59 protein-coding genes, 2 pseudogenes and 2 riboswitches (1 of these 63 running past the window's edge) are annotated in these 57,671 nt (G+C 33.4%); of the genes and pseudogenes, 12 read left to right on the top strand and 49 right to left on the bottom strand.

The window, feature by feature from the left end; translation table 11 throughout:
* From ACYQ3D_RS04815 to asrA, 12 genes are all read right to left on the bottom strand, one after another.
* Positions 1-389, bottom strand: partial view of a molybdopterin molybdotransferase MoeA gene (locus ACYQ3D_RS04815; RefSeq protein WP_459836790.1) — the 5' portion only. It extends 850 nt beyond the left edge of the window; only the first 389 of its 1,239 coding nucleotides appear in the window; its start codon is at positions 387-389; its stop codon lies beyond the left edge, outside the window.
* A 10-nt stretch (positions 390-399) separates the two neighbouring features.
* Positions 400-1,443, bottom strand: coding sequence for a tungstate ABC transporter ATP-binding protein WtpC (gene wtpC / locus ACYQ3D_RS04810; protein ID WP_459836788.1), 1,044 nt, complete (start codon positions 1,441-1,443; stop codon positions 400-402).
* A 2-nt stretch (positions 1,444-1,445) separates the two neighbouring features.
* A complete protein-coding gene (locus ACYQ3D_RS04805; RefSeq protein ID WP_459836787.1) occupies positions 1,446-2,222 on the bottom strand; it encodes an ABC transporter permease in 777 nt (258 codons plus the stop codon).
* A gap of 113 nt (positions 2,223-2,335) precedes the next feature.
* On the bottom strand, positions 2,336-3,346 hold the full coding sequence (gene wtpA / locus ACYQ3D_RS04800; protein ID WP_459836785.1) for a tungstate ABC transporter substrate-binding protein WtpA: 1,011 nt from the start codon (positions 3,344-3,346) through the stop codon (positions 2,336-2,338).
* Between the two features lie 107 nt (positions 3,347-3,453).
* Positions 3,454-3,569: riboswitch (molybdenum cofactor riboswitch) on the bottom strand.
* Between the two features lie 14 nt (positions 3,570-3,583).
* Positions 3,584-4,252, bottom strand: coding sequence for a HesA/MoeB/ThiF family protein (locus ACYQ3D_RS04795; protein WP_459836784.1), 669 nt, complete (start codon positions 4,250-4,252; stop codon positions 3,584-3,586).
* A gap of 2 nt (positions 4,253-4,254) precedes the next feature.
* Positions 4,255-4,524 carry a MoaD/ThiS family protein gene (locus ACYQ3D_RS04790; RefSeq protein WP_459836782.1) on the bottom strand — a complete coding sequence of 90 codons (270 nt, stop codon included), beginning with the start codon at positions 4,522-4,524 and terminating at the stop codon, positions 4,255-4,257.
* A 24-nt stretch (positions 4,525-4,548) separates the two neighbouring features.
* Positions 4,549-6,282 carry an aldehyde ferredoxin oxidoreductase family protein gene (locus ACYQ3D_RS04785; RefSeq protein ID WP_459836781.1) on the bottom strand — a complete coding sequence of 578 codons (1,734 nt, stop codon included), beginning with the start codon at positions 6,280-6,282 and terminating at the stop codon, positions 4,549-4,551.
* A 13-nt stretch (positions 6,283-6,295) separates the two neighbouring features.
* A riboswitch (molybdenum cofactor riboswitch) is annotated at positions 6,296-6,414 on the bottom strand.
* A 93-nt stretch (positions 6,415-6,507) separates the two neighbouring features.
* Positions 6,508-7,686: an iron-containing alcohol dehydrogenase gene (locus ACYQ3D_RS04780; protein WP_459836780.1), complete on the bottom strand. Its 1,179-nt coding sequence runs from the start codon at positions 7,684-7,686 to the stop codon at positions 6,508-6,510.
* A 469-nt stretch (positions 7,687-8,155) separates the two neighbouring features.
* Positions 8,156-8,755 (bottom strand): YeiH family protein, encoded by a 600-nt coding sequence (locus ACYQ3D_RS04775; protein WP_459836779.1) that lies wholly within the window; start codon positions 8,753-8,755, stop codon positions 8,156-8,158.
* A 287-nt stretch (positions 8,756-9,042) separates the two neighbouring features.
* Positions 9,043-10,059, bottom strand: a complete 1,017-nt coding sequence (gene asrC / locus ACYQ3D_RS04770; protein ID WP_459836777.1) for a sulfite reductase subunit C — start codon at positions 10,057-10,059, stop codon at positions 9,043-9,045.
* 12 nt (positions 10,060-10,071) lie between these two features.
* Positions 10,072-10,887 carry an anaerobic sulfite reductase subunit AsrB gene (asrB, locus tag ACYQ3D_RS04765; protein ID WP_459836775.1) on the bottom strand — a complete coding sequence of 272 codons (816 nt, stop codon included), beginning with the start codon at positions 10,885-10,887 and terminating at the stop codon, positions 10,072-10,074.
* A 14-nt stretch (positions 10,888-10,901) separates the two neighbouring features.
* Positions 10,902-11,927: an anaerobic sulfite reductase subunit AsrA gene (gene asrA / locus ACYQ3D_RS04760; protein WP_459836774.1), complete on the bottom strand. Its 1,026-nt coding sequence runs from the start codon at positions 11,925-11,927 to the stop codon at positions 10,902-10,904.
* Positions 11,928-12,191: 264 nt separating this feature from the next.
* On the opposite strand from asrA, the gene ylbJ reads away from it, so the two are divergent.
* A complete protein-coding gene (gene ylbJ, locus ACYQ3D_RS04755) occupies positions 12,192-13,412 on the top strand; it encodes a sporulation integral membrane protein YlbJ (RefSeq protein WP_459836772.1) in 1,221 nt (406 codons plus the stop codon).
* Between the two features lie 58 nt (positions 13,413-13,470).
* Here the strand turns inward: ylbJ and ACYQ3D_RS04750 are convergent, their stop codons facing one another.
* The 6 genes from ACYQ3D_RS04750 to ACYQ3D_RS04725 form a co-directional block, all read right to left on the bottom strand.
* Positions 13,471-13,995 carry a ferritin-like domain-containing protein gene (locus ACYQ3D_RS04750; RefSeq protein ID WP_459836770.1) on the bottom strand — a complete coding sequence of 175 codons (525 nt, stop codon included), beginning with the start codon at positions 13,993-13,995 and terminating at the stop codon, positions 13,471-13,473.
* A gap of 295 nt (positions 13,996-14,290) precedes the next feature.
* Positions 14,291-14,563, bottom strand: a complete 273-nt coding sequence (locus ACYQ3D_RS04745; RefSeq protein ID WP_459836769.1) for a hypothetical protein — start codon at positions 14,561-14,563, stop codon at positions 14,291-14,293.
* Between the two features lie 129 nt (positions 14,564-14,692).
* Positions 14,693-15,250 carry a hypothetical protein gene (locus ACYQ3D_RS04740; RefSeq protein ID WP_459836768.1) on the bottom strand — a complete coding sequence of 186 codons (558 nt, stop codon included), beginning with the start codon at positions 15,248-15,250 and terminating at the stop codon, positions 14,693-14,695.
* Positions 15,251-15,354: 104 nt separating this feature from the next.
* Complete coding sequence (locus tag ACYQ3D_RS04735; protein WP_459836767.1) at positions 15,355-15,525, bottom strand: small, acid-soluble spore protein, alpha/beta type; 171 nt, start codon at positions 15,523-15,525, stop codon at positions 15,355-15,357.
* Positions 15,526-16,162: 637 nt separating this feature from the next.
* Entirely contained in the window at positions 16,163-16,504 is a 342-nt protein-coding gene (locus tag ACYQ3D_RS04730; RefSeq protein ID WP_459836765.1) for a class II SORL domain-containing protein, read from the bottom strand.
* Between the two features lie 17 nt (positions 16,505-16,521).
* Entirely contained in the window at positions 16,522-17,076 is a 555-nt protein-coding gene (locus tag ACYQ3D_RS04725; protein WP_459836763.1) for a rubrerythrin family protein, read from the bottom strand.
* Between the two features lie 177 nt (positions 17,077-17,253).
* Here ACYQ3D_RS04725 and ACYQ3D_RS04720 point away from each other — a divergent pair, with 177 nt between their 5' ends.
* On the top strand, positions 17,254-17,766 hold the full coding sequence (locus ACYQ3D_RS04720; RefSeq protein WP_459836762.1) for a ferritin family protein: 513 nt from the start codon (positions 17,254-17,256) through the stop codon (positions 17,764-17,766).
* A gap of 56 nt (positions 17,767-17,822) precedes the next feature.
* On the opposite strand, the gene ACYQ3D_RS04715 is transcribed toward ACYQ3D_RS04720, so the two are convergent.
* From ACYQ3D_RS04715 to ACYQ3D_RS04705, 3 genes are read right to left on the bottom strand one after another with little or no spacing between them, the layout of a single operon-like run.
* Positions 17,823-18,194 carry a hypothetical protein gene (locus tag ACYQ3D_RS04715; RefSeq protein ID WP_459836761.1) on the bottom strand — a complete coding sequence of 124 codons (372 nt, stop codon included), beginning with the start codon at positions 18,192-18,194 and terminating at the stop codon, positions 17,823-17,825.
* A 12-nt stretch (positions 18,195-18,206) separates the two neighbouring features.
* Complete coding sequence (floA, locus tag ACYQ3D_RS04710; protein ID WP_459836760.1) at positions 18,207-19,214, bottom strand: flotillin-like protein FloA; 1,008 nt, start codon at positions 19,212-19,214, stop codon at positions 18,207-18,209.
* A gap of 1 nt (position 19,215) precedes the next feature.
* Positions 19,216-20,526 (bottom strand): NfeD family protein, encoded by a 1,311-nt coding sequence (locus ACYQ3D_RS04705; RefSeq protein WP_459836759.1) that lies wholly within the window; start codon positions 20,524-20,526, stop codon positions 19,216-19,218.
* Positions 20,527-20,744: 218 nt separating this feature from the next.
* Between ACYQ3D_RS04705 and ACYQ3D_RS04700 the strand changes: the two genes are divergently transcribed.
* Positions 20,745-20,936, top strand: coding sequence for a hypothetical protein (locus ACYQ3D_RS04700; RefSeq protein WP_459836757.1), 192 nt, complete (start codon positions 20,745-20,747; stop codon positions 20,934-20,936).
* Positions 20,937-20,938: 2 nt separating this feature from the next.
* On the opposite strand, the gene malQ is transcribed toward ACYQ3D_RS04700, so the two are convergent.
* Positions 20,939-22,444 carry a 4-alpha-glucanotransferase gene (gene malQ / locus ACYQ3D_RS04695; protein WP_459836756.1) on the bottom strand — a complete coding sequence of 502 codons (1,506 nt, stop codon included), beginning with the start codon at positions 22,442-22,444 and terminating at the stop codon, positions 20,939-20,941.
* A 200-nt stretch (positions 22,445-22,644) separates the two neighbouring features.
* Here malQ and ACYQ3D_RS04690 point away from each other — a divergent pair, with 200 nt between their 5' ends.
* Positions 22,645-23,367: a Dps family protein gene (locus ACYQ3D_RS04690; protein ID WP_459836754.1), complete on the top strand. Its 723-nt coding sequence runs from the start codon at positions 22,645-22,647 to the stop codon at positions 23,365-23,367.
* A gap of 142 nt (positions 23,368-23,509) precedes the next feature.
* Here ACYQ3D_RS04690 and ACYQ3D_RS04685 read toward each other — a convergent pair whose 3' ends face one another.
* The 10 genes from ACYQ3D_RS04685 to ACYQ3D_RS04640 form a co-directional block, all read right to left on the bottom strand.
* Positions 23,510-24,769: an ABC transporter permease gene (locus ACYQ3D_RS04685; protein WP_459836752.1), complete on the bottom strand. Its 1,260-nt coding sequence runs from the start codon at positions 24,767-24,769 to the stop codon at positions 23,510-23,512.
* Between the two features lie 12 nt (positions 24,770-24,781).
* Complete coding sequence (locus tag ACYQ3D_RS04680; protein WP_459836750.1) at positions 24,782-26,029, bottom strand: ABC transporter permease; 1,248 nt, start codon at positions 26,027-26,029, stop codon at positions 24,782-24,784.
* Between the two features lie 5 nt (positions 26,030-26,034).
* On the bottom strand, positions 26,035-26,727 hold the full coding sequence (locus ACYQ3D_RS04675) for an ABC transporter ATP-binding protein (RefSeq protein WP_459836748.1): 693 nt from the start codon (positions 26,725-26,727) through the stop codon (positions 26,035-26,037).
* Between the two features lie 153 nt (positions 26,728-26,880).
* Entirely contained in the window at positions 26,881-27,240 is a 360-nt protein-coding gene (locus ACYQ3D_RS04670) for a hypothetical protein (protein WP_459836747.1), read from the bottom strand.
* On the bottom strand, positions 27,200-27,505 hold the full coding sequence (locus ACYQ3D_RS04665) for an ArsR/SmtB family transcription factor (RefSeq protein ID WP_459836746.1): 306 nt from the start codon (positions 27,503-27,505) through the stop codon (positions 27,200-27,202). The genes ACYQ3D_RS04670 and ACYQ3D_RS04665 overlap by 41 nt, the downstream gene beginning before the upstream one ends.
* Before the next feature lie 23 nt (positions 27,506-27,528).
* Positions 27,529-28,275: a Rossmann-like domain-containing protein gene (locus ACYQ3D_RS04660; RefSeq protein ID WP_459836745.1), complete on the bottom strand. Its 747-nt coding sequence runs from the start codon at positions 28,273-28,275 to the stop codon at positions 27,529-27,531.
* A 12-nt stretch (positions 28,276-28,287) separates the two neighbouring features.
* Entirely contained in the window at positions 28,288-28,803 is a 516-nt protein-coding gene (locus tag ACYQ3D_RS04655) for a chromate transporter (protein ID WP_459836743.1), read from the bottom strand.
* 16 nt (positions 28,804-28,819) lie between these two features.
* The gene (locus ACYQ3D_RS04650) at positions 28,820-29,575 is read right to left on the bottom strand and encodes an ABC transporter permease (protein WP_459836742.1); all 756 of its coding nucleotides are present in this window, start codon (positions 29,573-29,575) and stop codon (positions 28,820-28,822) included.
* Positions 29,568-30,497 carry an ABC transporter ATP-binding protein gene (locus ACYQ3D_RS04645; protein ID WP_459836741.1) on the bottom strand — a complete coding sequence of 310 codons (930 nt, stop codon included), beginning with the start codon at positions 30,495-30,497 and terminating at the stop codon, positions 29,568-29,570. The genes ACYQ3D_RS04650 and ACYQ3D_RS04645 overlap by 8 nt, the downstream gene beginning before the upstream one ends.
* Positions 30,498-30,564: 67 nt before the next feature.
* Positions 30,565-30,687, bottom strand: a complete 123-nt coding sequence (locus ACYQ3D_RS04640; protein WP_459836740.1) for a hypothetical protein — start codon at positions 30,685-30,687, stop codon at positions 30,565-30,567.
* A 293-nt stretch (positions 30,688-30,980) separates the two neighbouring features.
* Here ACYQ3D_RS04640 and ACYQ3D_RS04635 point away from each other — a divergent pair, with 293 nt between their 5' ends.
* Positions 30,981-31,421, top strand: a complete 441-nt coding sequence (locus tag ACYQ3D_RS04635) for a hypothetical protein (protein WP_459836739.1) — start codon at positions 30,981-30,983, stop codon at positions 31,419-31,421.
* 426 nt (positions 31,422-31,847) lie between these two features.
* Here ACYQ3D_RS04635 and ACYQ3D_RS04630 read toward each other — a convergent pair whose 3' ends face one another.
* From ACYQ3D_RS04630 to trpS, 3 genes are all read right to left on the bottom strand, one after another.
* Complete coding sequence (locus tag ACYQ3D_RS04630) at positions 31,848-32,171, bottom strand: ArsR/SmtB family transcription factor (protein ID WP_459836738.1); 324 nt, start codon at positions 32,169-32,171, stop codon at positions 31,848-31,850.
* Positions 32,172-32,190: 19 nt separating this feature from the next.
* Positions 32,191-32,988: an arsenite methyltransferase gene (arsM, locus tag ACYQ3D_RS04625; protein WP_459836737.1), complete on the bottom strand. Its 798-nt coding sequence runs from the start codon at positions 32,986-32,988 to the stop codon at positions 32,191-32,193.
* Positions 32,989-33,141: 153 nt separating this feature from the next.
* A complete protein-coding gene (trpS, locus tag ACYQ3D_RS04620; RefSeq protein WP_459836736.1) occupies positions 33,142-34,143 on the bottom strand; it encodes a tryptophan--tRNA ligase in 1,002 nt (333 codons plus the stop codon).
* A gap of 275 nt (positions 34,144-34,418) precedes the next feature.
* On the opposite strand from trpS, the gene ACYQ3D_RS04615 reads away from it, so the two are divergent.
* A complete protein-coding gene (locus ACYQ3D_RS04615) occupies positions 34,419-34,796 on the top strand; it encodes a thioesterase family protein (protein ID WP_459836734.1) in 378 nt (125 codons plus the stop codon).
* A gap of 42 nt (positions 34,797-34,838) precedes the next feature.
* Here the strand turns inward: ACYQ3D_RS04615 and ACYQ3D_RS04610 are convergent, their stop codons facing one another.
* Positions 34,839-35,801 carry a GGDEF domain-containing protein gene (locus ACYQ3D_RS04610; protein ID WP_459836733.1) on the bottom strand — a complete coding sequence of 321 codons (963 nt, stop codon included), beginning with the start codon at positions 35,799-35,801 and terminating at the stop codon, positions 34,839-34,841.
* A 121-nt stretch (positions 35,802-35,922) separates the two neighbouring features.
* Here ACYQ3D_RS04610 and ACYQ3D_RS04605 point away from each other — a divergent pair.
* The 3 genes and pseudogenes from ACYQ3D_RS04605 (at position 35,923) to ACYQ3D_RS04595 (ending at position 37,872) form a co-directional block, all read left to right on the top strand.
* Positions 35,923-36,548: pseudogene (locus ACYQ3D_RS04605) on the top strand (IS1/IS1595 family N-terminal zinc-binding domain-containing protein).
* A 498-nt stretch (positions 36,549-37,046) separates the two neighbouring features.
* Positions 37,047-37,274, top strand: a complete 228-nt coding sequence (locus ACYQ3D_RS04600; protein WP_459836732.1) for a hypothetical protein — start codon at positions 37,047-37,049, stop codon at positions 37,272-37,274.
* Between the two features lie 193 nt (positions 37,275-37,467).
* The gene (locus ACYQ3D_RS04595; protein WP_459836998.1) at positions 37,468-37,872 is read left to right on the top strand and encodes a transposase; all 405 of its coding nucleotides are present in this window, start codon (positions 37,468-37,470) and stop codon (positions 37,870-37,872) included.
* 28 nt (positions 37,873-37,900) lie between these two features.
* Here ACYQ3D_RS04595 and ACYQ3D_RS04590 read toward each other — a convergent pair whose 3' ends face one another.
* The 5 genes from ACYQ3D_RS04590 to ACYQ3D_RS04570 form a co-directional block, all read right to left on the bottom strand.
* On the bottom strand, positions 37,901-38,617 hold the full coding sequence (locus ACYQ3D_RS04590; protein WP_459836730.1) for a permease: 717 nt from the start codon (positions 38,615-38,617) through the stop codon (positions 37,901-37,903).
* Complete coding sequence (locus ACYQ3D_RS04585) at positions 38,614-39,090, bottom strand: permease (protein WP_459836729.1); 477 nt, start codon at positions 39,088-39,090, stop codon at positions 38,614-38,616. The genes ACYQ3D_RS04590 and ACYQ3D_RS04585 overlap by 4 nt, the downstream gene beginning before the upstream one ends.
* Before the next feature lie 98 nt (positions 39,091-39,188).
* Complete coding sequence (locus ACYQ3D_RS04580; protein ID WP_459836728.1) at positions 39,189-42,272, bottom strand: efflux RND transporter permease subunit; 3,084 nt, start codon at positions 42,270-42,272, stop codon at positions 39,189-39,191.
* A complete protein-coding gene (locus tag ACYQ3D_RS04575; protein WP_459836727.1) occupies positions 42,272-43,534 on the bottom strand; it encodes an efflux RND transporter periplasmic adaptor subunit in 1,263 nt (420 codons plus the stop codon). The genes ACYQ3D_RS04580 and ACYQ3D_RS04575 overlap by 1 nt, the downstream gene beginning before the upstream one ends.
* On the bottom strand, positions 43,521-44,804 hold the full coding sequence (locus ACYQ3D_RS04570) for a TolC family protein (RefSeq protein ID WP_459836725.1): 1,284 nt from the start codon (positions 44,802-44,804) through the stop codon (positions 43,521-43,523). Before ACYQ3D_RS04570 ends, ACYQ3D_RS04575 begins: the two co-directional genes overlap by 14 nt.
* A 167-nt stretch (positions 44,805-44,971) precedes the next feature.
* Here ACYQ3D_RS04570 and ACYQ3D_RS04565 point away from each other — a divergent pair, with 167 nt between their 5' ends.
* Positions 44,972-45,490, top strand: a complete 519-nt coding sequence (locus ACYQ3D_RS04565) for a cyclodeaminase/cyclohydrolase family protein (RefSeq protein WP_459836724.1) — start codon at positions 44,972-44,974, stop codon at positions 45,488-45,490.
* A 140-nt stretch (positions 45,491-45,630) separates the two neighbouring features.
* Here the strand turns inward: ACYQ3D_RS04565 and ACYQ3D_RS04560 are convergent, their stop codons facing one another.
* Positions 45,631-45,948, bottom strand: coding sequence for a cupin domain-containing protein (locus ACYQ3D_RS04560; RefSeq protein ID WP_459836723.1), 318 nt, complete (start codon positions 45,946-45,948; stop codon positions 45,631-45,633).
* A gap of 51 nt (positions 45,949-45,999) precedes the next feature.
* Positions 46,000-46,563 (bottom strand): TetR/AcrR family transcriptional regulator, encoded by a 564-nt coding sequence (locus ACYQ3D_RS04555; RefSeq protein ID WP_459836721.1) that lies wholly within the window; start codon positions 46,561-46,563, stop codon positions 46,000-46,002.
* 256 nt (positions 46,564-46,819) lie between these two features.
* On the opposite strand from ACYQ3D_RS04555, the pseudogene ACYQ3D_RS04550 reads away from it, so the two are divergent.
* Positions 46,820-47,008 (top strand): annotated as a pseudogene (locus ACYQ3D_RS04550) (cupin domain-containing protein); the annotation flags it as partial.
* A 72-nt stretch (positions 47,009-47,080) separates the two neighbouring features.
* On the opposite strand, the gene hcp reads toward ACYQ3D_RS04550, so the two are convergent.
* The 3 genes from hcp to ACYQ3D_RS04535 form a co-directional block, all read right to left on the bottom strand.
* Positions 47,081-48,805, bottom strand: a complete 1,725-nt coding sequence (gene hcp, locus ACYQ3D_RS04545) for a hydroxylamine reductase (RefSeq protein WP_459836720.1) — start codon at positions 48,803-48,805, stop codon at positions 47,081-47,083.
* 107 nt (positions 48,806-48,912) lie between these two features.
* On the bottom strand, positions 48,913-49,290 hold the full coding sequence (locus ACYQ3D_RS04540) for a VOC family protein (RefSeq protein ID WP_459836718.1): 378 nt from the start codon (positions 49,288-49,290) through the stop codon (positions 48,913-48,915).
* Positions 49,266-50,399, bottom strand: coding sequence for a cobalamin B12-binding domain-containing protein (locus ACYQ3D_RS04535; RefSeq protein WP_459836715.1), 1,134 nt, complete (start codon positions 50,397-50,399; stop codon positions 49,266-49,268). Before ACYQ3D_RS04535 ends, ACYQ3D_RS04540 begins: the two co-directional genes overlap by 25 nt.
* A gap of 835 nt (positions 50,400-51,234) precedes the next feature.
* On the opposite strand from ACYQ3D_RS04535, the gene ACYQ3D_RS04530 reads away from it, so the two are divergent.
* On the top strand, positions 51,235-52,230 hold the full coding sequence (locus ACYQ3D_RS04530; protein WP_459836712.1) for a DUF3231 family protein: 996 nt from the start codon (positions 51,235-51,237) through the stop codon (positions 52,228-52,230).
* 1,667 nt (positions 52,231-53,897) lie between these two features.
* On the opposite strand, the gene ACYQ3D_RS04525 is transcribed toward ACYQ3D_RS04530, so the two are convergent.
* The 3 genes from ACYQ3D_RS04525 to ACYQ3D_RS04515 all read right to left on the bottom strand — a co-directional run bounded on the left by ACYQ3D_RS04525 (position 53,898) and on the right by ACYQ3D_RS04515 (position 57,476).
* On the bottom strand, positions 53,898-54,431 hold the full coding sequence (locus ACYQ3D_RS04525; RefSeq protein WP_459836709.1) for a hypothetical protein: 534 nt from the start codon (positions 54,429-54,431) through the stop codon (positions 53,898-53,900).
* Positions 54,432-54,476: 45 nt separating this feature from the next.
* Positions 54,477-55,091, bottom strand: a complete 615-nt coding sequence (locus ACYQ3D_RS04520) for a hypothetical protein (protein ID WP_459836706.1) — start codon at positions 55,089-55,091, stop codon at positions 54,477-54,479.
* A 180-nt stretch (positions 55,092-55,271) separates the two neighbouring features.
* Complete coding sequence (locus ACYQ3D_RS04515) at positions 55,272-57,476, bottom strand: ATP-binding protein (protein WP_459836704.1); 2,205 nt, start codon at positions 57,474-57,476, stop codon at positions 55,272-55,274.
* Positions 57,477-57,671 lie beyond the last annotated feature (195 nt).

The following is a 57,671-nucleotide window of genomic DNA, read 5'->3' as shown; positions in this document are numbered from 1 at the left end:
ATCTCATTTTCATCTACAACTTCAGTATATTCAACCATTACCACTGCATCTGCTCCAGGAGGTAACATCCCACCAGTAGCAACTTCTACAGCTTGCCCGGAGTCAATTTTTTGGGTTGCTTCTTCTCCCATCCCTACTCTATCTATTACCTCTAAATAAACCGGTAAAGTTTCCGTTGCCCCAAAAGTATCTTCAGCCTTAACCGCATAACCATCCATAGTCGAACGAGAAAATGGAGGTACATTAACCTTACTAACTATCTCCTGAGCCAATACCCGATCATCAGCCTCAGTAATTTTAACTGTCTCAGTCGGTAAACTAGTTTCTAATTTATCTTCTGCTACCTGCAATGCTTCATCAATTGTCATTAAATCAAATAATTCAGCCATTTAATCCCTCCTAATACACATATACTGCTGATGCTTTAAAGGTAACATATACTTCACTACCTACTTCTAATTCCATTTCTTCTAAGGAATGATAAGTCAGATAAATAGTTAATTCTATACCGATATTAACTTTAACCTCTACTAATGATAATCGTTGTTGAATATTAGTTACCTGCGCCTGATAATTATTTCGAGCACTAGAAGGAAATTGCTTCTGAGATAAGATAATATCTTCAGGACGAATTATCAAGTTAACCTGGCCACTTCTTTTATCCGTAGTTACTACTAAGTGAAGATCATCGGTTAGCTTAACTAACTTATCAGTACCTTCTTTTAAAAGTTGGCCCTGAAAAATATTTTTACTAGCTACAAACTCAGCTACAAAATTAGATTTAGGCTGCCGAAATATTTTTTTGGGTTCGCCCTCCTGTACAATTTCCCCTTGCTTCATAATCCCAATTCTATCTGCTAAAACCAAAGCTTCATCAAAATTATGGGTAACATGTAGAGTAGTAGTTCCTAATTTAGCATGAATTTTAGCTAAATCCTGTTGCAGTTTTTCAGTTGTCCTTGGATCAAGAGCACTTAATGGTTCATCTAACAGTAAAATCTGGGGAGAAATAATTAAGGCTCGAGCTAAAGCTACTCGCTGTTTTTCCCCACCACTTAAAGTAGCAGGATCCCGATATAACAACTGATCAATTCCTAACAAAGATACAATCTCGGTTAATCTTTGTTTCTGATCAATTTTATTTCTAACTTCTAAACCAAACAAAATATTTTCTCTAACATTTAAATGAGGAAATAACATATAATTTTGATAAACCATACCAATTTTTCTTTCTTCTGGTGGTAAATTCGTTACTTTTTCTCCTCCAAACCAAATATCTCCTTTATCAGGTATCTGCAAACCGGCAATTAATTCTAAAAGTATAGATTTACCTGTCCCTGTTGGCCCTAAAATAACAAAATAGTCTTCTTCATTAATCTCTAAATTAGTATCCTTTAATTTAAAATCCCCTAAATCACAACTTATATTTTCTAATCTAATCATCTTTACTTCGCTCCTCTACTTTGTAACAATCTCAAGCAGATAAACACAACTAAGGTAGTCAGTACCATTACTATAGCAACTGGCCTAGAATACTTAAGTCCATAAGAGGTAAACCGCTCATAAATTAAAACTGGTGCAGTTCTCGGATGATAAGCTAAAATCATTACTGCACCAAACTCGGATAATCCCCGAGCCCACATCATCATTGAACCAGAAACAATATGATTTAAATTCAATGGTAAAGCTACCTTAAAAAAAACTTGAGCCGGAGTAGCTCCTAACGTTCTAGCTACTTTTTCTAGTCTAACATCAATTGCTCTAAATCCTTCTTTAACTTCATTAACTAAAAAAGGCAAACTAACAAACATCATCGCAACTACAATCCCAGCAAACTTTCCTACAAATTCTATTCCTAAAAAACCAAATAACTTACCACCAATAAATCGATTCCCAAAAACTGTAAGCAAAGCAATTCCAGCAGCAGTATGTGGAATAATAACTGGTAAATTAATTATCCCCTCAATTAATGATCGACCAGGAAAATTAACCCGAGCCAATAAATAAGCTAACGGTACTCCCAATAATAAAGTGATTACAGTAGCAGTTAAAGAAGCACGAAAAGTTAACAAAATAGATTGGTAGACTTCCTTCTCCTGTAAAGTAGATAATACCAATTCAACACTAGAACCAGTAGTTAATTTTATCAAGGGAGCTAAAATAAATAATAATAATAATAAAGATAAACTACTTAATACTAAATTAAATAGTGAACGACGCATATTCCAATCTCCTTTAAATTTAATTATTTCTGCTATATAAAAAAGAAAATAATTATAAATAGAAAATAAATATGACCTTTTAGCCATCTCTTATGGTTTTAATTTTGGTATTTCTATTTTTCTACTGTTAGATCTTTTAATTGTTCCGGCACTTTATCAATATCATTAACTTTAGCTGGAGCTATAGAAGGTTGACCATTTTCCTTCATAATCTTTTGTCCTTTTTCTCCTAATAAGAATTCCATAAAAGCATTTGCTGCTTCACGATTAGGAGCATTATTAGGAATTGTTACCCCATAAACCATAGGTAGTCCAACTTTCGTAATTGTTTCACCTGGTTTTTTACCACTAACTTCATAACTAACTGTTTTATAAAAATCTGCATATTGGTTTGTCTTTAAATTAATTTTTTCTGGTAAAGTTGTAAAAGGAAGCCCATGTTGTTCAGCTACCGAACGATAAATAAATAGATAATCTAATTCTCCTGCTTCTAAAAGTGAAATTAAGTCTGTTTCTTTTGCTCTAACATTTTCCTGTGGACAACCACTATCTAATCTTTCATATAAATTAGCTTCATCATAATGTTTTTCAGCTAACTTCCACACTAATTGGCTCCGATAACCACAAGGGTCAACATCAGGATTAGAATGACCATACTCTACATCATCTTTTAAAAGAATCTTATACCAGTTATCCTCATTAATCTTATCACCATATTTGGAATGCTTAGTATACATAATAGCCATTTCGTTAGTAACAAAATTAGCTCTCCACTTAGTAAATTCAGGCACCATTAACTCTTCAATTACTGTATAATCTGCAGAAGCAACTATATCAGCTCTTCTTCCTAAATCAGTAACCTTACGAACAGTGTCTCTACTACCGGCTGCTTCTCTTTTTACATCAACAGCTGGATATTCCTTTTCAAAAGCTTTCTCTGCTTGTTTAAAAGGAATAGATAATGAACCAGCATGGAAAATAACTACTTCTCCTGATACTTCACTAGCTTTTCCAGTTTCTTCGTCATCCCCAAAAATCCACCAAGCATTTCCAACTTGGGGCTGAACTACAAAAGCCAATGCCAACACAATTACAAGTGTAATTATTACTTTTCTTTTTCTCATAAATTTCACCATCCTTATTATTTTATAAATGTTACTATATTAAATAATGGTGTATATGTAAAAAGCCAACAAATTAGACAGAAACCAGGCATTCTGTCTAATTTGTTGGCCCTTAATTTCTGTCTTCTTTCCAAGCACGGGAGGGTTAAATACTTTTCCATTTAACCCCTAACGGCTAACTCACCTAGATATAGGCAAGGTCAGCTCGAAGACAAATAATAAATATTAAATTGTATCTTATAGCTCAATTTCATTAAAAGAATAATCCCTTAGATCAATCATTAATAACTTATTTTTTAGTGTATCTTTCTTATTTAAAACAACTTTAACTCCCTCAATAACCTGTAAAGAGGCAATAACAGAAACTGCTGGAGAAAAAACTGGAATTTCCTCATCTGATTTTTGCTCTTGTTCAAAAATTTCTTTTAATGTAAGAGTTTTACCAGGTATAATTGTTGTTATTTGACCATACCAGGAACTAACCCCACCATGAACTAAAGGAATTTTATATTCATTTGCTAATTTCTCTAATTTATACCTGCTTTTAAAATTATCTAAAGCATCAAGAATCAAATCAACATCTGAAGGAATTTCAGTTTCTTCATCAATTCTTTCTGTAATAGCTACAGTTTTTGTCTCTAACTTAAAATTATCTAGAACTTCTTTAGCTTTAACTGCTTTAAGCTCTTCTATATCTTCCTTTCCATAGAGAACTTGACGGTTCAAATTTGAAGGTTCAATTTTATCAGAATCTACTAAATAAATCTTCCCAACTCCAATTCGCTGTAGTTCTAAGGCTTGGTGAGTACCTAACCCTCCAACTCCAGCTATTAAGACAGTTATGTTAGTAATATCAGTAAGTTCCTCTTCTGTAAACATTAATCTCTGTCTTTGCAAGAAGTCCAATTTTAACCTCCTCCAACCGGAGGGAAGATTCCAATTCGGTCTCTTTCTTCCAATAATATATTTTCCTCATCTTTTCTTGTTTTTTTACCGTTAATCATGATAATTAAAGGAATATCCTTTAATCCTAAACGGTCAATTAAATTATCAAGAGTACTACCTTCTTCTATATCAATTACCGCCTCTTTTAATTCGCCCTCTATATCAATCCCTGGTATTTCTTCCACTTTGCATTTATCTTGCAAACCAGAAAATAGTTTCACTTCTACCTTCATATAATCCACCTACTTACTAATTATTTAATAATTATGAACTTCATCAAGATCTTCATCAGGAATATCAAAAGTTTCATTGTGAGGTGGCAATTCTTCTTTCTGCATAAATTTAGGTAATCGGTCATCAGCCTCAGTAAGTCCAGCTTCCTTATTGAACTCTCTTTCAACTTTAAGAATATTTTTTCCTAATTCCATATAATCATCTGAATCAAGCTCTTCACCATACTGAGCACTAATCATTTCCATTATCTTATCTAATGCTTCAGGCTCATCTAAATATGCAAATGATACGAAAGTACATAATCCAGTACTATCTACTGCAGTAGTAGCTATTTGAAGTTCACGAGATGTATCAATTTGGCCCTCATGACCAAGTGGATCGATATCTCCCCCAATACCAAGAGCATTATTTGTTACAGAATAACCAGCTGTATGGTCTGCTCCCATAGTAGTTGTTGCATAAGTAACACCTATCCCCTTGATAGCACGTGGATCATAAGCAGGCATAGACTGTTTCTTAACTGTTGGCACACGAGTAACACCAAAAGCTTCACCAGTAAATGCTGCACCATTACCAATAATTCTACCAAGACCAGTACCTTCTCTTATTTGTTCTACAAGATCAATCGCACCTTCAGTATCACCAAACTCAATGACACCTGCTTCCATAGCAACACCAATAGCACAACCTATATCGATAGTATCAATCCCAATATCATCACACAACCGATCCATTTCAGCTATAGCATCATAATCATTAATTTCACAATTAGCCCCAAAAGCCCAAATTGTTTCGTACTCAAAGCCACCAGTCTTATAATTACCTTCCTCATCATGATATACATTAGAACATCTTATAATACAACTAGAATGACAGTTGTGAGTTGTTTTACCACCACGTTCTTCAATTATTTCGGCTAATGTTTCACCACTAATCTTGTCTACATCTTCAAAACGACCCTCTGTAAAGTTTCTAGTTGGAAAAGCACCCGCTTCATTTATAACGTTAACTAAAGAAGCTGTTCCAAGTGCAGGTAATCCTTCACCACAAGTTGGATGATCTAAAATGATTTCAGCAAACCTCTTAGATGCTTCTTTAAATCTTTCTTCATCTTCTATAGAAACTCCCGTAGCACCTTCATCATCAATAATAATTGTTTTAATTCCTTTAGATCCCATTACTGCTCCAGTGCCGCCACGTCCACAATGACGAGTAGGATGACCATCAGGATCTGTTATTGCAATAGAAGCAACCTTTAATTTGTTTTCTCCACCAGGTCCAATAGAAACTACACAAGCATCATCTCCAAATTTATCTTGCATTAACTCATCTATTTCATAATTCCCTTTACCTGCTAAATCAGATGCATCTTCAATTTTAATCCCACTTTTATTTATCTTTAATTGATATAGCTTATCATCTTGAGGTTGACCTTCAAGAATAAGTGCCTTAATCCCTAATTTAGCCAGCTTTTGAGAAGCTGTTCCACCAGAATTGGATTCCTTAATACCACCAGTAAGAGGACTTTTAGTACCAACTGAAATCCGACCAGAACATGGAGCCAATGTACCAGTTAATATTCCAGGAGCCATTACTAATTTATTGTTAGGTCCTAATGCATGACAATTTGGATCAACCTCATCAGCAATGATCTGTGAAGTAATTGCTCGACCTCCTGAAACCACATATTCTTCTTTTACATCTTCAGTAGTAACTGTGCCTTTAGTCATATTAACTCTATAAATCTTTCTATCCATCACTAATACCCCCTTGATTTTATTTAATGCTCCTTTCCAATCACGGGAGGCTTTTAAATTTCTTTAAAAACCCATTGGTATTTCCCCATAGAAATTTTCCTTAGAAAGAAATACTCGGAAGTAAAAACAAACATAAATGTATAATAGAATATAGCTCTCAGTTTAAACTGAGAGCTATATTCTATTTAAATCTTAAAAATAATATTTGCTACATATCATCCTATTTTAATAAGCATCTTCAAAGAGACCAGCTACAGCCTCTGCATCTCCTTTTCTTGGGTTAGTTCCTGCATTACCATCTTCTAAAGCGTATTTGGCCATTGCTTTAAAATCTTCTTCCTTGACATCAAATTCTGAATCGCTTAGGCTAGTTGGAATACCAATGTCTTCAGAAAGTTGCTTAATAGCCTCTAGAGCTGCTTCTGCAGCTTCTCTAGTAGACAGATCCTCAGTTTGTACTCCAAAGATCTCAGCTATATCTGCAAAACGTTCTAACTTAGCACCAAGATTAAACTTCTCAACATATGGAAGTAAGATAGCATTTGCTATTCCGTGAGGCATATCATAAAAACCACCTAATTGATGAGCCATAGCATGAACATAACCTAATCCTCCATTATTAAAAGCATATCCTGCTAATACTGATGCATTAGCCATATTCTCACGTGCTTCAATATCTTCCCCATTATATACAGCGTTACGTAAGTTATCAGCTACAAGTTTCATTGATTCTAAAGCAGCAGCATCAGTTAGAGGATTAGCTCCTGTAGAAACATATGTTTCTAAAGCATGAGTTAATGCATCCATACCAGTAGCTGCAGTTAATGCAGGTGGTTTAGCTACCATTAACTCTGGATCGTTAATAGAAACATCTGGCGTATTTCTCCAGCTTACCATAACAAACTTAACATGCGGATCTTGAGAAGTATCAGTAATCACTGCATGACGAGTAACCTCACTAGCAGTTCCAGCAGTAGTATTAACACATACCATTGGAGGAGTTTCATTTTCTAATAATTCGATCCCAGCATAATCTTCATAAAGATCTCCATCATGAGTAGCAGCTACTCCAATTCCCTTACCACAATCATGAGAACTACCTCCACCTACTGTAACGATCATGTCACAGTCTCTTTCTTCATAAATTTCTAATCCTTCATAAACATTTCTATCTTTAGGATTAGCCTCTACACCGTCATAAATAGCATATCCTACTCCTGCTTCTTCAAGATAACCAAGCACTTGGTCTACTGGTCCATCTTCCATACTTTTCAAGAAACTATCAGTGACTATTAAAACTTTTTCTGCTCCTAAAATATCACATCTTTCTCCAACTACTTCTACACAGCCTGGCCCCATAAAATTCACAGTTGGCAACATATAATCATAATATTGTTGTTCCATCAGACCCCTCCTTGAGTTTTTTAATATTTTTAGGTGTTTAGGGATGAAAAGCACTTATAAAAATATATAGCCTTATATGTAATCCTAAAAAGTTAATGAATTTTTAAAAAATTTAAAATTTTATAATTTTTAAATTATATTATAATATTTATTGTAATTTAGATTATTACTGATTAGTAATATTGTACCAATTCATATTTTCTTTGTCAAGTCATTTGGCTGATTTATCCAAACATATTAATTAAAAAATAATTTATAATAGCAAATTTTTATGATTACAATTAAATTAGGCACAGATTATCAGCCCTGATAACCTGTGCCTATATCTCTAAACAGGGGGAGAAGTTTATTTAATAAATAGCATACAAAGTCACTATTGTAGCAATACTGACTAAAACTTCTCCTCCAAATCCAACAAAGAATGATTTCAATCCTATTTTTCTCATCTTAACAAAGTCAGTTCTAAACCCTACTCCAGCAAAAGATAACATAAAAATCTATTTATAGATATTTTTAATAGTTCCAATAAAAAGCCTATTAAAAGTTTAGGGAACTTTTTCCAAACAAACTTTGCTTTATTATCAACTTCACTAGCCATTCCCTTTCTAGCATAATAAATTAAGTATAGTAACACAATAACTCCCATTAAAGCATTTCTAGATAACTTAATTACAGTAGCATATTGACCAGCTTGATCAGAATAAGCAAAACCAGTTGCTAAAGTTTCAGCAGTATTATCAACAGCTAAACCTGACCAAAATCCAAAAATCTGATCAGACATCTGGACTATTTCTCCAATAATAGGATACAAAAAGACTGTCACTGCACTAAAAATCAAAATTGTTGCAATTGCTAAGCCAGATTCTTCTTCATCTGCATCAACAGCCCCTGTAGCACCAATAATAACTGAAACACCACAAATACCTGTCCCCATAGCCAGTAAACTTCCTAATTTATCACTAACTCCAAACTGGTTAGCTAAAAATTCAATTAAAACTAAAGAAAACGCTATCTCTAAAACAACTAGTACTATTTCTATACCACCTATTTTTAATACATTCTGTAACACAAGTCTAGCCCCTAATACAACAATTCCTAACTTTAACCATAATCATAGGTATCAATCCCTGGAATCTTTTCAAAAATCGTCCCTAAAATTGACTTATTTTCCACTTCAATTATTGACTCGTCTGTTTCTTTTTCAGTTGACATATTAGCCCTCCTTTTACCAAGATATATTTGCTATCAAACCTAACTTAACTAATAAACCTAAAGACAAGGCTAAAATTACTGCTATCCAATCTGTACTAACACCTATTTCCTCAAACTTCACAGTTCCCAGCCCTCTCTAAATATTTACTCACTCTCACCTTCAGCTGTAACATGAATATTAGCTCTATACTCAGTTTCGTCCCAATAAATATGGTCAGCTACTTCAGCTTCTGGATTTAACTCAACTCCATCTAAAATCTTTTCTTTAAACTGATAAAAGCCAGCCATATCAATTAAATGTCCGCCATGCAGATAAATTGGTTTATAATTAAGTACTTCAGCTGAGAAATCTTCCCAATTATCAATAATACCAAGTACCACATCTTCTGTCACCCAGTCTAAGAACATTTTACCCATTCGAGGATACTGCTTACCAGCTCGACCACCAATTGTTACTCGATAAAAATCTTTTGGGTTTCTCTCCCAAGCACCAGTTGGGCAAGCAACAACACATTCACCACAACCAACACAACAACATTCATCTTTAACAATTTTTCCTTGTTCCTTCTCTAAAACTGCTGTTGCATGATCTTCACAAGCTTCAACACACTTTCCACAGCCGATACAACGATCGTAATTATATTCTGCTTTAACAAGACCAATAATCCCAAAATCATTAAAGTGACCCTTAGCACAATCGTTAGGACAACCAGCTACACCAATTTTAATATGGTAGGGACTCGGATAAATCTTGCGTTCCAATTTTCTAGCTAGCTCAGTCGTATCTACATTCGCTTTAACACAGTGGCGATTTCCTATACAAGCCATAATATTACGAGCACCTAGATTCGGGAAACCACTGTCATCAACTTCCATATCTACACCACAGGTCTCTACTTCTACCCCCTCAATATAATTTTTTAAGTATTCATTAACTTCATCTATATTTTCATACTTAATTCCAGGAATAGAAAAAGTCTGTCGGGTTCCAATATGAAAATCTCCATTACCCCAAGTTTGAGCTATATGCTGTACATCAGATAAATATTGAGCATCAACCACAGCCCCAGGAACTCGTAGTTGTAACATACATTCTCCATCTACTTTAGATTGGCGAAAACAATTAGATGTTAACTCTCCTACATTAATATCTTGCTTCATAACTTCCCCCTCCTAATCTATTAAATCTTTTGCTGTAGTATAGTTAAATACTGGACCATCCACACAAACATAAGTATCCCCTATCTTACAATGACCACATTTACCTACACCACAGGACATATTTCTTTCCAGGGATAACCAAATTTTCTCCTCAGAAACTCCCTGTTCTAAACATTCTGCAGCAGCAGCATCCATCATCACTTGCGGGCCAACAATAACTACCTGATAATCATCTAAACTAGCAAATGGCACCTGCTCAATATACTCAGTTACAAAACCAGTTTCAAATCCTGCAGCCTCTTCTTCATCTAAAGAATAAATTGTATTATCAAATTTTTCCTCATATTTCTCTAAATCAGCACTATATAAAATACATTCTGTATTTTTAAATCCAGTTAAGAAGTGGACCGAATTCAATTGTTCATAATTATCATAAGCATGCTGTAGTAAACTCTTAACAGCACACACACCAGTTCCGCCAGCTATTATAACTAAATCTTGATCTGCAAACTCATCTACCGGAAATGAATTTCCATATGGTCCCCGAATAAATAAATTATCATCAGTCTGCAAGCCAAAAACTTCCCCAGTAACTTTACCAACCTTTCTAATAGTAAACTCTAGCCAATCATCTCCAATTCCACTGACAGAAATAGGAGCTTCTCCAACTTTAGGTAACGAAATTTGAAAAAACTGACCAGGCTGAGCTGTCATATCTGTTGCAACTCTAAATTTATACTCCATATTAGTTTCCTGCTCAATATCTAATATTGGACAAGGTTTAGGTTTTAACTCATTTTCAGCTATACATTTACACTCATCACACATTTCATTTAACCCCCTTAAGCCTCATTATTAAGTTTATCTACTTTAGCACTTAGCCAGTTAATCATTGTTGAGAAAGAAATAAGTTCATTACATCTGTCAGTACAACGGCCACAACCAACACACATATGTCCGTCACCAAATCTAGCTTGATAATCATAAATCTTATGCAAGACCCTAAATCTCATTCTTTGGCCCGGAGTATCTCTCAAACTATGACCACCAGCCATCTCTGTAAAGTCTTCATGTAAACAACTAGCCCAGACTCTTCTTCTTTCTCCAGCTTTTCCATTTTCAGTATAACTAACATCTGAAGTAGTAAAACAACTACAAGTTATGCAAGCTGAAGTACAAGCACCACAACTTTCACATCGTTCATCATATTCAGCCCACATATCTAAATTATGAACTTCTGGTAAGATTTCTTGATTAATATCTGGAATATCTACTGTAGTTTGATTAGAGGTAGGAAATTGAGGAGTAAATTCAATTTCTTCTTGGGGAGAAAATAATTCTTCAAACTCATCATCTTTAACTTCAACTGCCAACTGATCTTTATTAGATCTAATAGCTAAACTATAATTATCTGTTTGATTAGCATCCATCGAAACACAAAAACAGCTATCCCAATCTTCTCTACATTCCATCATTACAAACTTTACTTTCTCTCTCAGGCGCTTATAATACTTATCTTCAACCTCCCCATTCTCCAAGAAAATAGTATCTAATCTTTCAATCCCATTAATATCACATGGGCGAGCAAAAACTAAAATATCCTTATCATACACCTCAGTTTCTTTATACTCATACTCTGTAAAGTGCAATAATCTTTGGGTAATTGGATGAATTATTTCTTTAGGTGAAACATCAGACTTTTCAGTAAAAACTACATCTTCAATTGAATCAATCTCCGCATAGCGGACCACATCAGTATCAGAATACCGACCTTGCCCTGCAAAGAGTACTGGAGCATATACTTTGTACTCTCTTTGTAGTTCTGTTAAGATATCATCCATCTTTTCCTTTGCTACGGAGTAACTCATATTCTCCCTCCTTAAAAACTAAAATTATTTTGGTTTGTAATTTGTTCTCTTTCTAGTTCGATTTTACTATTTAATTACTGCTATGTAAAATAATAATTATTTATAAGTCATATAAGCTATAGGTTATGCATGATATATTATCTATTAGAATAAAATTATAAATTGTCTTCTATAATTTTAGCTACCTAATAATTAATAAAGTAATATTTTCCTATAAAATTAAATATTATTTATTAAGCATTACTTAACAGAGGAGGGACATTAATGAATAAAAAGTTAATAAATCTCAAAGCCTTGCTTGCAATCTTATTTACTATAGCATTAATTGTTTTTTCTGAACCAGCTTTTAAATCAGCCTTAGATGGTTTACAAACCTGGTGGGAGATAGTTTTTCCTGCTTTATTACCTTTTTTTATTATAGCAGAAATTTTAATGGGCTTAGGAGTAGTTCACTTTATGGGGGCTTTGCTAGAACCATTAATGCGGCCGTTATTTAGGATTCCTGGCGTAGGAGCTTTTGCTGTAGCTATTGGCCTTGCCTCTGGTTATCCTATTGGAGCTAAAATCACCGGACAACTGCGGCGGGAAGGTTTATGTACCCAAGCAGAAGGGGAAAGATTAGTTTCCTTTGCTAATACTGCTGATCCACTCTTTATGATCGGAGCAGTAGCAGTAGGAATGTTCTCCGAACCAGAGTTAGGAGTCACACTTGCTTTAGCTCATTATGCCTCCTGTTTAATAGTAGGATTTGTACTCCGGTTTTATAAACCTAATGCTAGTGCAACAAATAATACTTCTCGTAATCAAAATATTATAGTTTATGCTTTTAATGAATTATATAATGCTCGAGAAGAAGATGGCAGACCTGTAGGTCAACTAATTGGTGATTCAATTAAAGAATCAGTTAACACTCTACTTTTAATTGGTGGATTTATTATCTTCTTTTCTGTAGTTACTAAAGTTCTTTATCTAATTGGCTTTAACAAATTGATTGCTGGACTATTTAATTTAATCTTAAAACCGCTTGGTTTTGAGCAAGCTCTTATTTCACCAATTGTTAGTGGTATCTTTGAAATTACTAATGGATCTCATCTAGCTAGTCAAGCAGCTGCTCCGCTAGCCCAACAACTAATTATTACTAGTGCTATTATTGCCTGGAGTGGACTATCAGTTCACGCTCAAGTAGTTGCTATGGTCAAAGGAACCGATATTAAACTTAAACCATACTTCTTTGCTCGAATCCTCCATGCTCTATTAGCTGGTTTAATAACTTACTTATTATTTGATCCTTTAACTAATATTTCTTCTCAATTAACTAAACCAGTAGTTAATAGTCAACTTAGTGGCTTTACTATTGGATACTGGAATTATCTCTCTCAGATATCACTAGGATTAATCTTATTTTTAGGTTTCTTTACTTGTCTATCCTTGCTAATCTACTTAATCAAACAACTTAAAGTTATTTCTTTTCACCATTTTAAATAAAGCAAAACCAGCCTCACGGCTGGTTTCTTATTAAACTATCTGAATCAGGGTGTGAGTTTTAGAGTTCCATCATACTCAAGCCCATATCCATCATTTGTAATAGATATAATTCACGAACTGCATGATACATTTTATCATGCAAAGCATTAAAGAAGATATCACGCAAATAATGATTATTCGTCATCAAGTAATAGCTTTTATAATCTTTATATTGAGCAGTATCTTCCCAAATACTTTTAGCTATTGCACTTTCGTATTCATCCTCAGGAATATCAATATCATAGTTTTGTTCAGCAGTATAAGTTTCCCCAGTTAATCGTTCATAAGCCTGCCGAAATTGATAGGCATGCCCTCGCTCATCCTTAGCAAATTCTTCAAATAGATTCTCAGCCAATCTATCTGGGGCTATAGCTGCTAAAGCTCTATAATAGGCTGCATCCCTCAGAGCTGATTCGATAGCTAAATACAATTGTTTTAATAAATGATTAATATCATCTCCAGCTAGTTGTTGGTTCCATTCTTTTCCCATTCTAGCTAACTCTCTATTGATTTCTACAGTAGCCCGTCGGGTAAAATTATTCATTTAATCCCTCCTTTCTTGTTAAGCATTATATTCCAAAAAAAGAAAATAGTGCAGAAAGATCAAAAAAAATAAAAGGAGGATCAGCAATTAAACTGCCGATCCTCCTTTCTATTACAAATTAATACTTAATACCACCCATATCACCACTCATAAGTAATAAAAACAATACCAACAAGATCAATAATGTGCTATCACCTTGGTAATCTCCCATCTGTATCCCTCCTTTTTAAATATCACTATATAATATAACTGAGGGATAAAAATGTGTCAGGAAATTTATGTAATTAACAACTAATTACTTAGTTTCCTCCTTGAAATCTGCATAAGCAGTTATTGCTTCCTCTATAACCTGCTTTCTTTCTGGTCGTTTAAGAAATTCAGTGTGAATTTTAGCAAAAGCTTCTCTAAACTCTTGACTCTCCTGTAAAAAATGAGTAGCAATCTCAGTCATCAATAATAACATTTTAATAGTTTCTTCGTATTCTTCTGGATCAGATTCCTTGACTTCTTCTAATTCTTTATTAACCATCCCAATAGATAATTCAGTCAATTTATCAGGTAAAAACATTATCCCCCTCCCTGAATTATAATTATATTTATTATTTTTTTCTAGTCTATTACTATTTATACAACTGCTTGTCCTAATAAGTTGTAAATTTAAAATTAAAAAAATAACCCGGGCCAACCCCGGGCAATACTACAGATCAAAATCCCAGACTAATGGCTCAGAATCTTGCTCTTTCTCCTGCTCCTGCTGTCCTTCTTCTTGCTGTTCAACCCCATTATCTAACTCTTCCTCTGAAATTTCAATCTCCTTACTATTCTCTTCTTCTCTATTTTCTTCTTCCGTTGAAGGCTCTTGTGTATTATTCTGCGATGGATCCTCTTGTTCTCCTTGGTTATTCACTTCAGCTTCTGAAGTAGCAGCTTCCTCTTCTTCTTTAGCTGCTGTCTCTTCTTCTTGCTCTGGTTCTGAATCAGTAGGTTCTTGTTGTAACTCTAAAAACCGTTGCCCAGAATCAGTTAAATAAAATACTTTTCTGCGGTCTTGAATAGTATGATCCAGTAACAGATTATCCTCTAACTCAGCAATAATATCTTTCACAGCTGCTCGATTCATTTCTGTCGCCTGTTCAAAGCCCATTCCAGTCAGTCCTTTATCCTCTAAAATTATAGCTAACTGACCTAATACCTGTTGAGCTTGCTGAGATAAGTTATTCCCTAATTTAGTAATACACTCATCACATAACTTCATCTTAACCCCTCCTTCTTTCTCTATATCATATATATTTTAACTGACGCTAAAATATGTTAGAGGGCTCGGATAATAATAAACTAAAAGAGCAGGAGCCAAAGCCCCTACTCTTCTTGCTGAGCCATATTCTCTTCTGCCTTCTTGATTGCTTGTCTTACCAATGACCCAGCTTCTCTAGTGGTTATATCCCCCCAATCACCATTTTTCACCTTATGGTCAAAACCTAGTTCCTCGGCTAGTTCATACTTGGTTTCATCGGACATGATACGTCCCATTGGGGAACCACCTCCATTACATAGAATGAACAATAAGAGATTTTTTATACTGAATTTATTATTTTTTAGCTGGCAAATCATTACTAATTAAATTAATAGAATATAATGCTTCACTTTTTAATAAAAAGTTAGCAATAAAAATTCAACAGCTATTTCAGAAAAGCTACAAAGTAGCTTTTTTTCCGAGTAACTTCTGTTAAACTACAAAAGTTACCAAAAGATTTCAAGAATAGAACAATCAATGCTCTCTACGGTTAAAAAGTTACTAGAGATATTAAAAAGTATTAGTTTATACATTACTCGCTTATTTTAATCGTAGGCCGCACCCCAGGAGTATTTCCTCATTTTATTCGGGGCACTGATTGTTCTAAATAAATCGAATTTAAAACAATTTTTCTCAATTACTAGGTAAAAGTTTCACAACGATATTTGAATTTTTTAGTAACGAATCTTAGCGAGCTAGAGTAAAAATAAGGCTTGGATTACCTAATTTGCAAAACATTAAATTAGATTAGCCTTATTTTTAAGCAGTGAGCTTTAGATGAGTTTGAAAAAATTCAGGAAGTGAGAAAACTCTTGCCTAGTAAACTATAAAATAAAAAAGCAGAGGATTTATCCCTCTGCTTAATTATAACAATTATTCTACTGTAATCTCTTTAGCTGCTTCCCATTGTCCATGCTGATTACAAAATTCATAAGCTCTTAAAGTACAAGATTCTTCTAACGTAATCGTTACTGTCACCTCTGGTCTGACTTCCGGAGTAAAGTTAGTTCTAGCTAACTGATAATAATTAGCAAATAATTCTACATACTGAATATAATGACCATCTTCAGCAGGATGATCAACCTCACCCATCTTAAGCGTTACTTCAAAAGGTTCACCTTGCTTAACTGTATCAGGAGCATCAATCACTGGTACATGTTTCTTTTCTAAAGTCGTTTCTGGATTCTCAGCACTCTGTAAATCATAATAAGACATATTTAGTCCTCCTTAAATTATTTGAATTCTTTAAAATCTTCTTTACCAGCACCACAAATAGGACATTGATCTGGAGCATTATCTTTTACTGTGTGACCACACTCTTCACAAACACTTACATATTCTAAATCATAATCTTCGCCTGCTTCTACAGCTTCTTTAGCTGCACTATATAATTTAGAGTGAATTTTCTCTGCTTCTAAAGCATAATAAAAAGATCTTACAGCATCACTCTCATCCTGGTCACTAGCTACAAGGTGATATGTAGGATACATCTGTTCAATCTCAAAATTCTCTCCAGCAATAGCTCCTTTTAAATTTTCAGCAGTTGGTCCTAGACCAAAACCTGCTCCTGAAGCTACTAAAAAATCACCTTCTAGATTACCATGAGCTTTAAAATGATTACCAGCATGAACTTCCTCAGCATAGGCAATTGCTCTAAATAATAAAGCTACATTAGGATAGCCATCTTGTTCAGCTTTATCCCCCCATACTTTATATCTTTGATATGCTTGACTTTCGCCACCAAAAGCTGATCTCAAATTTTCAGCTGTAATTTCATTCTCTACCATTCCTATCCCCTCCTTATCAATACCAATAACTATTACTATTAATAGTATACAATTATCTAGCTACTTTGTCAACATTTTCAGAAAAATAAACCTTATGATTTAAAAATATAATTTTATATAGTATAACTATGTGTAAAACTATTAATAATTATTAATAGAAAGGTGGGAGATAAGATAATGAGTATTGATTCTGAAGCACTTAATTTAGCTATTGAACTAGAAGAAAAAGGACATAATTACTATACAAAACACTATAAGGAGACCCAGAATCCTCTATCACGCCAAGTACTTAAAAGCTTAGCTGACCAAGAATTAGATCACATTAAGACTTTCAAACAAATCGCCGAGGGAAAAAATATTTCTACTGCTCAGCAGAATCCGGCAGATGATATTGAACAAGACGTTAAAGATGTATTTGCTGACTTTTCCGATCAGGAAAAAGAAGATTGGGCAGAAGTGGATACTGAAGTCTATGAACACGCTATGGAGTTAGAAAACAAAATCTATAAACACTACGAAAAATTAGCTCAACAAACAGATGATCCGCAAGAAAAAGAATTCTTAGAAGCAGTCATGGAAGAAGAAATGAAACATTATGAATCACTACAGAATGTTCTCTACTATTTAACTGATAATGTTAATTGGTTAGCCGAAGAAGAAGGTAAAGTTTGGAATTGGATGACTTTATAAGCTAAAATCATAACCTAAACAAGTAGAAGGGGTTTCTAAACCCCTTCTACTTTCTATTAATCATCTCTATACTGTTTAGGCGGCCGTTTGGCCCGTGGTTTATCTACTATTTCTTTCATAATAATTCCTTGGACTAACTCCTCTTTACCTAAATTGGCTAACGGATGAGTCCTCTTTGTCTTCTGGCTTTGTTTTTGCGACTTACTTCGCTGTTTTCGTTTAGTTTCCTGTTTTGACTTAGTTTGCTTGGCAGTTTCTTTTCTGATCTGATCTAATTCTTTTGTAGATTGTTGCCTACTAACTTCTGATTCTTGGTTTACTTGGTAGTCATCTTCTAATTCTAACGACTCAGCTGCTTTTTTTAAAAACTTAACCAATCCTATTATAAAAATAAACAAAAAGGGAACTAAATCAAATAAACTATCCATAGTTACCAACTCCTATTCCGGCTCTTCTTGCTCAGCTAAATTATCTCTTTCCTGAGCATCATCAGCTCCAAATTGAGAGATCTTATCCCGCATATCAGTATCAGCTTTGATATTCTTCATATTGATATAATCCATAACTCCCATATTACCAGATTTTAAAGCTTCTGCCATTGCTCTAGGAACTTCTGCTTCAGCTTCTACTACTTTAGCTTGATTTTCTTGTACTTTAGCCTTCATCTCTTGCTCTTCAGCTACAGCCATAGCTCTTCTTTCTTCAGCTTCAGCCTGAGCAATTTCTTTATCAGCTTCAGCTTGGTCAGCCTGTAATTCAGCCCCAATATTATCTCCTACATTTACATCAGCAATATCGATTGATAAAATCTCAAAAGCAGTTCCTGAATCAAGTCCTTTCTCCAATACAGTCTCGGAAATTGAATCAGGATTCTCTAATACTTTAGTATGCTGTTCAGCAGAACCAACAGTGGTTACAATTCCTTCTCCTACTCTAGCTAAGATAGTTTCTTCCCCAGCTCCTCCTACTAACTGCTCGATATTAGCTCGGACTGTTACCCTAGCGGTAGCCTTAACCTGAATTCCATCCATAGCTACAGCAGCTACTTCTGGAGTCTGGATCACCTTAGGATTAACACTCATCTGGACTGCTTCTAAAACATCTCTACCAGCTAAATCAATAGCAGCAGCCCGCTCAAAAGTTAAATCAATCTCAGCTCTTTCAGCAGCCACTAAGGCATCAACTACATTATCAACATTACCACCAGCTAAATAATGTGCTTCTAATTTATCACTAGCTAACTTCAAACCTGCCTTATGGGTCTTAATCATAGGGCCAATAATTGCTGAAGGCACTACCCTCCTTAATCTCATTCCAATTAAATTAAAGAAACTAATCCTAACTCCAGCTGCTAAAGCAGAAATCCAGAGTCCTAATGGAATAAAATGAAAAAACAATAAGAAAAATAAAAAGACTCCACCAATAATCAATAATGATATAGGTGTCATATTAATCCTCCTTTGATTTTTGTCTAACTACTATTCGATTCCCAGTTACTTCAATGATCTCCACTACTGCACCAGAGGAAATAAAATCTCCTTCACTAACTACATGTAGTCTCTCCTCTGCTACCTTGATAGTTCCCGCTGGACGTAAAGTATTGATCACTCGTCCTGTCTGCCCTACTAACTCTTCGGCCTGGTCTTTATGAGATACATAACCAGCTTCAGTAGTCTGATCTTCTCTTAATGATATCTTCTGCCAGAAAACACTAGTTCCTAGCTTCTGAACCACCAACCAGATTCCTACCACCGATAAAACTGCAGTAGCTGCTAAAACAGTTAAAGCAGTCTCAGCTGAGGGAAAGACAAAATATAAACTACTCACAATAGCCACTGTTCCCCCCAAGCCAGTAATTCCTAAACCAGGAACTACTAAAACCTCTAATAAAACTAGAATAACTCCTACTATAAATAAAATCAATAATCCCCAACTTGCTGCTCCATTAATTAAATAACTACTAAAAAAGAGACCTAAGCTCAATAAGCCCACTGTACCGCCCACTCCCCAACCAGGCACCAAAGCCTCAACAGCTAAAGCAATAAATCCTACAGTTAATAACAGAGTACTTACAGCAGGATTAGTAACCTTTCTAGCTAATTTCTGGGTCCTAGTCAACTCTTCTTCTCTTACTTGCGCCTGGTCTAGGTTCTGCTGGGCTAATAACTGATTAAAATCGGCTACCTCATAATCAGCTAGTTCCTTTTCTACAGCTTCGTGAGCAGTCAAGGTTAATAATTTACCGGCTGGGCTGACATCTGGAATCTCCAATTGCTTATCAACCATTGCTGCTGCTAATTCAGGATTTCTATCTCTTCTCTCAGCAGTAGCCTGAAATTCCTTGCGCAGAGCTGAAATATATTTTTCCTCCTGGGGTCTTGTCTCAGCAGCACCAATACTACTACCAGGAGTCATCACTAATTCTTCTCCTGCTAAAGCAATTAAAGCACCTGCTGACCAGGCTCTACCAGAGACATAAGTAGTTGTTGGAAGGTTAGCGGCTAATATCTGATCTCTAATCTTAATTGCAGAATCAACTAAACCACCATAAGTATCAATTTCAAATATTATTGCTTCTGCTTGAGCCTTTTGAGCTGCTGTAATTCCCTGCTGGACTAAATTAACTAACCCGGGATCAATAGTTCCTTTAATCGGTATTTTATATACAACCTGATCTGCTTTAACTGGGAGACTAAAACTACCAATCAAAACAGTCAACACTATCAAAACAACTACCAAACCTTTAAACTTATAATCCACTCTTATTAACACCTCCTTTCTATGTCTAAACTTAACCGCTTTCTTATTTAGTAAAATAGTCAATTAATAATTCCTTACTATAGTTAGTATTGCCTTTCATTATAACATACTCTATAATGAAGGAACAAATTAAAAAATAACACTAGTAATTACAATGCATTAAAAACTGGATTTCACAAATAATAATCATAATCCTTAACTTAGAAAGGAGCCTAAATATGCTACAAGAAAAATTGCTACAGCAAGTAGCCCAGCACTGTTCCGAATACGAACCAATTGCTATTGCCCAAGGATTTGGCATTTCTTGGCTTAACAATCCAGAATCATTGGACCAAGAGGCCTGTGATTTATGTATCAACTGGCAAGATGGCACTTGCGATATCTTCCACAAACATAAAGTGAAATACTAAATTCATCTATTATAACGACAAGTTAAATCCTGTAAAGCAGTTGCTAAATTACTAGTTAACTGGTCTGCTTGATATCTCCACTGCCAGTTACCGGTAGCTGCTCCGGGAGTATTTAATCGAGCATAACTACCTAAGGATAATATATCCTGGAGAGGAGCTATAGCTACTTGAGCTGGAGAAGCCCAAGCTAACTGAAGTAGCTGCCAAGTTGGTTGCTCATAATCAGAATCTGTTACAAAATCCGTAGTATATTTATGAAGCATCTTTTTTTCTTCTTTACTAGCCTCTTCGTGGTACCAACCAGCAGTAGTGTTATTATCATGAGTCCCGGTATAAACAACAGCTTTTTTAGAATAATTATGGGGTAAATAGTCATGATCTTCTCCTCCATGAAAAGCAAACTGTAATATCTTCATTCCAGGCAATCCTAAGGAATCTCTTAACTGTTTTGTTTCCAGGCCAATTTTTCCTAAATCTTCACTGATAAAGGGCAGCTCTCCTAACTCTTCTTCTACTGTCTGAAAAAAATCCTCCCTTGGTCCTGATTCCCAGTGGCCTTGTCGGGCAGTATCTGCCTCGCTGGGTACAGCCCAATAATTAACAAAACCTTTAAAGTGGTCAAGACGCATAATATCCATTAACTCCAGTTTAGTCTTTAATCTAGCCACCCACCAACTATAGTTATCCTCCTGTAACTTATCCCAATCATAAAGAGGATTGCCCCATAATTGTCCTTCCTCACTAAAATAATCAGGCGGAACTCCTGCTACTTTGGTAGGCTCTTTTTTCTCTGTCAGACAGAAAAATTCTGGATTGGCCCAGACATCAGCACTATCAAGAGCTACAAAGAGAGGTAAGTCACCAATGATCTGAATTCCTTTCTGATTAGCATACTCCTTGAGGGCAGTCCATTGTTCAAAGAAGATATACTGCAGAAATTTCCTAAATTCAATCTCCTCTTGTAACTCAGCCCGATACTTAGCTAAAGCTTCTGGTTGTCTAAACTTAATCTCAGGATCCCAATCACTCCAAGGTTGACCATTGAAGTAAGACTTTACAGCCTTAAATAAAGCATAATCCTCCAACCAACCTTTATGTTGGTGGCAAAATGTAGCCCACTTCTGTTTTTGTTGCCCAGTAGCTGATTTTTTAAATTCATAAAAGGCCTGCTTTAATAAAGGTATCTTAAATTCTATTATTTTCCCATATTCTATTCTATCCTTGGCAAACTCCCCTTCTTGTTCTAAATCAACAGTAGCTAGTAAACCTCTTTGTTGTAACTTATCTAAACTAATTAAATAAGGATTACCAGCAAAAGCAGATAATAACTGATAAGGTGAATCCCCATAGCCAGTTGGCCCTAAAGGACAAATCTGCCATAAATTCTGTTCTGCTGCTGCTAAAAAATCTACAAATCGATAAGCTTCACTACCTAAATCACCTATTCCGTGATCACTTGGTAGAGAAATAGGATGTAAAAGTAGACCACTAGATCTAGCAAACTTCACTACAATCCCCCCTCTAACCATTTATTACATTACTTTACCCCACTACTCTATTAATTAAACATACTAAATAAAAGCCCTTTATTGAAACAAAAATTACCACTAATATAAATAAATATAAAAAATAAAAGAAATTTTCTTGCATATTTCCAAACCTTTTTAGAAAACTATTTAAATGTAACTACTTTGAAGGAGGAATTTAAATGCAAAAAATAGAACCAATCAAAGAGGATATGCAACAGATTAATGAAAATATGAATAACTTTTCGGGGACTTTTAACTTAGATAAATCCGGATTTGATTCCTCAATGCCGGGACACACAACTGATCATAACATGATACTACGCCAAGAACCTAGAACTACCAAAAAAGAAGGAGCAGGAATTGAACTGACTAATGAAGCTAGATTAGAAATGGGCCAAATGTTAGATGATCACCAATCTGCTTTAACTGTTGCTCTTCATCAGTATAATAAACATCATTGGTTAACTGAAGGAGCAGAATCCTTTTTAAGCCTGCATCATCTACTTGAAGAACATCGCGATAAAACCCAAGAACACATAGATATGATTGGAGAACGAGTAGCTAGATTAGGTTGTGTTCCTACTGCTCATCCTACTACTCAACACAAACTCTCTTATCTCAAACATGAAGTAGAAGGACGTTATACAATGAGAGATTTTATTCGTAATGATCTAGAACATGAATTAAAATTACAAAATATGTTACGGAAAACAATTAAAAGAGCCCATGAATTAGATGACTATGGTACTACTGAAGTATTAAAAGAGGTTCTTGTAGCTAGAGAAGATTTTGGGTATCATCTATATAGCGTTTTAGAAGATGATACACTAGTTAGAGGGATGAATCATTTACTAGATCAGCAATCTGATATAGTAGATAACCCTGAACAAAGGTTACAATAAACTATAAAGCCCCAGCAAATTTGCTGGGGCTTTTTTAGCTAACAAACCAAACCATTTAAAGGAGTAATATCTAAAGTTGACCCGGAAACTAAAACCAAAACTACTACCACAATTCCTAACTGCCACTTTAACTTCTTAATTATTAATTACTACGCAATGCTCCAGTTGGATTTAACTTAGCAGCCCGGCGAGCCGGAATGATAGAAGTAACTGCTACTATTAGTGTCCCTAACAGAAAGGCAAATACTAAATTAGTCAGATTAAACTCAGGATAAATAACTGGTCTCATGATTATCTCAGCTTCCACATCCGCCATAGCCGCTGAATAATCAATTCCTACTCTAGATAATATCTTTGTAATGATCCCTCCTGATACTACTCCTAAAAAACTACCAACTATTCCTAATAACGTTCCCTCTATAATAAAAAGATAGAGTATCTCCCGACTTTTGAAACCTAAAGCACTCATCATCCCAATCTCTTTTATTCTTTCCTGCACAATCATTACCATGGTACTAACCACAATTACACAAGCCAATAAAATCACAACTACATAGACTAAATTATAAATATTTTCAGCTATTTGGAGATACTGAATAATACTATTACCACTATTCCAAGGAATTAGCTTATAGATCTCTTGTTGATCATTCGCAGTCATAACTTGCTTTATGCGAGGCAGAATTCGATCTAACTCTCGGTAGTTGCGTGTCTCTAATAAAATTTCAGTAGCCTGATCAGGCAGGGCCAACATCCTCTGGGCTTGCTCTAGTGATAAGTAGAAACTTTGTTCATCAAGTAATTTAAAACCACTTTCTATAACACCTACAACCTGTAGAGTGCTTCCTTTAAAAGAACCCCAGGAAGTAGTATACACTATAGTGATTTTATCCCCCACGTTAGCATTTAGTTTATCTAGTAACTGAGTTCCTACTAATATTTCTTTAGCTCCTGATTTTATCATCCGCCCTTCTGTTATATAATCAGCAACTTCTGTAAACTCAACCTCTTTTTGCGGATTAACTCCCCAACCCATCATTGTTACTAGCTCATCCTCAATACTCACAGCTGCCCCAAACTTAAGCCGAGGGATTGTTTCAGTAACTCCTTTAACTTGCTGTAATTTAGCCTGCATATCATCTATCCCTGATTCATTAAAACCATTAACTGGATGATTTAAAGAAAGTAACCTTTCTTTTTGTTCATAGTCTTGATTAATTACTTTCACATGACCAGTATTATATTGAATATGCAATTGAAACATAGAATCAACCATTCCTCCAATTAAACCTCTCAGAACAACTACTATCATTACTGCAAAAGCAATAGCAATAATAGAAATAGTAGTCCGTAATCGATTGCGAAATAAATTTTTGCTTGCTAACCCCCATAGATAACTCATTTTAGCACCTCCTTAACGACTATAAATGGCCTCTATAGGATCTTTGCTAGCTGCCCAATAAGCTGGTGGTATGCTGGCTAAAGTAGATAGGAAAACACCGGCAAGAAAGATGAAAATAAAATGTGTTGGAGCCCAGACACCATATAGTTGGCCCCAGATAGGCATTCCAAAGTTATGATTGGCGATTAAAGCTGATAAATCTAGACCATACTCAACTAAATAATAAACACCACCACTACTCAATAATAAACCAATTAGACCTCCAATAATACCTATTCCTGCTGCCTCGATCATAAAAGTCAGTATAATTTCTTTCTTTTTAAATCCTAGTGCTTTCAACATCCCAATCTCTTTTGTTCTTTCTAAAGCAGATAAAATAACTGTATTAACAATTCCAATTGCAGCAATCATTAAAATTAGCCCCATCATAATAGCTGTTTCTATATTCTGAGCTTGACTCATAGCAATCACTGACTGGGCCAACTTCCGCCAGGAATAGACTCTTAAGTTATCATTTTTCGTACTCAGCTCTGCTTGTAATTCTTGTTGGACAGCTGGAAGTTGATTAATATCCTTTAATCTGATTACCACTTGACTAACTTTACCCTTAGCTCCTAAAGCCTGTTGGGCAATATTTAAAGGCAGATAAACAAAATTACCATTAACATCTGGATTTTGGGTACTAACTAACCCTTTAATCTTGGCTTCAATAGTATTAAAGCTTCCTTCTCTAGTCTTGACTAGTAAAGTTAAATAATCGCCTACTTCCAACTCCATTAACTCAGCTAACTCTTTACCTAAAACAGCCTGATAGCCAGTACCTGTTAAGTAACTCCCCTCAACTATATAATCTGGAGTAGCAAAGACTCTCCTAGCTTGATCAGGAAGTATGCCATAACCAGTAACTGATAGTTCATCAACTCCATTATTCAACTTAGCGGAAAACTTTAGTTGACTAGCTAAAGAATCAACTCCAGAAGTAGCAGCAATCGTCCTTCCTAATTCCTTATCATAGTTAATTAAATTATCTACAGGCAACTCTTCTTTCTCCGACCAATAATCTTGATTTACTAGCTGCAGATGACCAGTCTCTAGATCAATCAAACTATTAAAGGACATCTCAGTTAATCCTAACATCAAGGAATCAACAGTCAAGTAGATAATAATTCCTAAAGCCAAAATCAAGGCAATAGCTATCACTCGGCGAGAATGACGAGTTAAATTCCTAAGTGCCATCTTAACTAATAACAAACCTTCCACCTCCTTTAATTACCAGTCTCTTGATCCTCTATAATCTGCCCATCCTGTAAGGTTATCAATCGCTTAGCATACTCCATTACCAACGGATCATGGGTCGAAAATATAAAAGTAGTAGCCAATCTATCATTCATCTCCATCATTACTCGCAATACTTCCTTACTAGTCTCAGAATCAAGATTAGCTGTTGGTTCATCGGCTAGGACTAACTTAGGTTCTTTAACTAACGCTCTAGCAATAGAAACTCGCTGTTTTTGGCCTCCCGATAACTCATTAGGCTTCCGATTAGCATAATCTTCTAAGCCAACTGCCCCAAGAATGCTCAGCACCTTCTCTTCAATCTCCTCTTTAGTTAAATCAGCAAGTAATTTAAGAGCAAGTTCTACATTCTCAAAGGCAGTTAAGACCGGAATCAAATTATAATCCTGAAAAATAAAGCCTAAATTATTCCTTCTTAATAAAGCTAATTCTTCTTTAGATAAATCCTCAATTTCTTCGCCAGCAAAAAATATCCTTCCAGCAGTAGGAGTATCTAAACACCCAATCATATTTAACAAAGTTGTCTTTCCTGAACCAGATGGTCCGGCAACTGAAGTGAACTCTCCTTGGTCAACACTTAAATCAACCCCCTGTAAAGCAGGAACTTCAATCTGACCTTGCTGATAAATCTTCTCTACTGCTTCTAACTCTAATAAAGCCATCTTTATCCTCCTTTATATGCTAGTAGTTTAATAAAAAACTCCAATTTTATGATTAATATCTTTAATCTCCTGCTTATAACATAATAGTTGAAAATAAAACTCCTGAGCCACAGTTGGCCCAGGAAGAAGTTTAAACTTTATAAAGCACATTTTTTAAAATTGAACTTGCAATCCTGAAAAAGCAGAAATAGTTTCTCCAGAAATATCCATCTGCCCCGCAGTTGTATCTTCAAAATCACTTACTATATTTTCATATCTTGACATCGCAGTGAACACGATATTTTCTGTTAACTGCATTCCTACTTCAGCTGAAATTACTCCTGCCGGACGAATACTAACTTCCTCTAAATCAAGAGCAGGAATACTAACATCAGTTACATTCCAGGCTAGACCAGATTGGATTTGGATTGGCCCTAAATTTACCGGAATAAAAAATATATTCCATAGATAACGCCTAAAATGACCTTCCCGATTATCCTTTACAACAACCAGTTTGATCTTTAGAACAATCAACGAGAGAAGATAGATCTTCTAATTTACTAGCTAACTGATTTATCTTTTCCTCCTTAGCAGAATAATGAACCCAGTAGCCTTTTTTAATTCCTACTACTAAACCTGCTTCCCGGAGTTTTTTTAGATGTTGCGAAACTGCTGACTCAGAAATATCTAATTCTTTAGCTAGTGCTGTAACACAATAATCTTGCTTTAATAATAAAGCTAATAACTTTAAGCGAGTTGTATCAGCTATTGCCTTTAGATTAACAACTAATTCTTCCACTTTCATTCCTCCCATTATTAGTATTAACAACTATAAGGACATAATCTATCTAATCCTAATCCAGCAGCAGTTCCAGCAATAGTAGTTCCAAATAAGATTAGTTCTGTATTATACTTCTCGGTTAGCTCTATAATTTCCTCTAAGGAATCATTAACTACTGTTGAACCAGTAGCTAATACAAGATCACTAGCTTTAATTAACTCTTCTGTTCTTTCTGTTCCATCCCAGATTTTAACTCCCGCTAGAGTAGTATTAATATTATCAGGATTCAAATCAGTAACTCTTATCTGGGCTGGCTTAAACTCACCGACAATATTTTCAATAATTGCTGGTTGAAAACCAATAATTCCTACATTGATATCTGTTCCATACTCAGCTACTACTTGAGTTGCTATCTCCGCTCCACAATCTTCCGGTTCATCATCCTTACAGTGAATAGTATCTTCGGCAATCCCTAAATACTTAGTAATTGCATTTAAAGTAGCAACTAATAAAGCTCGATTAAAATTATCACTTAAGTTAAGGTCCAAAATATCAGCTAGTCTCCCCTTGAAATTCTTAGGACTATCAGTAAAAGCTTGCCCTAAGCAACCTTTAAATTCAGCTTGGATCAATACTTCTTCTCCTGTCTGTAACGGAAAATCTTCTCTACTAGTCTCTCCTATAGCCTCCTTAGTGGATAACGGCCTAGCTGTAATCTTAATTTCTTCCTCTCTTAAATCATTTTCAGCAACTAAATCAGCTAACTTATCTTTAATTTTATTAATCATTTTAAAACCTCCTTAAAAAATTATCATTCCTAAAGCTCCTGCTCCAACCACTGCTAAAATAGGATGTAATCCTACTAATATACTAATCACGGTTATGATAGTCACCAAAACACTTTTTACTCCCCCAAAAGTAGATTTACCTAACTTGATAATCACAGTAATAATCAATCCAATTACAGCAGGTCTTAACCCTTTAAAGACTTTATCTATCAGTTGATTATCTTTATAATCTATGTATAATCTAGTAATAATTATTAAAGCAATAATAGGAGGAATAATCAAACCTAGACTAGCTATTATAGCTCCGGAAGTCCCTTTTAATTTAGTACCAACAAAAGTAGCTAAGTTAATCATAATTGGTCCGGGCGTCATTTCAGATAAAGAAACAGCATCAGCAAACTCTTCTGCACTTAACCACTGATGAACCTCGACCACTTCTTTTTCTGCTAAAGCCAACATTGCATATCCACTACCAAAAGTAAAGACTCCAATCTTCATAAAAGTAAAGAATAACTTAATTAATAACATTTTTATCCCCTTACCCTTAGATTCTTTCTAATAAAGTCCGCTTATGAAAATAAATACTTAAACTAAATAACAATAGAGCAAACAAAAATAACATTAAAAAATTATGGCTAACTGTAAAATAATGATCCTGATTTAATAAATACCGCATTACATCAGTAACATAGGTAACAGGAGATAAAGGAGCTAATAGTCTACCCCAGTAAGGAAGTTCATTTAGTGGCATAAAAACTCCACTAATAAAAATCAAAGGAAGACGAACTAAATTAGAAATCATCATCACATTAGATGGTTTATCAGTAGGTATAGCAGAAAAAAGAGTCCCTAAAGAAGCAAAACAAAATGCAGCTAAAATAATAGCTCCAATTAATAAAAATAAGTTACTGATAGTAATCTGAAAAAACAGAACTCCTCCTAATAGTATTAGAGCCGAAAAACTAATTCCAAAAATCAATCCACTTGTTATATCACCTAAAATTAATATTGTTACCGAAATTGGCGTGCTCAGTACCCGTTCTAAAGTTTTAGTTCTTGTCTCCCACGGAGTTATGTACGGGCCAACAGAAGAGCCAGTAAAAAAGAAAATAATACCTAATAAACCAGGTAACAAATTATTAACCTCCATATTACGCCCTTGAGTAAAAGCTAAAAATAAAAAAACAGGAAATAAAACCCCAAAAATAAGTACTGGAGGCTCTAGATAATAAATATTCATATTCTTTTTAACAATTGCCCAAATTTGTCTTAATCTTAGTTTAACCAATCTCTTAGTCATCTTTCATCCCTCCTGTTAACTGAATAAATACATCTTCTAAACTAGGCCCTAACGTATTAATTAACTGAATTTTAGTTTCCTTATTATCAATTAGGTCATTAAGCCTAGGTACTAACTCACCAGGATCTGTAGTGTATAATCGATATTTATCCCCCTTTTTTTCTACTTTATTAACTAGATCTAATTTAGTAAACTCAAAAGAAAAATCATCAGTAAAACTTATTTCTAATGATTGAGTACTTTTAATCGTTGCTTTTAAATTTTCGGGAGTATCAATAGCAGCAATTTCCCCTTGGTTAATAATAGCAACTCTATCACACATCTTATTAGCTTCATTGATATTATGAGTATTAATAAATATTGTTTTTCCTTGTTTATTTAAATCATTAATAATCTGTTTAATCAATTGTTTACTCTGGACATCTAATCCACTAGTTGGTTCATCTAAGAAAATAATATCTGGATCATTCACTAAGGCCATACAAATAATTACTCTCTGTTGCATCCCTTTAGAAAAACTTTTAACTTGGTCATGTTTTCTATCCTTTAATTTAAATAACGTCAACAACTCTTCTGCTTTATCTCTTACTTCCTTGCGCGAAAATCCATATAATTCAGCCATAAATAGGATATTTTCTAAAGCAGAAAGATTAAGATAAGCATTAGCCAATTCAGGAACTACTCCAATTTTTTCTTTAGCCTGTAAGGGCTTATCTTCTAAATTATAACCAGCTAAATAAATTTCTCCTTCATCAGCAGGAAAAACACCAGTTAACATCCTTACTGTAGTAGTTTTTCCTGCTCCATTAGGACCTAAAAAACCAAAGATTTCTCCTTGTTTGACTGTAAAATTTATCTGATCAACAGCAGTTAATTCTTTATACCTTTTAGTTAAATTCTTTACTTCTATTGCTGGTTGCAAAATAATTCCTCCTTAATCAAATATTATATGGTTTGCTACTAGAAAAGTAGCAAACCATACTTTCTAGTTATTCCTTTTTAGTACACGAATGACCCTGCTCGTCACCATGACATTCTTCTATTTGCTCAGTAGAACATTCGCCTGGCTTACCTTTTAATTTCTCAGGATGTTTACATTTACAATCACACATTTATCTCACCTCCATTTAATTAAGTGATCACTTAATTAAATTATAACAATATAAATTAATTTGTCAACTTTCAAACTAAATCATTTAAATATAAATACTATTTAAAATATATTGGCGGGGATGAATTTCCACAAACTACATTTATAAATGTAATTTGATTGTCGTATAATAAGTTTGATAAGTGGTAATGATATAATCTTAACAATTAAAATAAGTCTTCTGAGTAGAAGCCGTATTGATACCGGCCACACTTTAAATGTGTTACTAAGTGGAGGAATATTGGAGGAATCTAAATGGATAGAACATTTAAAGGTCTAATTGCTGGAACTATTAGTGCAGTAATTATGAATGCTATAAATTTAATCTTTTTCTATATTTTTAATTTAACTGAAGTTCGGTTTCTAGATTGGGCTAGTATTATTATGTTAGGCAGTAGACCAACTACTTTTTTAGCAGCAATCTACGCTTTAATTATTCATATTTTATGGACAGGTTCTTTAGGTATTATTTTCAGCTATTTAATACCCCAAATAACTTCACAAGGCGTTTTGATCAAAGGAGGATTATACGCCTTCTTACTTACATTTATTTTTCGGGCTCTTATAAAACTATACAATGTATCTTTTCTTAGTAAAATTTCATTTCAAACCAGCTTAGTAAATACAACTTGTGCCTTTTTATGGGGTATAATATTAGCATTACTTCTAAAAAAATTTGAACAAATAGACAATTAAAACTAGAGGAAAAATATGCAATCGACAAATAATTAAATCATCTCTAAAAATCTTCCACAACTTATCTAGATTAGTTTAAAAAAACTCCCTAGAGTCTATTAACTCTTCATTTTACTCTTCTTCAATAAATATATCCCTTTCCTTTTAGAATATTTATTGAACTATCCAATATTTTCATTAACATTTTTTTACATAAATGAATATTATGTACCAATAATCCTTAGAAAAGAGGGACCTATTGTGGGAGATTACTGCAAAGATGATGATTTAGTTTTTATTGTTTTCTTAATTTTGATCTTGTTACTATTGGGCACTGGCTGTTAATCAAAATTTAAATTCTCTATTATCGCCCATTGATTTCCCTCTATACTTTTAACCCCCAACTTTAAAGTTGGGGGTTAAATATATTTATTTATAAATTTAACCTCATTTCAGACTTTTTCTCTTTTCAACCTTATTGATTAATTTTCTATAGCGTTCAAAAATTCCTTCCTGCAAACAATAACAGACTCTAGGTCCATCTATTCTCCCTTTTATCCAACCAGATTCCTTAAGTATTTTTAAATGTTGCGAAACTGTAGATTGAGAAATTGGTAATTGATCAACAATACTACTTACTATACAACGATTATCAGCCGGTAAATTAGCTAAAATTTGAATTATTTTAACCCGATACGGATGACCTAATGCTTTAGATAACTGGGCCAAATCTTCTTGCCAAATATCATTTTGATTATCCGGTTGTGCCATTATATCTCTCCTTTATTATTCACTGTCGCTTTTGAGCAGTAATATAAGCAGAAAAAATAAAACTCTCAGTATTAATTTCCGACGACCAATCCTTAACAACTTCCTCACTATTTTCTTTCTTCTTGATTTCAATATTTTCTAACTCAGTTTTCTCTAATATTGCTCTTAACTTTTTAGGCTCTACAGCTCCAGCAATACAACTACTATAATTCTCTAGATTATTTTTTACTTCTTCAGGAAATTCACCTTTTCTTAGTATATCTGAAATAGCAAGTTTGCCGCCTGGCTTTAGCACCCTACAAATTTCATCAAATACAGCTTCTTTATCAACTGATAAATTGATTACACAATTAGAAATTACAACATCAACTGAATTATCTGCTACTGGAAGATGTTCAATTTCTCCTAATCGAAAATCAACATTTGTAACCTCATTCTTCTGAGCATTTCTTCTAGCTTTAGTAATCATTTCAGGAGTCATATCTACTCCAATAACTTGGCCCTTGGCCCCAACTTCTTGGGCAGCAAGAAATACATCAAAACCAGCTCCACACCCTAAATCAAGTACTCTTTCTCCCTCGTTTAAATTTGCTATAGATTTAGGATTTCCACAGCCAAGTCCTTGATTAGCTGTAATAAAATCTGATTCTAAATCTTCTTGGGAATAGCCTAACTTTTCACCAACCTTAATTATATCTAAATTAGCAGTATCCCCGCTACAACAGCCACTACTACAACAACCTGTCTGTTCCCCTTTAGCTACTTGAGAATAATTCTTTACTATTTCTTCTTTAATTTCATTCTTAGAATCAACCATTTCTTATCCCTCCTGAATTTAGAATATCAAATTAATCGTTAATCGTCAATATACGATCGAATTCTTAAAAAATTACCTTTTCATTAGGTTATTTGCCTTGTTGAATAATAAACTCCCTTACTAAAATTTTAGTAAGGGAGTTTAGTTTAAATCCTAAAAATAATCTATTCGCATTGCTTCACGAACTTCATCAAGTGTCTTAGAAGCTTTTTCTCTAGCTTTTTCCGTACCTTTATTTAAAATATTCATTACTTCTCCAGGATCTTTAGAATACTCTTCTCTACGTTTTCTAATTGGTTTCAAGAAATCTTGTAATACTCGATTAAGTCGTTTTTTTACTTTAACATCTCCCAATCCACCTCTACGATAATGATCTTTGAGTTCTTTTACTTCTTCTGGCTCTGGATCAAATATATCAAGGTAATCAAAAACTGGATTTCCTTCTACACAACCTGGATCTTCAACTCTAATATGATTAGGATCAGTAAACATTCCCATCACTTTTTCTTCTATCACATCTGGCGAATCAGCTAATGAAATAGCATTCCCTAAAGATTTACTCATCTTATTTTTACCATCTGTTCCTGGCAATCTTGAAAATTCAGGAACTAAGGCTTCAGGCTCTACTAAAACAGATTCGTAAATTCTATTAAACCTTCTTACTACTTCTGCAGTTTGTTCTAGCATTGGCAACTGATCTTCACCTACTGGCACAAGCTCGGCTTTAAAAGCAGTTATATCTGCTACTTGATTAACCGGATAAGTTAAAAAACCTGCTGGAATACTATCTCCAAAATCTTTTTGATTTATTTCATTTTTAATCGTAGGATTTCTTTTTAATCGATTTACTGTTACTAAATTTAAATAATACATAGTAAGTTCAGCAATCTCTGGTACTAAAGATTGAATAAAAATAGTACTAACTTCCGGATCAATTCCTACCGCAAGATAATCTAAAGCAACCTCTAAAATATTATCACGCACTTTTGTAGGATTGTCTGCATTATCAGTTAAAGCTTGTGTATCTGCAATAATTATAAATTGATTATACTCATTTTGCAATTTAACTCGATTTTGTAAAGAACCAACATAATGACCTAAATGTAATTTGCCAGTTGGGCGATCACCAGTAAGAATATTCTTTTTATCAGACATAATAAACTCTCCTTTATATTTTTAGTTATTATACAATCTAATTCCTTTATTAAATTCTGGTGATCGATTCCATATCAATGAAGCAAATATTTTTTTACAATTATGCTTCATTTAATACCACTCCTTAAAAATAATATTTATTATTAATATTACCATATAAACCTTCACATGTAAAACAAGAGTTTTGCCTTAGATAACCTTAATAATTTACTTTAAAAAAGTAATTAACTATGATATTTTAAGGACAGACTAAGAAAAACTGAGGAGGAATAATAATGCTCAAAGAAGGTCTTAGATATCAACAAGAAACCATGGTAGAAAAAGAAGATACTGCAGATCAAATAGGATCGGGGGATTTACCTGTCTATGGTACTCCGGCTATGATTGCATTCATAGAAAATACAGCTGTGAAAGCTATTGAAGCAAAATTGGAGGATAAGCAAACTACTGTCGGGGCCAAATTAAATATTAATCATTTGCATCCCACTCCAGTCGGAGAAACAGTAACCTGTTCTGTAAAATTAACTGAGGTCAATGATTCTCAACTCAAGTTTGATGTTATCGTTGAAGATGAAAATAATAAGATTGGAAATGGAAAACACGTTAGATACATAGTTGCTGAAGATAAGTTTATGGGGCGGATTCAGGACTGAAAAAATTTTAACTATAAAAAATAATCAAGTCATTTTGTGTTATTATTTAGAAAGCCAAGATACTTTATTTCTTCCACTATTTTTAGCTTTATAAAGTGCCTCATCTGCTCTTTTAAAAAAGCTTTCTTTATCATCTGATTCTTTTAATTTTGTAATACCTAAACTAAGAGTAATCTTTCTATCTACTTCTTCAATATCAAGCTGTGAAACCTTCTTTCTAATTCTTTCAGCATATACTTTACCGTTTTGAAGTGAAGTATCAGTTAACAAAATACTAAATTCTTCTCCTCCTACTCGAGCAGCCATATCTTCTTCTCTAGTTTCTTCTTTTAATAATTCCCCTACCGCTTTTAATACCTTATCTCCTATGTCATGCCCATAATTATCATTAATTTCTTTAAATTTATCCAAATCACACATTATTAAAGAAAGTGATGTTGAATACCTTTTAGATCTAGCTATCATCTTTTTAAAATATTCCATAAAATGTCTTCTATTGCTCAATTCGGTTAGCTCATCTGTTCGAAGCAAATTTTCTATTCTTTTATTAGCTTTATTTAGTTTTTTATTCTTTTTAGTTAATTTTCTTGACTTATTTGCAAGTTGATTATTTAATTTAGAAATTTCATTAATTATTTCTGTTTTTTTATATGTTTCTTGTTTTCCAATTAAACAAAAAGAATCTTCTAATTTAAATAAATAACAATTATAGGTATTATGAATCTTATTGTTTACTAAAGAACTTAAAAATTCTAGATTCTTTCTTTTATATGATTTATCTTTACCAAAGTTAACTTTTAATTTATTAAAACTTTTTTCTGTTAAAAGATTACTTATTTTCTTTTTCTTTAATTTTCCTTTATTAAAATCAAACAAATTCAAAAATTCTTCATTATAATCTAAGATATAATAATCTTTATCAAAATAAACTATAATGTTTTCACTCAATTGATTTAAGAATAGGTTAATAGGATATGGATATTTAGCAAACATATTTTCTTTCATTTTTAAGCCCCTCCCACCATTTTTCGTTCTGTTAAGTTATATGAAAATTGAAACTCTCCCCTCCCATGGAATATAATAGTTTTTGACCATTCACTATAACATCCAGAAAGGAGAGAGTTTCATGCCTCAAAATAAAACACAATGTCCACGTTGTTATTCAACTGATCTGTACAAGTATGGTAAAGATAAACACGGTCATCAAAAGTATCAATGCAAAGAATGTAAACGACAATTTGCTCCTGAAACTATTAAAAACAGAAAACCCAAAGATCGAAGTATCCATCATGTCCAAAGTGTGGTAAAGCTACATTTTTACATCATAGCTATAAACACTATAATCAGCTTAGATGCTGTGATAAAGAATGTAACCATTCTTTCGAAATCCCAAAGCCTACAAACATTAAAAATCCTTCTTGCGAAAATGTAAAAGGCAAAACCAGCTTTAAAGAAATGAGATATCCAATGCATACTATCCTGCTTGCTTTATATCTATACTATCTAAATCAATCTTCTACTAGAGATATTTCAAATAATCTCATTGAATCATTCTTTGGCACCTTTAAAGACTGGGTTAAAAAGAGGAGAGGATTTAATTCTTTCTCCTCTGCCAACCAACTAATTACAACCTTGATGTTCTTTTATAACTACGTTAGAAGACACTCTGAGCTTAATGACCATACACCAGCTCAAGTAGCTGGTATTAACTACTCTAACAGTCAGCGAAAAACATGGTTGTTAGCTTCTTAAAATTTAAGAATGGTTCAAAAACTATGATTTCCATAGCTATTTTTTCATATTTACTTTACAGATTCAAATTTAATTATTAATAGTCAGTAATTTATTATTAAAAAAATCTTCTTCAAATTTTAATTTCCTGCTTGGTCTAAGTGACTAACATCTAAATGAAATAGTCCTAGACAGCCACTACGTCTAATATTGGCTTTATCTACAATTAAAACAGCTCTATCAGGCTTCTCTTCCCTACCCCTGATTCCTGCAAACCAGCAACTCCACCGCCAATGATTAACAAATCTGTCTTTGCTTTTATTATATCAATTTCTTCCATGAGTATCACATATGCTTTTTAATTATTAATTTATAATTATCCCACACTTAAATTACTCGAGATTAATCTAACTTAAAAAACAAATCTACATTCAAACAAATATACTTTTAATGTTTTTTTAAAGGAATTTTAGGTATGTTAATCATAAATTAAAGTTTCTTGGGAAGAAGAGATTTATCTTGTATAAAGATAAAATTATAGCTGAGAGTATTCTTGCTTTGCTAGCTGATGTTGTTAAATTAATTGCTAATTACACAATGTTTCATTTTAACTTAACCACAGTCACTTTTTGGCAAATTACTGCTACTAGGTTTCTAGAAAAAGATGACCTATTTCAGCCAATTGCTTATTTAATTGGTGCTATAGCCGATATTACTGTAACTTCTATCCCAAAACCTCCAATATAACTTTTTCTCATAAATATATAAATTTAAGAACATAATATAAACTGAAAGGAAGTTCCATTATGCAACTAACATATAAATTCAAAGCTTTATATATTCTAAAAATGCACTTAAGCCCAAAGGTCATACCGTCAGAAATAAATTGCAACAAGTAAAAATCAAAAAAGATAATCTTTCTAATGATTGGGTTTTCCTTATGGTGTATAAAGTTCAAGAACAAACTAACCCTGAAGGTAATAACATTATGTCCATAGATTTAGGGCTAGATAATCTTGCAACTATAACCTATAAAGACTATTCTGAGAGCCATATTATAAATGGCAAACCTCTTAAATCTAAGAATGGATATTTTAACCGAGAAATATCTAAACTTCAGATTATCAGGATGAAACAAGTGGGATCTAAAAATTTTAAAGATACAAATCAAATTAAAAAATTAAGACTCAAATTGAGTTGTATTATTTGGTACTCTCTTAGGTCAATCAGTACAAAGAAAGATTCCGCAAGAACCTTCAGCTATTATAGTCACCATTATAGCTTATTTTGTCTACGGTTTAGCCTTTGCTTTTTTTATTCTAAATTTTATATTAAAGAAAAGTGATACATAGTATTTTTTAATAAACTATTACTTAATAAGCTTTTAAAATCATTTCAATTTCTTGAGCTATATCATCATCAGCCGGTACACTCCTTGTTTTGTCTGCTTCTCCTTCTACAATAGCCTCTGCATATTTACTACAACTTGTATAATCACAAGACCCACAATTCAACCCCGGCAAAACCTTTTCTACTTCGATTATTAATTCCTTTTCTTGGCGGTCTATATCTACTGCTGATAATATTTCTGATCGTGAAATTATTTTTTCAATAATTATGCTCATCACTATAATTGCTGGTACTGTTAATAAATATCGTGTTGCTGCAAACGGTAATCCTAAAAACTTAGTCTCAACAATAAGCATCGGCACTTTAACTACTGCCCAAGCACTAATAATGATTACTACATTTGTAACACTAGCCCCTTTTAACATTAAGGATTGGGTGATGGGAAACGCTGCATAAATTGGCCCGGCTGACAAAGAGCCTATCAAAATAGAAATCAACCTTCCTTTTAATCCCGAATCCTTACCAAAATTATCTAAAATAACCCTCTGCGGTACCCACACACTAATTAAAGCTGAGATTATCATTACAGCCGGCATTACTTCTAACATTTCTTTTAAATAAGTGATTGTATTTCCTAATGCTTTGTTGAAAATATTTTTATTATATAGAAAAGTTCCTAGATACGCTAAAAATGAGACGACTATTACTTTATTTTCTTTAACTGCTTTCTTTAAAGTCATAAAACAATCACCATTCCTCCAGCAATTAATAAAGCAAATAAGAAACTTAAACTATTTCGCACAATTGCAAATTTCTTTCCAAAATAATCAACTTCAATTGGATAAGTTGCAAAACCTACCATTGTCAAAGTAGTAATTAATGCTGCTATTGCTATTAAATTTGCTCCACTACTCAATAATGACTCTGCTAAAGGAAAAGCAATAAAAGCCGGTAAAATAGTAACAGTCCCAATTAATGCTCCATAAACTGCACTCGAAAAAGCATTACTGCCTCCTAATAAAGATTGGATTAAACTATTAGGTATTATAGCTAATAGTAGTCCAACTAAAGACAAAACCCCTGTTATATCTCCAGCAGTCTGTAAAAACATTCCTTTAGCCATCTTTATTCCTTGGATTGTTTTTCCTTTATCATTTTTAAAAGACCACAACAATGCTACTACTGCTCCTAATATTAAGAATATAGTATTCATTAAACCACCTTCTTTCAATTAATACTCTCGGTTAAATTAATCATAAACGATAAGTTGAAAACTCCACCTAAATATACATATTCAGGTGGAGTAATCTTTTACTCATCATTACTGCTGAAATTAATTTTAGTAGTCAAATTATAAGTCACTGGTACTAAAATTAAAGTCAAGAAGGCTGATACAATTAAACCTCCAATCACACTAGTAGCTAACGGAGCAAATCTTTCTGAACCAGTAGCTAAGGCTAAAGCTAACGGTAACATTCCGAAAATAGTAGAAGTTACTGTCATTAAAATTGGTCTGAATCTAGTTTCAGCTGATTCAATAATTGCTTCTTTAGTTTTCATTCCTGATTTTGAGTTAGCATTAATCCGGTCAATTAACAGAATAGAATTGTTAACTACAATTCCGGTTAATAAAATTGTTCCCATAATCGCTGGTAGAGATAATGACATTCCACGCAACCACAGGGCACCAACTACTCCAATTAATTCTAAAGGAATAGCTAACATAATAATAAAAGGTGAACTAAATGACTTAAACTGTCCAATTAACAGAATATAGACCAAAATAATCGCCAGAATAAAACTAATTCTCATCCGCCCTACAGATTCTTTAAGATTTTCCTGTGTTCCTGTAATCTTCATCTCATAACTCTGCGGCGTTTTAATTTCATCTAGTTTTGACTGTACATCAGCGACTACTTTACTTAAAGATCGTCCTCTGTTATAACCAATAACAGTTATTTTATTCTTAAACCCTTCGCGAGTAATCAAATTTGGATTATGCCGTTTTTCAATTGTACCTAATGATTTCAGCGGTACTACTACTCCTATATCATTTTGAATCATCGTTTCCTCTATATCAGATAACTGATTCTGGTCTTGCTTGCGATATTTGACCTTCACATCTAAATCATCTTTATAAGGCAGTTTGAATTTAGAAACTTCCAATCCTTCGTACGCAATTAAAAGCTGCTGACTTACTTCTTTAGTAGTTAATCCTAAATCTGCTACTTGATTATGATTCACTGCAAAATGGTATTCAGGATTATCTAAAGTCCAAGTAGCAGCCACATCAACCAAGTTCGGTACAGTTTTTATTTCTTCAGTCACTGTCGTAGCTAATTGATCTAAAGTATTCAGTTTATCTCCAGTAATTTCAATAGCTACTGGGGCTTCTGTTGTAGACAGCACCGTTGCTCCAACTTCAGTCACAATTGCAGTTCTAATGCCACTAATGCGGCTAATCTTCCTTCTAATCCGCTGTTGAATATCCCAAATAGTTTCCTCTCGATCATGACGGTCAGTCAACTGTACAGATAAGTTTGCCTGCTGAACTCCACTAGCTCCTGTTTTAGGACTAGCTAAACTGCCTGTTTCCACTCCTAATTGGCTAGAAAAAACTGTTATTTCTTCTTCCTGAGCCAAAATTTCTTCGATTTCATCGACTATCTTGCCTGTTTTCTGCAGCGAAGATCCTGGTTCTGATTCCACTGCAATTCGCAGTTGAGCTGAATCCATCTTCGGTAACTGCTCCATTCCAATTTGCGGCGCTAAACGCATCGTACCAACAAAAATAAGCAGAATTACTGGCAGTACAATATACCACTTGTCAATTATTAATTCTAAGAATCCTACATATTTTTCTCTTACGAAATTAACACCGCGGTTGAAGAATGAAATTATTTGTTCAAGTTTATTTAATCCTTCGTCATCTTGCAAAATAATTGACGCTAAAAAAGGAATTAAAGTTAAAGATAATGTTACAGAAGCAAGCCACGAAAACATCAAAGTTAAAGCCAGCGGCTTAAACATCTGCTGTACAAATCCACCTACAAAAATCAGCGGTAATAACACAATAACAGAAGTCGTAGTTCCTGCTAAATTTGCCAGCATAACTTCCTTCGTTCCTTTAATTGCTGCCTGCGCCGGATTAAATCCATCCTTCATCTTACGCACTATACTCTCCACGACCACTATTGCATCATCTACTAACATTCCAATAGCTAAAATCAAACCTGACATCGTAACCATATTTAAACTTAATCCCACGACTTTTAACAATCCTAAAGTAACTAAAAATGTCAGCGGAATTGATAAGGCTACAATCAAAGTACTGCGTAAGTTAACTAAATACAAAAATAAAATTAAAATAGTTAATAAAATTCCACTCTTTAAGCTGTCAATCATACTATTTACTACAATATTAACTAAGTCTGATTGATCATCTACTACCTCAAAGTTTAACTGCTGGTAGTCTTGGTTCAACTGTTCTAATTCTGCTCTAGCTCGTTCTACCACCTCGACTGTATTAGCATCTTCACTTTTTTTAATATTAATCGCTACTGCTTCTTCACCATTAACCCTAAACTGACTATTCTGTTCTTTATAGCCATCCACTATAGTAGCTACATCGGATAATCTCACTTTTTTACCTTTAGTTTCTTTAATTATTAGTTCTTCTAAAGCAGGAATAGTTTTATATTCCCCCATTGTCCGCAGCAAATATTCATGATCTCCCGTAGTCACTGTTCCTGCAGGGCGAGTTAAATTTTCCGCTCCTATCTTATTACTCACCACATTTAAAGGAATCTTATGCGCTTTTAACTGATTCCTATCTACTTCAATCATAACTTTTCTCTGCAGTCCTCCAAACGTACTTACTGAGGACACACCTTTTAAAACTTGAAAGCGCGGTTCAATATCATTTTCAATCGTTTCCCGCAGTTCAACTAATGATTGTTCTCCTGTAGCAGCGATCGTTAAAATCGGCTTATCAGAAGAATCAATTTTTAATACCTGCGGTTCTTTGATGTCAGAAGGCAGCTTATATTTTATACGACTAATCACATTCTGAATATCAATTGCTGCTACATCTATGTCTTTATCATAATCAAATTCAACTGTAACTACTGACCGCCCCTGTTGAGCTTTAGTAGAAATCTGTTGTACATCCTCGACTGTAGCTAACTCATCTTCTAACTCTTGGTTCACTAAATCATTCACATCATCAGCAGCTACACCGGGATACTCTGTCAGTACAGTGACTACTGTAGGATTTACATCTGGATATAATTTTGTCTGCAGCGTATTAAAAGCAAGGACACCTAATAATATAATTATTAACGTAATAGCAATGATCGTAAATTTATTCTTAACAGCAAACTTAGGTAAATTCATTATTGCTCACTCCCCTGCTCTTCAACATAAACTCTATCTCCCGTACTAATCCGAGAAAAATTAGAAGTGATTACTTCATCTCCTGCATCCAAACCTGATTGTACTAGATAATGATCTTCGTCAATCTTTTCAACTTCAACTTCTCGTTTTTCTACTTGCTCAGTTTGAACTAGATAAACTAGATTATTATTTTCTCCCCTTAATAAATCCTGATCAATAATTAAAGCATTATCAAATTCTTCTAAAATCAAATTCCCTTCTGCAAACATACCAGATTTTAATTGCTGCTCACTATTATCAACAGCAATCTCTAGCGTAACTGTTCTACTCTGGTGGTCTACTCTATCAGCAATTCTGCTTGATTCTCCTCTAAACTTCTGTTGAGGATAACTATTAACAGCCAAGCTTACCTTTTGACCTATAGATAACTTATTTAAGTCTTTACTACTAACATCTGCTTCTAAGATGAGCGGCTGCTGTTGAATTAAATAAGCCAACGGTTGATTAGGATTAGCTAATTCTCCCTCTTCCAAAAACAAATTAGAAATCACTCCTGCTCTAGGCGCAGTAATTACCGTATCTGCTAACTGCTCTTTAATTGCTTCAACTTGAGCCACAGCACGATTGTATTTCTCCTTAACGATCTTTCTATCTTCCTCTCTCGCACCTTGGTTGATCAAATCTAAATTTTCTTGAGCGATGGTTACATTACTTTCTGCTACTGCTAAATTCCTTTTGACAGTATCAAACTTCTGCTCCGTAATTGCTCCATCTTGATATAACTGCTGATTTCGTTTATACTCAGTTTGTGCTTGTTCATAATTTGCTTCTGCCTGCTTCAATTGAGCTTCTACTTTATCTATTTCTTCAGGACGTGCTCCTGCTTCTGTTTTTTTCCATTCTGCTTTAGCAATTTCTAAATTAGCTTCTGCTTGTTTCAAATTAGCTTCTAACTGTTCATCTTCTAACCTAGCAATTACTGTTCCTTTTTTCACCTGCGTTCCTTCTTCTACCAATAATTGATCCACCTTGGCAGCTATTTCTACAGGAATATTAATTTCTACTGTTCCTTCTAATGTCCCTGTCACAGGTAGTTGCTTGTTAAAATCTTGTCTCGTTAATGTTCTAGTAGCAACAGGAATACCTAAGCTCTCTGCCTCCTGTGCTTCATTTTGACTACTAGTATCTCCTTGACTACATCCCGTAATTGTTACAACTATAAGTAAAGTTAAAATAATTAAATTTGATTTATAATTTCTCATTTTGGACCTCCTTTTGTAGACCAATTGCTTTAAATAATTTTGCTACTGCTATCTGATAATCATACACAGCTTCTAAATAATTAGTTTTAGTCTCAGTGACTGCTACTTCAGCATCAATAACTTGGCTATTAAGCAAAGCTCCTTCTTTATACTTTTGACGCTTAATCTCCAAATTTCGTTCTGCACGAGCAATGCTTTTTTCAGCAACTTGAATTTTTTCTTGCGCGGCCTGCTGCTGCAAATAAGCTTCTTTAACTTCTAATTTAATTCCTTCCTGCAGTTGCCAATATTGTTGATGCAATTGTTCTAATTTTTCATTAGCCTGCTCTTCTTTAGCTGCGCTAGCTCCTCCATCATAAAGCGGTAGCGACATAACAACTCCTACATCCCAACTGTCTTGTTCAGGCAATGCTTGACCATCACGCAAATTATAATTAGCTTTTAGATTGACCTGCGGGCCAACTTCACTTTGAGCAAGCTCTATACTTGTCTTAGCCTGCTTTAAATTTAATTGAAACTTCTTTAAGTCAGCTCTATTATTTAAAGCCTGTTTTATATTTTCTGCTAAACTAGACTTATAATCATTCAGCTTTAACTGCCCTTTAACTGCTAATTCTTTTTCTTGTTCTACCCCCACTACCTTCTTTAATTTTGCTCGTACTATATCGACCCTATTTTTTAGTTCAATTAATCTTTCTTCAACCTCAGCTACTCTAACTTGGCTTTCTAAAACATCCGTTTCTAGAGTAGCACCTGATTGATATAAACTTTGCGCAATTTCTAAGTTTGTCTGAGCCCGAGTTAAAGATTCAGCAGCCAAAGTCTTTAACTTTTTAGCTTTCAACAGATTATAATAGCTTTCTCTCACAGCTAAAATTATCTCTTTGCGCTTAGCTTCTAATTCTAATTCCATCTTTTCAATTTCTCGCTCTTGATTAAGTAACTGCCCTTTAATTCGTCCACTTGTATAGAGTGGATACTGGGCTGCTAAATTACTGTGATAAAGATCTCGATCACTTTTTTTAGTATAACCATAATTAAAATCTAGGCTAGGTAACTTTTGTGCTTTGACCTCTTGATATTTAGCTTCAGCCTCCAGTAATTTGTTTTCTAAAGCTTTAATTTGAGAGTTATTATTCAAAACCAACTCCACTAAATCTTCTTGGGTTAAATTTTCCGTTTCTACTTTCGCTCCCCAAGTAGTAGTACTAATCCCTGCCACTAACAATATAAGAATAAATAATGTAATTCTAGACTTTGATTTTCCCATTTTGCCCCTCCTGTATTAAAATTATTTTACACATTAATCTGAATGAATCATCATTCAGATTAATTATAACCCTTCCTTATTAAAAACTCTGTGATATAACTCACAGTTTAAAAAATTAATCTATTATATGATAAACTTAGAATTAATAATCCTATCATTTACGGGAGTTGGTAATTATTTTAAAAGACGAATCAATATCTGAATTAAGCACTTTAATTGCTGATAAAGAAAATCCAGTTCCTGCCGGTGGTTCCACCGCTGCTGCTACTGGATTATTAGGAGTTAGCCTACTACAATTAGTTATTTCAGTCAGTAACAATACTCTAAACAACTACAGTTCAGAACTTACTGAGATAAAGACTAATCTATTAAAACAAATTGATCAAGATAAAGAAGCCTACCAGATTAATCACGACCATAACTTTAATAAATCAGAAGAATTAAAAAAATTAATTGTAATTCCACTCTCTATTGCCCACAACTCAGCTCAGGCATTAAAGATTGCCAACAATATTGCAGATAAAGTTAAAGACACTGTAGTAGCAGATTATCAAGTTGCTCAATTGAATTTGGAAAGCAGTATTGAAGGTGCTTTAGCAATTGTGAAGTCCAATTATCAGTTTTTCTCTGAAGACAGTGCTTATCTTCAGCAAATCAAAAATCAGGTGGAAAGTATTAAGCTGTGAGCTAAAACATTTTTGAAAATTAGTCCCTCTTATTCCGAAATACAATTGCTCAAATAATAAAAAGCTTCCCTAGGGTTTAAAGTTTAGGGAAGCTTTTTTATATCTCACAGCACACAGCTCATGACTCACACCTAATTCAATTATAAACTAGGTGTCTTGACATTAAGTACAACAAATTTTTCGCCTTGATCAGCTTGTAGAGACATTGTAGTATTTGGTGGACAAGGAATAATATCTTTTGCTTCTACTACTTTAGATTCATCACCAATCTGTAGTGTTCCTGTTCCTTCTACAATATAGAAGAATACATTAACTGGTACAGAGTGTTCTCCTACTTCATCTCCTGGTTCTAACACTAAATTCATAATCTGGGCATCATCATTCTTTAATAACCCCTTAGCAATTACTCCTCGTTTGTTCTTGCTACCTTCAATTTGATCCATTTTAATAATTTCCATTAAAATCCTCCCCTTTTTTTAATTTATATTCTTTATTATTATTGTTGTTTGTTATTTAGCTATACCTAACCAAAAGAAATTAATTAATTCGCGTTTAGCTTCTGAAAAATTATACTCATCATTTTGCACTACCATCATTGCTATACTGCGAATGGTTTGAAAAATTGCATTAGCAATCAAGTCAGAATTAACTTCTCTAATTTCTCTTCTTTCTTTAGCTTCATCAATCATTTCTACAAATATCTCCGGTAACTGCTTAAGAAAATTTTCAACAGCTTCTAAAGAGTGTTTGCGCGGCATTCTAATTTCTTGGACTAAAACTGTTGCTAAATTCGGATTTTCCTCTAAATGTTCAAATTGATGATTGAGAAACATAATTAATTTATCTTTTAATGAAATTTCTTTCTGCTTTACTTTACTTAAAAACTCCAATTTATTATCAAGTTCTACAGCAAAAATATAGTTTAATATTTCTCGTTTATTACTAAAATAATTATAAACTGTTCCTACTGCTACTCCAGCTCTTTCAGCGATCATCTTTACTTTAGTATCATGATAGCCTTCTTGAGCAAAAACATCAACTGCTTTTTCTCGTAATAATTCTTTTTTATTCATTTTATCTCTCCTTTCATCCCTAATATTTATTGAATGAAGAATCATTCAATAAATGGCAAAAAAATATTGCTTAGCATTAGCTATTTCATATTATCTCTACTTAATAATATATTAAATATATTATCTGTGATATAAGTCACTTTAATTCTAATAATTCTATAATACAATACTATTAAACTAAAATTATTATTTATCTACAAATTTAGAACACAATCTAGAAACAAATGTTGACCGACTCACCTCTGAAAAAGAAGTTCCTTTGCATCAACATAAGAATAAGGACGAAATATTCTACTGTGTCCAAAGTTCTGGTACTGGCATTTTAGAAGAACAAAAACATGATTTCACAGTGGGAGATACATTTGTTGGCCCAGCTAGTAAAAATCATACAGTACAAACAAACACTGAAATGCATGTTGTTTCTATTTTAGTGCCTAAGTTATAATTAAATTAATATATAGAGGCTGTCGTTTTGAACTGGCAACCTCTATATGTTTTTTATACTTTCAAATTTCTACTAAGCACTTAGGAACTCATCTATATCAGATTCTACTTCATTGATACCGCTAATGCCAAATTCTTCGACTAATACATTAGCTACATTCTCTGATAAGAACGCTGGTAATGTTGGTCCTAATTTAATATCTTTAACACCTAAATGTAGTAAAGCTAATAATACAATTACTGCCTTCTGTTCATACCAAGCAAGATTATAAGAAATCGGTAGTTCATTAATATCATCTAATTCAAATACTTCTTGTAATTTTTGTGCTATGACTACCAATGAATAAGAATCATTACACTGCCCAGCATCTAAAACTCTTGGAATTCCGCCAATATCTCCTAAGTCTAATTTATTATATCTGTACTTAGCGCATCCGGCAGTTAAAACTACTGTATCCTCTGGTAATTCTTCAGCAAAATCAGTGTAGTATTCACGACTATTCATTCGTCCATCACACCCAGCCATCACAAAGAACTCTTTAATAGCACCAGATTTTACTGCTTCTACTACATCATCAGCTAATTCCATCACCTGATTGTGAGCAAATCCACCAACAAGAGTTCCCGATTCAATCTGTTCTGGAGCATCACATTGTTTAGCTAATTCAATGATGTCACTGAAATCTTTCTTTCCATCTTCATCTCTTTTAACTGGAATTAAATTACCTACTAAACTTTTTAAACGTGAAGCTAATCCTTGTTCTTTATCTGCATCTGCTTTAATATGCTCTGCTCCTTCTAACCCAGCTGCTCCAGTAGTAAAGATTTTATCTTTATAGCCTGCATCATCTTTAGGCGGCACTATACAATTAGTTGTAAATAAGATTGGACCGTTGAATTTCTCGAATTCTTCTTCCTGCTGCCACCAAGCATTTCCGTAATTCCCAACAAAATGATCATATTCTTTAAAAGCTGGATAATAATTAGCTGGTAACATTTCACTATGAGTATAAACATCTACTCCTGTACCTTCAGTTTGTTTTAGTAATTCTTCCATATCTTTTAAATCATGACCACTAATTAAAATAGCTGGATTATCTCGTGTTCCTAACTCTACTTCAGTAATTTCAGGATTACCATAAGTTTCAGTATTAGCTTGATCTAACTGAGCCATAGCTTGAACGCCATACTCTCCTGTCTCCAAAGTCAAGCTCACTAATTCATCAACACTTAAACTATCATCAGTGGTAGCAACTAACGCCTCTTGAATAAAATCATAAATTTCTTGCTTTTCATAACCTAAATTATAAGCATGTTCAGCATATGCTGCCATTCCTTTCAGACCGTAAGTAATCAATTCTCGCAGTGATCTTACATCTTCATTTTCTGTATCTAAAACTCCTACTTGTTCTGCTTTAGTTAAAAATTCATATTCAGTCTTGCCAGTCCAAGTTGCTGCTTCGTGTATATTAGAACTAAAAGTCGCTCCAGCTTGTTCAGCTTTGGCTTTAACTTCATCTCTAATATTAAGCGCCTCTTTAATTTGCACTACAAAAGCATCATCATCAAAATTAGCATTAGTAATTGTCATAAATAATGATCTCATTATAAATTTATCTGCTGTAGGAGTATCCGCTCCTAACTCCTTAGCTTTAGTACTATAAATAGAAATCCCTTTCAGCAAATAAATTAATAAGTCTTGTAAATTAGCTGTTTCTTCTTCTTTACCACACACACCCTTAACAGTACACCCTTCACCTTTTGCTGCCTCTTGACATTGATAACAAAACATAGACATAAATTTTGCCTCCTTGTATTTTATCTTTCTTATTTTCACTAACTGATTAAAGTATATACTATAAGTTTTAATACTTCTGTAATTTATATCACAAAATTGATTTTATTTTATCCTCTAAACTCTATTAATTCATCATCAGGGCCAACAAATACTACTCTACGCCATCCTTTTTCATTAGCTTCTCTGGCTGCAGTAGGATGGGGCTCAGTATCTATTGGAATCCCAGCTTCTTTTAAACGATTATAATCTTCGTCGAAATTATCACTTTCCAGACAAAAATGAAACCCTTGGGTTGCTGCTCCATCTAACTTATGGACTAACTCCAAAATAGTATCTCCTAATTTGAGGTAAACTATCTTTTCTATCGTTGGAACAAGCACATCATTCTCATGATATTTTTCAAAACCAAAATATTCTTCATAAAACTGAACAGATTTTGCGGCATCACTTACTTCAAATGCTATATGGTCAATTCTTTCAAACATAAATTTTCCTCCTCCCACCATTTTTGAGCAATTTTAACTACTTCCTCCTCATTTTTTGCCCAAGCATCTGCTCCGGTATTTTTCCATAAATCGGGGTGTTCATTAAAGACTTTCCCACCTACTAAGATTTTAATATCTTCTATCTCAGAAGTTAATCTGATCTGTTTAATTGTATCTTCCACTTTATCTACATTAAATGGCATTGCCACTGATAATCCAATCAAAAATGGTTTTTTATTTTTAATATAATCAATTAAATCTTCTGAAGGAGTATCAGACCCTAAATGTTCAACATTCCAACCATCCATTTCTAAAGAATCAGCTACAATTCGAGAGCCAATTTCATGATATTCATTTGAAATTGGAGTAATTACTGCATTTCCTTTATCATTTTCCAAAGAAATAAACTCTGAATATAAAGAAGATAAAATTCTAGTGCTAATTGAAGATGCTAAATGTTCCTCTGCTACTGTAATATTTGCTTCCTGCCACAAAAAACCTACTTTATACATTGCAGGAAAAATAACTTCTTGGAAAAACATTTTTAAGTCTTTTTCAGAATTTATTTTTGCTTTAGCAGACATTAAACAACTTTTATAATCTCCATCTAACAGATATTTTACAATTTTTTTATATTCTTCTTTAAATTTTTTAGGATCATCTATCTCTCCTTTTTGAAATTCTTTAGAAGCTTTAATAAATTTATTGTGATTCTTTAACATCCAATTATATACTTCAATTATAGAATCAGCATTCCCTGAACTTATATATTCATTTATTGCCTCAATCCAAGCCTTTAATTCTACTGGAAAATAGTCAAAAGAGAAACCATGGTTTCTATAAGTATTATATACCCAAATTATATTTCTCGAAAAAAAATTATAATCATCAATTTTAAAGGCATTAACCATAAAATGAGCATGATTTTCATGATTATCATACATTTTAGTTAAGGGATTATGACCAATCAATTCATCTATATTGTTTCTTTGACTTAACTTATCATTTACTGTTTCAATTAGTAACTCTATATTCTCCTGATATTCTTCTATAGCTTCTGAATTAACACTTGGCAAACCAGTAATGCTTTCATCAGTATATTTTAACATATTAATTATCTCCCTCGTTCCGTGCGTACGGTTATCCCATACACTGCTTTCCTATTAATTTCGTCTTAAATCCTATAAGTATTCCCTTTTTAAATTTAAGATATATTCTCCTTCTCAAGTCTTGTAAATTAATGGATACTTTTATCATTTCACTCTTACCTCCTCCTAGGTCTTAGTTATAGAATCTTCTTTGCTCAAGTGATTTCTCACAGGAAGAAGTAGGGCTTCTCCAGTTCCAGACATATCCTTGTATCCATACCATCGCTAATACTCCATTGGTTTCCATAAATGTTTCAGTCAATTTCATTTATATATCCTGTCTTCACCTAGACGTTACAGGTTCGACCACCAAATTTTACCCCTTTCGAAGCTACTGTGCGTTCACTGGTGTTATGGTCTGAATACTTGCTCGATATCCTAACGATATCTTTGTCAATAGACTTCAATGCTTAGATCTCTCACTGCATTGCTATTCTGCTACAAGGCTTTGACTTTTACCTTACCGGAACTTGCACCCGTTGGATATGCCCAGCTTCGCTGGACATACAACGTCCCTGGAATTCACGACGTCTAGCACAATCCTCTTATAACTTGTCCATTCTCTAAAACTTACATATGTAATTCCTAACCTCGCCTAACCTCTTACCCTAGATGTCGCTAAGCTCTGTTAGACGATCGTATCTGCTGCTTGACTTTCCTCAAAACCTTCCATTAAAGTACTTCATTTATGGATTTAACCAAATTACATAAACTTTCCTTTTTAAAATTTAACTTTATCTCAAATAATAAGGTAAAAATAAGCAAAAATAAAATTTTAATAGGAGGCACATAAAAAATGAAACTCTCTAATCTATTACATCCTAAACGATTATTTAAAAAGAACATTACTGTTGAAGATGAAGCATCTACAATTGAAGCACATAATCTATGGAATTCTCTAAGAAGTAGATATATAAGCATAGAGACCTATAAGTTCTATAGAAATTTCGTTCATGATCGTGATTTTGATTTACTACTTGATGACCACATTGAAAATTTTCAAGAACAAATAAATATTCTTGAAAAAACGGCTGAAAAACTTAAAGTAAAAGTTCCTTCCAAACCACCAGAACAAATAAAAACTTCTACTCATATTGATGCTATAACTGATAAAATTATTTTTAAAAGAATTTATTCTGACTTAATATCTGAACTGTATTTGCTAAGTGGTACTATAAGCAGAAGTAGAGTTAATGATGGATTAAGAAAACACTTTATCACCTTTGTAGGAAGTCATCTGAAAGATTTCCAAAATCTTTATAAATACGGTAAATTAAAAGGATGGACCGAAGTAGCTCCCGCTTTTAAAACCCATAAACCAGTCTCTAAAGAAGAATTATCTTCAGCCGAAGCAGGACACCTCTGGGAACTTCTTAACTTAAGATATGACCAGTTACAACTTACTCGCATATTTTTAGACTTTGTTCATGATCAAGACTTAAAAATAATACTACAAAGAGGAACTTCAAAACTACAAAAACAGATTAAAAAACTTGAAGAAAAAGCATCAGAATTTGAACTCCCTCTCCCGGAAAAACCTCCTGCCTCTCAGCAAGCAAAAATAGATTCTGAAATGATGGAAGATAAATTTATATATAGAATTATTTTGAAAGGGAGTCAAGATGCTATAGATACACATATTCGAGCTGTAGTAGAAACTATAAGAAACGATAATATTCGTGACTTGTTTTTCCAACTCTATAATGAGGAAGTAGAACTTTACGATGACATTATTCGCTATGGAAAAATAAAAGGATGGTCTTATATATCTCCTAAATATAGAAAATCTTAATTGCTTTTTTCTTCACGGGCTGTAAAATATTATAATTAATTTTCTATTTTTATCTTTTTTTAATTATACTTATATTTTCAATATATACTACCAGCAGATAGTCTGGTAGGTAAGAGGCTTACGCCCCCTTTCCCCCACATCAGAACTGCGCATGATAGTTTCCCATCACACAGCTCAAGCAGTTTCAACCAACCTTTGGATTGGCGGTAACTAAAGAGCAGTTACCTAATATTTCAGAGCATGAGTCTGTTAACTTCATAGTCTGAGGTCGCCCACTCCGAAGAATTATTTGGCTTGCCTCATTCACAAAGTTCTTGCTCTTTCCTATCTCAAACTACCACTTGGAAGTCAGCCTCCTTTCAGAGCAGAGCAAATTTCGAACTCTTATCTGCCTCACTACAAAACAGCTTTCGCTTTTTCCAATCTCCCATGCCCTCTAGGTGTTGTACCAAACATTCTGGCCTACCTGTCTCCAGGAACCTATTGGGGTTTCCCATTTCACTGCTCACGTTTGACGAAGCTTTCAGTAGTTCACATGTGTTGATCTTTACGGCATATTTACTCTAGCAGGCACTCAACTTGGAGTTAGCGAGCTATCCACATTTTCTCCTCCGCTTAGCACAAATCCATTACCAGAAATGCATCGGAAGATAGAGTCATTCCAAATAGAATGAATGACTCAAAAGACTCTCGTCTTAAGCAGCCTAGAATATAGCTTATCCCTATTGTTTCAAAGGCTGATCGCACTTTCAGATGTAGGGTCGAAGCTGGTGCTTTAATTTAGATTAACATTTATCTATATTAAATTCCCAAACTCCGCCTCTTCAAACCGTGCGTACGGTTATCCCGTACACGGCTTTCCTATTAACTTCGTCTTAAATCCTATAAGTATTCACTTTTTAAATTTAAGATATATTCTCCTTCTCAAGTCTTGTAAACTAATGGATGCTTTTATCATTTCACCCTTACCTCCTATATTGTTGGAGAAATCATTAAATAGTAGGGTTCCTTTGCTATATAAAGTTATATTTACTTCATAATCTTGGCTACTACAAACCCGTCCGCCCCCCTCTTCTTTTCCAATTCATTTCCTAGATCTTAGTTATAGAATCTTCTTTGCTCAAGTGATTTCTCACAGGAAGAAGTAGGGTTTCTCCAGTTCCAGACATATCCTTGTATCCATACCACCGCTAATACTCCGTTGGTGTCTATAAATGTTTCAGTCAATTTCATTTATATATCCTGTCTTCACCTAGACGTTAAAGGTTCGACCACCAAATTTTACCCCTTCCGAAGCTACTATGCGTTCACTAGTGTTATGGTCTGAATACTTGCTCGATATCCTAACGATATCTTTGTCAATAGACTCCAATGCTTAGATCTCTCACCGCATTGCTATTCTGCTACAAGGCTTTGACTTTTACCTTGCCGGGACTTGCACCCGTTGGATATGCCCAGCTTCGCTGGACATACAACGTCCCGCGGCTTCGCGACGTCCCAGCTAACGCTCCGAACCCCTAATTAAAACTGCAACCTCACATAACTCAGCCCACTTTCCATTTATCCTCTCTACTGGGATGTCGCTAAGGTGCTGTTATACGCCGTTCTCTTCTAGCTCCCAAACTTGTCAATATTCTAACTAATATTACTCAAATTTCATTTTTAGGTTAACCACTGATAAAACCCTGATTTATACCTTCATCTACAATCTTTTGCAATTCAATAATGTATTTTTTACAAAGTTCAATAACACTTTCACTTCCTTCCCAATCTTCAAATGAATAATGGCTTTCTACAGTAGTTTCTGGATTTTCTTCATTAGTTGGCTTATTTTCATATTCATATTCTTTTTCTTCAACTTCTTCTCCCTCTTCATAAAGAGCAATTTTTATAGATTCAGACATTGATAGAGAAACTGATTCTTCTATAGAAATATTTCTATTTGGATTAACAGGTTCTTCATGAATGTTTACATCTCTTTTATCTTTAAAATGAGATAAAATCTTACTTGATGAAATATGATTATCATACCAAGCTTGACCACCTGATTTTCCTTGAGCTTCCTCCAGGGCATATTGTAAAACAGATCTAGCTGAAGAAAGAAAAGCACTTAAGTAAAAAGTAAATTCATTGTGATTATTATTTTCTACCATTTTCGAATAAAAAAAACAAGCTTCCCCAATTTTTCTTTTTTCATTCACAAAAATTCCTCCTTTAATATTCTACTAATAATACTTTAATAAAAACTACAATTTCAACTTTCTTTTAATTAATAAGCATAGATTAATTAATTTACTCTTAGTTTTATAAAATATCTTTTTTATGTAACTTTCATTAGCTTTATTAATATCTTTTAGTAATTCTTCTATATCATTATATAATTGCTCAGTAATTACTATCATAGTTTCATCATATTTTTTCATGCGTGAATTATAATTTGTATATCCTTGGTTATTTATCCTATAATCTTCTCTGCTTTTTATTTGTTCATTCAATTGAATAATACCTCTAACTACCCTTTTCACTTTTACTAACATGTCTTCTTTCGCTAAAATTTTTGGTAAATTTATTTTCATTAATTCCCAAAAGTCATTTTGTAATATAATAAGGGGGGCAACAATAGATTTATCATTTTCTATAACTTCTAGTTCTTTAGATAACAGAATCTTATTATGTTGCAAAAACTCTAAATTATCATTTAATTCTCTTTTAAATGCTGATACTATATTTTCTTCTCTGCTTTTTTGATCCCTTCTGAATTTATAAATATCCCATATCATTGTAAAAATAAAACCAATAATAGTAGCTATAGTTCCACTTATAAATCCAGACAACCACTGACCACTTTTAAAATCAACCATTAGTTCACCTCCTATCACCAAAGAGAACGGCGTATAACGTCCCGCAGCTTCGCGACGTCTCATTGTTGCTTCTCTATTTTACCTATCCTCCTGAATTTCATAAATCAACGCGTAATCCTGCCCTTCCTCTGTAACTAGATGTCGCTAAGTTGCTGTTAGATGAAGTTCCGTGTAATTAGTTTAAAATGGCACATCAAGTTCTTCTTCAGTTGCTGCAACTTCTTCATTAAAGTTTACCTGACTATCATCTTTATTATCAATATTATCATTTAATTTTTCAGTTTCTTTTTGCTTTTGCTCATCAAAAGGAATTTCAACTACAATAGATCTTTCACTTTTTATTCCTTTTCCATATACTAATGTGTGTAAAAATTGAAGATTAGGAATTAAATCAATATGCTCTGAGCTATAAACACTAGATAAATATTTTAAACTAGTTTGATCTACTAAAGAAAAAGTTAAATATGTATTACATTGTGAAAGAATTGTTTTGCTTACAAGAGCAGTTCTTTGAGAAATAATTAATAACCCTACACCATATTTTCTTCCTTGAAGTGCAATTTGAGATATTTTATTAATAATTAAATTAGTATCAGCTTTATCATAACCAAATACATTAGTTTCTGGAATAACAGTATGAGCTTCTTCTAGAACTACTAAGATTTCTCGTGCCTTTCTATTCCTTCTCGCCCAACTGAAAATTTCTGATAAATATAATTCAGTAGCCCGAAGCATTGCTCTACTTGTTGCTATATTAGGCAATTCAAATATACCTAATCCTGCTCCATCATCTTCTAAAAAATTTTTGACTTTTTTCTTTATTTCAGGAGTAATAGTATCTATAAATTCTTTAAATTTCTTTTTTTCATCTTCCGCCCCATATTTACCTGTTTCAATCTTAAAAATCAATTCTTCAATTTTTTTACTATCTTCTTCTCCTAAACTTAATTCTACAGGATTATATTCTTCTAGTCTAGCTTTATAATCTCCAGTAAAATCAACACAAAATATTTTTTTACCATTTTCTAACCCATACTTAATAATATCAAATGCCATCTCTGTTTTTCCTGTTCCAGTTACTCCTAAAATCGCTGTATGATATTCTAACAAATAATCAAAATCTGCTACTACATCAATATTTGAATTAGGTAACTTACCTAATATAAGTTCTTCTTCATTTTCTTTAGAGTCTTTTATATCTTCTGAGGTTAAAAACACAGGTGTATTCATATTAGGAACCCAGGGATATTTAATAAATCCTTTTTCTGAATCAATTTCCCCCAATTGTGTAGCAGTAATTATATGAGTTCCACGTGGATTGCTTGAAAACTTTTCTTCAGTTGTATAAACATCTAATATTTGATAATAAATATTTTCACCATCTTGTTTGCAAAATACTATAAGACCTTCTTTAAGATTTTTATTACATGATATTTCAAATTTAATATGTGATATATTTGAATTTTCTACTATAAACCCAATAAGTTCTGCTTCAATTTCAATATTCATATTATCTCTAATTAATTTTGATCTATTAAATTCCCTATTAGAATTATATACACAAAATTTATTTAATTTGTTATCCAACTCAGTTTCCATTTCTAAACATAATCCAGTACCTATAATATCTTGATCAATGATTTGAGTAAATAATGGTATCACATAAACATTTTTGGCATCTGTTAACATAGCTATATTTACATCTTCTACATTCCAATTATCTATAGAATCTATTGAAGCTCTTATAATATTAGGGCTATCTATCCGTTGAATCTTACCAACTATTTCTGTAGAGTCACTTTTTATTTCTCTCACTTTATTTTTTATTTTGAAAAATAATTCAACTGGTTTAATAACAACTAATAAAATCCAAATAAATCCTAAAATCAATATATCTATTAATTTATTTTGATGAAAACCTAAAATACTTATTAATACTGGTGAAGTAAATATCAATTCACCTTTTCCCAAATTAGTGCTTAATAAATAACAAGTTTTATTAAGTGATGATCTTTCATTATGTCTTTTCTTCATTATTATTGCAATTGAAGAGGAAATTAAGATTATTAAATTAACTCCAATAGAAAACCATCTAAAAATATTAATTTGAAGAGAAAAACTATTAACACTAGATAAATCTAAAGACCATAATAATAATATAACTGAAAGAGAAGTAGCTAATGAATCACTAGGTTTAGAAAAGAAAGGTGCAGAAAATAATCTGAATGCCAAATAGCCTGTACTACTTATTAACCACAAATCTTTTCCGCCACCTCCAGGTAACCATCCCCCTATAAAAAAACCACTTAAAAAATATAGAAATACTATATATAATATTAAAACATAAAGTCTCTCTTTTATATTTAAATAATTTCTTTTCTCCATTTTATCCCACCTTAATAAAATAATATAAGGAATTTCATCTGTAGGGTCGAAGCTGGTGCTTTAATTTAGATTAACATTTATCTATATTAAATTCCCAAACTCCGCCTCTGCAAACCATGCGTACGGTTATCCCGTACACGGCTTTCCTATTAACTTCGTCTTAAATCCTATAAGTATTCACTTTTTAGATTTAAT

It is taken from the genome of Halanaerobaculum tunisiense (genome assembly GCF_054657635.1).
Note: the sequence above shows the minus strand (reverse complement) of the source record. Positions and strands in the feature narration are given on the sequence as shown.

Bases quoted from the DNA above. Each gene is read 5' to 3' on its own strand.
- asrC (WP_459836777.1), bottom strand. From the start codon at position 10,059: ATGAAGCAAGATATTAATGTAGGAGAGTTAACATCTAATTGTTTTCGC.
- ACYQ3D_RS04595 (WP_459836998.1), top strand. From the start codon at position 37,468: ATGGTGTATAAAGTTCAAGAACAAACTAACCCTGAAGGTAATAACATT.
- ACYQ3D_RS04590 (WP_459836730.1), bottom strand. From the start codon at position 38,617: ATGACTTTAAAGAAAGCAGTTAAAGAAAATAAAGTAATAGTCGTCTCA.
- ACYQ3D_RS04725 (WP_459836763.1), bottom strand. From the start codon at position 17,076: ATGGTAGAGAATGAAATTACAGCTGAAAATTTGAGATCAGCTTTTGGT.
- ACYQ3D_RS04570 (WP_459836725.1), bottom strand. From the start codon at position 44,804: ATGGGAAAATCAAAGTCTAGAATTACATTATTTATTCTTATATTGTTA.
- ylbJ (WP_459836772.1), top strand. From the start codon at position 12,192: ATGAATAAAAAGTTAATAAATCTCAAAGCCTTGCTTGCAATCTTATTT.
- asrA (WP_459836774.1), bottom strand. From the start codon at position 11,927: ATGAGTTACTCCGTAGCAAAGGAAAAGATGGATGATATCTTAACAGAA.
- wtpA (WP_459836785.1), bottom strand. From the start codon at position 3,346: ATGAGAAAAAGAAAAGTAATAATTACACTTGTAATTGTGTTGGCATTG.
- arsM (WP_459836737.1), bottom strand. From the start codon at position 32,988: ATGGTTGATTCTAAGAATGAAATTAAAGAAGAAATAGTAAAGAATTAT.
- ACYQ3D_RS04630 (WP_459836738.1), bottom strand. From the start codon at position 32,171: ATGGCACAACCGGATAATCAAAATGATATTTGGCAAGAAGATTTGGCC.
- ACYQ3D_RS04685 (WP_459836752.1), bottom strand. From the start codon at position 24,769: ATGAGTTATCTATGGGGGTTAGCAAGCAAAAATTTATTTCGCAATCGA.
- trpS (WP_459836736.1), bottom strand. From the start codon at position 34,143: ATGTCTGATAAAAAGAATATTCTTACTGGTGATCGCCCAACTGGCAAA.
- ACYQ3D_RS04650 (WP_459836742.1), bottom strand. From the start codon at position 29,575: ATGACTAAGAGATTGGTTAAACTAAGATTAAGACAAATTTGGGCAATT.
- ACYQ3D_RS04715 (WP_459836761.1), bottom strand. From the start codon at position 18,194: ATGGATAGTTTATTTGATTTAGTTCCCTTTTTGTTTATTTTTATAATA.
- ACYQ3D_RS04740 (WP_459836768.1), bottom strand. From the start codon at position 15,250: ATGAAGTTATGTGATGAGTGTATTACTAAATTAGGGAATAACTTATCT.
- ACYQ3D_RS04675 (WP_459836748.1), bottom strand. From the start codon at position 26,727: ATGGCTTTATTAGAGTTAGAAGCAGTAGAGAAGATTTATCAGCAAGGT.
- ACYQ3D_RS04560 (WP_459836723.1), bottom strand. From the start codon at position 45,948: ATGGAAATTATTAAAATGGATCAAATTGAAGGTAGCAAGAACAAACGA.
- ACYQ3D_RS04690 (WP_459836754.1), top strand. From the start codon at position 22,645: ATGCAAAAAATAGAACCAATCAAAGAGGATATGCAACAGATTAATGAA.
- ACYQ3D_RS04735 (WP_459836767.1), bottom strand. From the start codon at position 15,525: ATGGGACGTATCATGTCCGATGAAACCAAGTATGAACTAGCCGAGGAA.
- ACYQ3D_RS04575 (WP_459836727.1), bottom strand. From the start codon at position 43,534: ATGAGAAATTATAAATCAAATTTAATTATTTTAACTTTACTTATAGTT.
- asrB (WP_459836775.1), bottom strand. From the start codon at position 10,887: ATGTGTGATGAGTGTAAATGTATAGCTGAAAATGAGTTAAAACCTAAA.
- ACYQ3D_RS04515 (WP_459836704.1), bottom strand. From the start codon at position 57,476: ATGGAGAAAAGAAATTATTTAAATATAAAAGAGAGACTTTATGTTTTA.
- floA (WP_459836760.1), bottom strand. From the start codon at position 19,214: ATGACACCTATATCATTATTGATTATTGGTGGAGTCTTTTTATTTTTC.
- hcp (WP_459836720.1), bottom strand. From the start codon at position 48,805: ATGTCTATGTTTTGTTATCAATGTCAAGAGGCAGCAAAAGGTGAAGGG.
- ACYQ3D_RS04655 (WP_459836743.1), bottom strand. From the start codon at position 28,803: ATGTTATTAATTAAGTTATTCTTTACTTTTATGAAGATTGGAGTCTTT.
- wtpC (WP_459836788.1), bottom strand. From the start codon at position 1,443: ATGATTAGATTAGAAAATATAAGTTGTGATTTAGGGGATTTTAAATTA.
- ACYQ3D_RS04585 (WP_459836729.1), bottom strand. From the start codon at position 39,090: ATGAATACTATATTCTTAATATTAGGAGCAGTAGTAGCATTGTTGTGG.
- ACYQ3D_RS04780 (WP_459836780.1), bottom strand. From the start codon at position 7,686: ATGGAACAACAATATTATGATTATATGTTGCCAACTGTGAATTTTATG.
- ACYQ3D_RS04615 (WP_459836734.1), top strand. From the start codon at position 34,419: ATGCTCAAAGAAGGTCTTAGATATCAACAAGAAACCATGGTAGAAAAA.
- ACYQ3D_RS04790 (WP_459836782.1), bottom strand. From the start codon at position 4,524: ATGAAGGTAGAAGTGAAACTATTTTCTGGTTTGCAAGATAAATGCAAA.
- ACYQ3D_RS04530 (WP_459836712.1), top strand. From the start codon at position 51,235: ATGAAACTCTCTAATCTATTACATCCTAAACGATTATTTAAAAAGAAC.
- ACYQ3D_RS04660 (WP_459836745.1), bottom strand. From the start codon at position 28,275: ATGATTAATAAAATTAAAGATAAGTTAGCTGATTTAGTTGCTGAAAAT.
- ACYQ3D_RS04730 (WP_459836765.1), bottom strand. From the start codon at position 16,504: ATGTCTTATTATGATTTACAGAGTGCTGAGAATCCAGAAACGACTTTA.
- ACYQ3D_RS04540 (WP_459836718.1), bottom strand. From the start codon at position 49,290: ATGTTTGAAAGAATTGACCATATAGCATTTGAAGTAAGTGATGCCGCA.
- ACYQ3D_RS04555 (WP_459836721.1), bottom strand. From the start codon at position 46,563: ATGAATAAAAAAGAATTATTACGAGAAAAAGCAGTTGATGTTTTTGCT.
- ACYQ3D_RS04535 (WP_459836715.1), bottom strand. From the start codon at position 50,399: ATGTTAAAATATACTGATGAAAGCATTACTGGTTTGCCAAGTGTTAAT.
- ACYQ3D_RS04745 (WP_459836769.1), bottom strand. From the start codon at position 14,563: ATGTTTTTACCTGATAAATTGACTGAATTATCTATTGGGATGGTTAAT.
- ACYQ3D_RS04720 (WP_459836762.1), top strand. From the start codon at position 17,254: ATGAGTATTGATTCTGAAGCACTTAATTTAGCTATTGAACTAGAAGAA.
- ACYQ3D_RS04635 (WP_459836739.1), top strand. From the start codon at position 30,981: ATGGATAGAACATTTAAAGGTCTAATTGCTGGAACTATTAGTGCAGTA.
- ACYQ3D_RS04610 (WP_459836733.1), bottom strand. From the start codon at position 35,801: ATGAAAGAAAATATGTTTGCTAAATATCCATATCCTATTAACCTATTC.
- ACYQ3D_RS04805 (WP_459836787.1), bottom strand. From the start codon at position 2,222: ATGCGTCGTTCACTATTTAATTTAGTATTAAGTAGTTTATCTTTATTA.
- ACYQ3D_RS04785 (WP_459836781.1), bottom strand. From the start codon at position 6,282: ATGGATAGAAAGATTTATAGAGTTAATATGACTAAAGGCACAGTTACT.
- ACYQ3D_RS04750 (WP_459836770.1), bottom strand. From the start codon at position 13,995: ATGAATAATTTTACCCGACGGGCTACTGTAGAAATCAATAGAGAGTTA.
- ACYQ3D_RS04700 (WP_459836757.1), top strand. From the start codon at position 20,745: ATGCTACAAGAAAAATTGCTACAGCAAGTAGCCCAGCACTGTTCCGAA.
- ACYQ3D_RS04580 (WP_459836728.1), bottom strand. From the start codon at position 42,272: ATGAATTTACCTAAGTTTGCTGTTAAGAATAAATTTACGATCATTGCT.
- ACYQ3D_RS04520 (WP_459836706.1), bottom strand. From the start codon at position 55,091: ATGGTTGATTTTAAAAGTGGTCAGTGGTTGTCTGGATTTATAAGTGGA.
- ACYQ3D_RS04640 (WP_459836740.1), bottom strand. From the start codon at position 30,687: ATGTGTGATTGTAAATGTAAACATCCTGAGAAATTAAAAGGTAAGCCA.